54 protein-coding genes and 1 pseudogene (1 of these 55 running past the window's edge) are annotated in these 57671 nt (G+C 59.0%); 42 read left to right on the top strand and 13 right to left on the bottom strand.

Annotated features, from left to right (window positions below; all coding sequences use genetic code 11):
- The 13 genes from YH3_RS31580 to YH3_RS31520 all read left to right on the top strand — a co-directional run.
- Nucleotides 1–541 carry the 3' portion of an enoyl-CoA hydratase/isomerase family protein gene (locus YH3_RS31580; RefSeq protein WP_064444738.1) on the top strand. It extends 269 nt beyond the left edge of the window, so only the last 541 of its 810 coding nucleotides appear in the window; the start codon falls outside the window, past its left edge; the stop codon is at nt 539–541.
- Between the two features lies 1 nt (nt 542).
- The gene (locus YH3_RS31575; protein WP_064444737.1) at nt 543–1322 is read left to right on the top strand and encodes an enoyl-CoA hydratase/isomerase family protein; all 780 of its coding nucleotides are present in this window, start codon (nt 543–545) and stop codon (nt 1320–1322) included.
- Between the two features lie 60 nt (nt 1323–1382).
- Nucleotides 1383–3101, top strand: a complete 1719-nt coding sequence (locus tag YH3_RS31570) for a class I adenylate-forming enzyme family protein (RefSeq protein ID WP_064444736.1) — start codon at nt 1383–1385, stop codon at nt 3099–3101.
- Nucleotides 3102–3152: 51 nt separating this feature from the next.
- The gene (locus YH3_RS31565; RefSeq protein ID WP_064444838.1) at nt 3153–4475 is read left to right on the top strand and encodes a Rieske 2Fe-2S domain-containing protein; all 1323 of its coding nucleotides are present in this window, start codon (nt 3153–3155) and stop codon (nt 4473–4475) included.
- A complete protein-coding gene (locus YH3_RS31560) occupies nt 4472–4999 on the top strand; it encodes an aromatic-ring-hydroxylating dioxygenase subunit beta (RefSeq protein WP_064444735.1) in 528 nt (175 codons plus the stop codon). The genes YH3_RS31565 and YH3_RS31560 overlap by 4 nt, the downstream gene beginning before the upstream one ends.
- A 9-nt stretch (nt 5000–5008) precedes the next feature.
- Nucleotides 5009–5239, top strand: coding sequence for a hypothetical protein (locus tag YH3_RS31555; protein WP_082920740.1), 231 nt, complete (start codon nt 5009–5011; stop codon nt 5237–5239).
- A gap of 48 nt (nt 5240–5287) precedes the next feature.
- Complete coding sequence (locus tag YH3_RS31550) at nt 5288–6670, top strand: OB-fold domain-containing protein (RefSeq protein WP_064444733.1); 1383 nt, start codon at nt 5288–5290, stop codon at nt 6668–6670.
- The gene (locus YH3_RS31545; RefSeq protein ID WP_064444732.1) at nt 6667–7860 is read left to right on the top strand and encodes an acetyl-CoA acetyltransferase; all 1194 of its coding nucleotides are present in this window, start codon (nt 6667–6669) and stop codon (nt 7858–7860) included. The genes YH3_RS31550 and YH3_RS31545 overlap by 4 nt, the downstream gene beginning before the upstream one ends.
- 133 nt (nt 7861–7993) lie before the next feature.
- Entirely contained in the window at nt 7994–9208 is a 1215-nt protein-coding gene (locus YH3_RS31540; RefSeq protein ID WP_064444731.1) for an enoyl-CoA hydratase-related protein, read from the top strand.
- 1 nt (nt 9209) lies between these two features.
- Nucleotides 9210–10370, top strand: coding sequence for an acyl-CoA dehydrogenase family protein (locus YH3_RS31535; RefSeq protein ID WP_064444730.1), 1161 nt, complete (start codon nt 9210–9212; stop codon nt 10368–10370).
- 32 nt (nt 10371–10402) lie between these two features.
- Nucleotides 10403–11725 (top strand): NAD(P)/FAD-dependent oxidoreductase, encoded by a 1323-nt coding sequence (locus tag YH3_RS31530; protein ID WP_064444729.1) that lies wholly within the window; start codon nt 10403–10405, stop codon nt 11723–11725.
- A 52-nt stretch (nt 11726–11777) separates the two neighbouring features.
- Nucleotides 11778–11969, top strand: coding sequence for a ferredoxin (locus YH3_RS31525; RefSeq protein WP_064444728.1), 192 nt, complete (start codon nt 11778–11780; stop codon nt 11967–11969).
- 33 nt (nt 11970–12002) lie between these two features.
- Nucleotides 12003–13256 carry an NAD(P)/FAD-dependent oxidoreductase gene (locus tag YH3_RS31520; RefSeq protein WP_064444727.1) on the top strand — a complete coding sequence of 418 codons (1254 nt, stop codon included), beginning with the start codon at nt 12003–12005 and terminating at the stop codon, nt 13254–13256.
- 28 nt (nt 13257–13284) lie between these two features.
- Here YH3_RS31520 and YH3_RS31515 read toward each other — a convergent pair whose 3' ends face one another.
- Complete coding sequence (locus YH3_RS31515) at nt 13285–14010, bottom strand: TetR/AcrR family transcriptional regulator (protein WP_064444726.1); 726 nt, start codon at nt 14008–14010, stop codon at nt 13285–13287.
- Between the two features lie 660 nt (nt 14011–14670).
- On the opposite strand from YH3_RS31515, the gene YH3_RS31510 reads away from it, so the two are divergent.
- From YH3_RS31510 to YH3_RS31460, 11 genes are all read left to right on the top strand, one after another.
- Nucleotides 14671–15438 carry an ABC transporter permease gene (locus YH3_RS31510; protein WP_064444837.1) on the top strand — a complete coding sequence of 256 codons (768 nt, stop codon included), beginning with the start codon at nt 14671–14673 and terminating at the stop codon, nt 15436–15438.
- A gap of 122 nt (nt 15439–15560) precedes the next feature.
- Nucleotides 15561–16328 carry an ABC transporter permease gene (locus YH3_RS31505; protein ID WP_082920739.1) on the top strand — a complete coding sequence of 256 codons (768 nt, stop codon included), beginning with the start codon at nt 15561–15563 and terminating at the stop codon, nt 16326–16328.
- Nucleotides 16329–16334: 6 nt separating this feature from the next.
- Nucleotides 16335–17519: an MCE family protein gene (locus YH3_RS31500; protein ID WP_064444725.1), complete on the top strand. Its 1185-nt coding sequence runs from the start codon at nt 16335–16337 to the stop codon at nt 17517–17519.
- The gene (locus YH3_RS31495) at nt 17516–18517 is read left to right on the top strand and encodes an MCE family protein (RefSeq protein ID WP_238592744.1); all 1002 of its coding nucleotides are present in this window, start codon (nt 17516–17518) and stop codon (nt 18515–18517) included. Before YH3_RS31500 ends, YH3_RS31495 begins: the two co-directional genes overlap by 4 nt.
- 3 nt (nt 18518–18520) lie before the next feature.
- Complete coding sequence (locus YH3_RS31490; RefSeq protein WP_064444724.1) at nt 18521–19516, top strand: MCE family protein; 996 nt, start codon at nt 18521–18523, stop codon at nt 19514–19516.
- Entirely contained in the window at nt 19513–20667 is a 1155-nt protein-coding gene (locus YH3_RS31485; protein WP_082920715.1) for an MCE family protein, read from the top strand. Before YH3_RS31490 ends, YH3_RS31485 begins: the two co-directional genes overlap by 4 nt.
- A complete protein-coding gene (locus YH3_RS31480) occupies nt 20664–21761 on the top strand; it encodes an MCE family protein (protein WP_193777219.1) in 1098 nt (365 codons plus the stop codon). Before YH3_RS31485 ends, YH3_RS31480 begins: the two co-directional genes overlap by 4 nt.
- On the top strand, nt 21758–23230 hold the full coding sequence (locus YH3_RS31475) for an MCE family protein (RefSeq protein ID WP_064444722.1): 1473 nt from the start codon (nt 21758–21760) through the stop codon (nt 23228–23230). Before YH3_RS31480 ends, YH3_RS31475 begins: the two co-directional genes overlap by 4 nt.
- The gene (locus tag YH3_RS31470; RefSeq protein ID WP_064444721.1) at nt 23194–23787 is read left to right on the top strand and encodes a hypothetical protein; all 594 of its coding nucleotides are present in this window, start codon (nt 23194–23196) and stop codon (nt 23785–23787) included. The genes YH3_RS31475 and YH3_RS31470 overlap by 37 nt, the downstream gene beginning before the upstream one ends.
- Nucleotides 23788–23855: 68 nt before the next feature.
- A complete protein-coding gene (locus tag YH3_RS31465) occupies nt 23856–24311 on the top strand; it encodes a h domain protein (RefSeq protein ID WP_154100386.1) in 456 nt (151 codons plus the stop codon).
- 103 nt (nt 24312–24414) lie between these two features.
- The gene (locus tag YH3_RS31460) at nt 24415–25428 is read left to right on the top strand and encodes an ABC transporter ATP-binding protein (protein ID WP_064444719.1); all 1014 of its coding nucleotides are present in this window, start codon (nt 24415–24417) and stop codon (nt 25426–25428) included.
- Between the two features lie 5 nt (nt 25429–25433).
- Here YH3_RS31460 and YH3_RS31455 read toward each other — a convergent pair whose 3' ends face one another.
- Together YH3_RS31455 and YH3_RS37205 are read right to left on the bottom strand one after the other, a co-directional pair.
- The gene (locus tag YH3_RS31455) at nt 25434–26033 is read right to left on the bottom strand and encodes a TetR/AcrR family transcriptional regulator (RefSeq protein WP_193777218.1); all 600 of its coding nucleotides are present in this window, start codon (nt 26031–26033) and stop codon (nt 25434–25436) included.
- A gap of 226 nt (nt 26034–26259) precedes the next feature.
- Nucleotides 26260–26394 (bottom strand): hypothetical protein, encoded by a 135-nt coding sequence (locus YH3_RS37205; protein ID WP_274522702.1) that lies wholly within the window; start codon nt 26392–26394, stop codon nt 26260–26262.
- A gap of 249 nt (nt 26395–26643) precedes the next feature.
- Between YH3_RS37205 and YH3_RS31450 the strand changes: the two genes are divergently transcribed.
- From YH3_RS31450 to YH3_RS31425, 6 genes are all read left to right on the top strand, one after another.
- Nucleotides 26644–27045, top strand: a complete 402-nt coding sequence (locus YH3_RS31450; RefSeq protein ID WP_064444718.1) for a hypothetical protein — start codon at nt 26644–26646, stop codon at nt 27043–27045.
- 15 nt (nt 27046–27060) lie between these two features.
- Complete coding sequence (locus tag YH3_RS31445) at nt 27061–28599, top strand: acyl-CoA synthetase (RefSeq protein ID WP_064444717.1); 1539 nt, start codon at nt 27061–27063, stop codon at nt 28597–28599.
- Between the two features lie 4 nt (nt 28600–28603).
- The gene (locus YH3_RS31440) at nt 28604–29863 is read left to right on the top strand and encodes a cytochrome P450 (protein ID WP_064444716.1); all 1260 of its coding nucleotides are present in this window, start codon (nt 28604–28606) and stop codon (nt 29861–29863) included.
- A 20-nt stretch (nt 29864–29883) separates the two neighbouring features.
- Nucleotides 29884–30675: a coniferyl-alcohol dehydrogenase gene (locus YH3_RS31435; protein ID WP_064444715.1), complete on the top strand. Its 792-nt coding sequence runs from the start codon at nt 29884–29886 to the stop codon at nt 30673–30675.
- Nucleotides 30676–30684: 9 nt separating this feature from the next.
- The gene (locus tag YH3_RS31430) at nt 30685–32073 is read left to right on the top strand and encodes an aldehyde dehydrogenase family protein (RefSeq protein WP_064444714.1); all 1389 of its coding nucleotides are present in this window, start codon (nt 30685–30687) and stop codon (nt 32071–32073) included.
- A gap of 226 nt (nt 32074–32299) precedes the next feature.
- Entirely contained in the window at nt 32300–33280 is a 981-nt protein-coding gene (locus YH3_RS31425; RefSeq protein WP_064444713.1) for a nitronate monooxygenase family protein, read from the top strand.
- Between the two features lie 443 nt (nt 33281–33723).
- Here YH3_RS31425 and YH3_RS37435 read toward each other — a convergent pair.
- Nucleotides 33724–33831 (bottom strand): annotated as a pseudogene (locus tag YH3_RS37435) (transposase); the annotation flags it as partial.
- A 278-nt stretch (nt 33832–34109) separates the two neighbouring features.
- Between YH3_RS37435 and YH3_RS31410 the strand changes: the two are divergent.
- The 3 genes from YH3_RS31410 (at nt 34110) to YH3_RS31405 (ending at nt 35044) form a co-directional block, all read left to right on the top strand.
- A complete protein-coding gene (locus YH3_RS31410; protein WP_064444710.1) occupies nt 34110–34439 on the top strand; it encodes a hypothetical protein in 330 nt (109 codons plus the stop codon).
- Nucleotides 34436–34603 (top strand): hypothetical protein, encoded by a 168-nt coding sequence (locus YH3_RS36300; protein ID WP_193777217.1) that lies wholly within the window; start codon nt 34436–34438, stop codon nt 34601–34603. Before YH3_RS31410 ends, YH3_RS36300 begins: the two co-directional genes overlap by 4 nt.
- Nucleotides 34604–34798: 195 nt before the next feature.
- Nucleotides 34799–35044 carry a hypothetical protein gene (locus tag YH3_RS31405; RefSeq protein WP_154100385.1) on the top strand — a complete coding sequence of 82 codons (246 nt, stop codon included), beginning with the start codon at nt 34799–34801 and terminating at the stop codon, nt 35042–35044.
- Nucleotides 35045–35058: 14 nt separating this feature from the next.
- On the opposite strand, the gene YH3_RS31400 is transcribed toward YH3_RS31405, so the two are convergent.
- The 4 genes from YH3_RS31400 to YH3_RS31380 all read right to left on the bottom strand — a co-directional run bounded on the left by YH3_RS31400 (nt 35059) and on the right by YH3_RS31380 (nt 37588).
- Nucleotides 35059–35547: a hypothetical protein gene (locus YH3_RS31400; RefSeq protein WP_154100384.1), complete on the bottom strand. Its 489-nt coding sequence runs from the start codon at nt 35545–35547 to the stop codon at nt 35059–35061.
- Complete coding sequence (locus YH3_RS31395; protein WP_064444708.1) at nt 35544–36344, bottom strand: hypothetical protein; 801 nt, start codon at nt 36342–36344, stop codon at nt 35544–35546. The genes YH3_RS31400 and YH3_RS31395 overlap by 4 nt, the downstream gene beginning before the upstream one ends.
- A gap of 429 nt (nt 36345–36773) precedes the next feature.
- Nucleotides 36774–37094, bottom strand: coding sequence for a hypothetical protein (locus YH3_RS31385; RefSeq protein WP_064444706.1), 321 nt, complete (start codon nt 37092–37094; stop codon nt 36774–36776).
- The gene (locus YH3_RS31380; protein WP_064444705.1) at nt 37091–37588 is read right to left on the bottom strand and encodes a hypothetical protein; all 498 of its coding nucleotides are present in this window, start codon (nt 37586–37588) and stop codon (nt 37091–37093) included. Before YH3_RS31380 ends, YH3_RS31385 begins: the two co-directional genes overlap by 4 nt.
- Nucleotides 37589–38691: 1103 nt before the next feature.
- Here YH3_RS31380 and YH3_RS31365 point away from each other — a divergent pair.
- Entirely contained in the window at nt 38692–39138 is a 447-nt protein-coding gene (locus YH3_RS31365) for a helix-turn-helix transcriptional regulator (protein WP_238592742.1), read from the top strand.
- A 218-nt stretch (nt 39139–39356) separates the two neighbouring features.
- Nucleotides 39357–39722, top strand: coding sequence for a helix-turn-helix domain-containing protein (locus tag YH3_RS31360; protein ID WP_064444702.1), 366 nt, complete (start codon nt 39357–39359; stop codon nt 39720–39722).
- On the opposite strand, the gene YH3_RS31355 is transcribed toward YH3_RS31360, so the two are convergent.
- The 3 genes from YH3_RS31355 to YH3_RS31345 all read right to left on the bottom strand — a co-directional run bounded on the left by YH3_RS31355 (nt 39719) and on the right by YH3_RS31345 (nt 41888).
- Nucleotides 39719–40321 carry a phosphatase PAP2 family protein gene (locus YH3_RS31355; RefSeq protein ID WP_064444701.1) on the bottom strand — a complete coding sequence of 201 codons (603 nt, stop codon included), beginning with the start codon at nt 40319–40321 and terminating at the stop codon, nt 39719–39721. The two genes, YH3_RS31360 and YH3_RS31355, sit on opposite strands and share 4 nt — an antisense overlap.
- A complete protein-coding gene (locus YH3_RS31350; protein ID WP_064444700.1) occupies nt 40318–41289 on the bottom strand; it encodes a hypothetical protein in 972 nt (323 codons plus the stop codon). Before YH3_RS31350 ends, YH3_RS31355 begins: the two co-directional genes overlap by 4 nt.
- A gap of 110 nt (nt 41290–41399) precedes the next feature.
- Nucleotides 41400–41888, bottom strand: coding sequence for a hypothetical protein (locus YH3_RS31345; protein ID WP_064444699.1), 489 nt, complete (start codon nt 41886–41888; stop codon nt 41400–41402).
- Between the two features lie 159 nt (nt 41889–42047).
- On the opposite strand from YH3_RS31345, the gene YH3_RS31340 reads away from it, so the two are divergent.
- The 4 genes from YH3_RS31340 to YH3_RS31315 all read left to right on the top strand — a co-directional run bounded on the left by YH3_RS31340 (nt 42048) and on the right by YH3_RS31315 (nt 48624).
- A complete protein-coding gene (locus YH3_RS31340) occupies nt 42048–42725 on the top strand; it encodes a DUF3068 domain-containing protein (protein WP_064444698.1) in 678 nt (225 codons plus the stop codon).
- A 50-nt stretch (nt 42726–42775) separates the two neighbouring features.
- A protein-coding gene (locus tag YH3_RS31330; RefSeq protein WP_154100271.1) for an IS3 family transposase occupies nt 42776–43938 on the top strand; the annotation gives its coding sequence in 2 pieces (ribosomal slippage) (nt 42776–43060 and nt 43063–43938; 1161 coding nt in all).
- Between the two features lie 892 nt (nt 43939–44830).
- The gene (locus tag YH3_RS31320; RefSeq protein ID WP_064444696.1) at nt 44831–46714 is read left to right on the top strand and encodes an ATP-dependent endonuclease; all 1884 of its coding nucleotides are present in this window, start codon (nt 44831–44833) and stop codon (nt 46712–46714) included.
- Nucleotides 46711–48624 carry a UvrD-helicase domain-containing protein gene (locus YH3_RS31315; RefSeq protein WP_064444695.1) on the top strand — a complete coding sequence of 638 codons (1914 nt, stop codon included), beginning with the start codon at nt 46711–46713 and terminating at the stop codon, nt 48622–48624. The genes YH3_RS31320 and YH3_RS31315 overlap by 4 nt, the downstream gene beginning before the upstream one ends.
- A 359-nt stretch (nt 48625–48983) precedes the next feature.
- Here YH3_RS31315 and YH3_RS35735 read toward each other — a convergent pair whose 3' ends face one another.
- Together YH3_RS35735 and YH3_RS31300 are read right to left on the bottom strand one after the other, a co-directional pair.
- On the bottom strand, nt 48984–51230 hold the full coding sequence (locus YH3_RS35735) for a hypothetical protein (RefSeq protein ID WP_154100383.1): 2247 nt from the start codon (nt 51228–51230) through the stop codon (nt 48984–48986).
- 630 nt (nt 51231–51860) lie between these two features.
- Nucleotides 51861–53960 carry a ribbon-helix-helix domain-containing protein gene (locus YH3_RS31300; RefSeq protein WP_064444692.1) on the bottom strand — a complete coding sequence of 700 codons (2100 nt, stop codon included), beginning with the start codon at nt 53958–53960 and terminating at the stop codon, nt 51861–51863.
- A gap of 380 nt (nt 53961–54340) precedes the next feature.
- Between YH3_RS31300 and YH3_RS31295 the strand changes: the two genes are divergently transcribed.
- The 3 genes from YH3_RS31295 to YH3_RS31285 all read left to right on the top strand — a co-directional run bounded on the left by YH3_RS31295 (nt 54341) and on the right by YH3_RS31285 (nt 56913).
- Entirely contained in the window at nt 54341–55183 is an 843-nt protein-coding gene (locus YH3_RS31295) for a helix-turn-helix domain-containing protein (protein ID WP_082920711.1), read from the top strand.
- 17 nt (nt 55184–55200) lie between these two features.
- A complete protein-coding gene (locus tag YH3_RS31290; protein WP_238592741.1) occupies nt 55201–55893 on the top strand; it encodes an RES family NAD+ phosphorylase in 693 nt (230 codons plus the stop codon).
- A gap of 138 nt (nt 55894–56031) precedes the next feature.
- On the top strand, nt 56032–56913 hold the full coding sequence (locus YH3_RS31285) for an AbiV family abortive infection protein (protein ID WP_193777216.1): 882 nt from the start codon (nt 56032–56034) through the stop codon (nt 56911–56913).
- Nucleotides 56914–57671: the final 758 nt, after the last annotated feature.

The raw sequence follows: 57671 nt of genomic DNA, 5'->3' as shown, positions 1-57671 counted from the left end.
CACAGCGTGGCTGCAAATTGCGACCTCGGCTTTGATGCAACTTCAGGTTCCGGTCATCGCCTCGGTGCATGGTTTCGCTGCCGGTGGCGGTGGCCTGGGCTTGGCGTGTGCTGCAGATTTTGTGATCGCCGAGGAGACTGCCAAGTTCATGTCCGGCGCCGTCCGCGTGGGGATGGCGCCCGATGGGGGAGTGTCGGTCACCCTCACTCAGCTCGTGGGTCTGCGCAAGGCTGCTGAAATCCTGCTGACCAACCCGACTCTCGACGCGCAGACCGCGCTGGAGATCGGTCTCATCACATCCGTCGTTCCCGCTGGAGAGCTCGCGAAGCGCACCGACGAGTACGCCGCACAATTCACCGAGCTCGCCCCGCTCGCGGTCGGCGCGACCAAGCGGCTGCTCTGGGGCGGCGTGGGCGCCACTGTAGCCGACCGGCTTGCGGAAGAGGCGCGTACGGTTTCCGAACTGTCGGGGACAGCAGACTCCCGCGAGGGACTCGCTGCGGTTCTCGAGCGCCGCGCGCCGAAATTCGTGGGCCGCTGAGATGGAGTCGGAATCGACGGTCCTCGTCGAAGATCGCGGCACCACTCGTCTGATCACCCTCAATCGCCCGGACAAGCGAAACGCCATCGACCTGATATTGCGGGTGGAGTTGGCCGAGGCTTTGGAAGGGGCGATGTCCGCAGAGTCCGTACGGGTAGTCGTGCTGACCGGCGCCGGCAAAGCCTTCTGTTCCGGTGGGGACATCTCCACCATGGACCGCCAGAGCGCGGAGAAGACCGTCATTCGCGCTCAGGCGGCCCAGCGTGGGATCCGGGCGATCTGGGGCGGTACCAAGCCTGTCATCGCGGCCGTCGAAGGCTTCGCGTTCGGTGCGGGCGTCTCGCTCGCGATGGCCTGTGACCGAGTCGTTGCCAGTGAGGATGCGGTCCTGAGCACGGCATTCACCGGCGTCGGACTGGCGGGGGACATGGGAATCTTCTACTCGTTGCCGTCTCGGGTGGGGCCCGCGATGGCGCGGCAGTTGATGATGCTGCCGAAGCGACTCTCTGCCGTGGAAGGCCTGGGCCTGGGCATGGTCGACGAGACGGTGCCGACGGGCACTGCGCTCGAGCGCGCATTGTCCGATGCCGAACTGATTGCGGCCGCGCCTCCGCTGGCGCTGCGGGAAATGAAATGGATCTGGAGCCGCGGAGCCGTGGCGCCGATGGATCTACTCGACCTCGAGGTCGAAGCTCAGGCCAGGCTCTTCGACACCGACGACTTCGCCGAAGGGATTGAGGCATTCACGGCGAAGCGCAAGGCAGTGTTCCAGGGCAGATAGAGACGAGTACGTGAACTTGCCAATCCCCTACGCTGCATTTATCTAATTACGATTTGAAAAATGGAGGACATAGTCGTGGTGAACTCGATCGTGGAACGGCGCGACGCGCTGGAGCGTCAATTCCCCAAGTGGACACAGCGTTCGCTGGGGGAATGGCTCGATCACAGGGCAGAACTCTTCGGTGACCGGCCCCTGGTCATTACCGATGACAAGATCACCACCTACGGCGAGGTGGCAGGCTGGTCTCGTCGTCTGGCGGACGGACTCGTGGCACTCGGCGTCAAGCCTGGCGATCACGTGGGCATCGTGATGGCCAACTACACCGAGTTCGTTCCGGTGAAGTTCGCGGTCGCACACGCTGGTGCCGTAGCGATTCCGCTCAACTTTCTCTACAAGGCAGAAGAGTTGGCCTACGTCCTGGAACAGTCCCACTGCACTGTGCTGATCACCATGACCGGCCATGCCGGCCTGGACTATCCGGAGATGATCGATTCCGTTGCGCCAGGCTGGGACACCCCGGAGGGCCAGACCGCTCTGCCGCTGTTGCGTCATGTCGTGCAGGTCGGTGTCGACGGACGGACCAGGGACGGCGTCCGGACACTTCAGGATTTGGAAGAGCTTGGTCGGGCCAACGTGGGCTCCAGCGCAGGCATTGTCGTCGACCCGAATTCGGTGGGCGACATCCTCTACACCTCGGGAACCACAGGCTCGCCCAAAGGCGTTCTGATTACCCATGACGCGGTGCAGCGCACCGGGTATGCGTCGGCGCTGACCCGGGCCTTCGACGACGGTTGGCGCGTGCTTTTCTCGTTGCCGTGCTACCACATGTTCGGTTACATCGAGGGCCTGCTGGCCGCGATGACTGTGGGCGGCGCCGTGATTCTGCAACCCAGTTTTGACCCCGCCGCCTACCTGGCCGGTATCGAGCGACACCAGGCAAACGACATTCTGTGCGTGCCGACTATGACGGTGGGCATCCTCGAACGACCCGACATCGCCGACTACGACCTTTCGAGTCTGCAGGCGTTACTTTCGGGTGCGGCTCCCGGTCCGGTGTGGTTGTGGGAGAAGGCCGCTTCTCTGCTCGGGATCACCGAGATCGTCACCGGGTACGGGATGACCGAGTGCGGCGGCGCCATGACTCTGAGTGATCCGGAAGACAGTTTCGAACTGACTTCTTCGACGGTGGGCACACCGAAGTTGGCTGGCGTCGCGGGAATCGTCGAGCGGTCAGGCGCCTTGTGCGAGTACCGCACCGCAGATCCCGTGACGGGTGAGTTTCTCCCGAATGGCGAAGAAGGCGAATTGATTTCGCGGGGACCCACAGCGATGCTCGGGTTCTGGAACAAGCCCGAGGAGACCGCCAAAGGCTTACGTGACGGGTGGGTGTACTCCGGCGACCTGGGAATCGTCCGCGACGACGGCTACGTGCAGGTCACCGGCCGGTCCAAAGAGCTCTACAAGAGCGGCGGAGAACTGGTGATGCCCAAGGAAATCGAAGAACTCCTCACGGCTCACCCCGGCATCAGTCAGGTGTATGCGATCGGTGTGCCTGACGACAAGTGGGGTGAAGTCGGCTGTGCGTGCGTAGTGCGTGCGCCGGAATCGACGATCACGGAGGACGAGGTTCTGGCGCTGTGCCGCGAGCACCTGGCTCGGTTCAAGGTCCCCAAGCACGTCTGGTTCCTCGAGGCTGCGGAGCTGCCCACAACTCCCACCGGGAAGATTCAGAAATTTCGCCTCGTTACCGAGGCCGCCAAACTTATTCGACAGCAGTAATATTCAAGGATCGGAGCAGAAACAGTGACTCTCGCAACGGATCGCGACCCCGTGGTCGACAGAGCTCCTCGAGTCGACTACTCGGCACTCATCGAGCCCGAGCGTATCCATGGATCGCTCTACACCAACGACGATGTCTTCGCTGACGAGCTCGAGCGAATCTGGTACAAGACTTGGGTGTTTGTCGGCCACACCTCCGAGGTGCCCGAGCCCAACGATTACGTCCGCAAGAAGCTCGGCTTGCAAGACGTCATCATGACGCGTGACAAGTCCGGTGACGTACATCTGCTGCTCAACCGGTGCGCCCACCGCGCCAACCTCGTTTGCGATGACGCAGCCGGGAATTCGAGTTCGTTCCGGTGCCCGTACCATGGCTGGACCTACCGCAATACCGGTGAGCTGCTTGGTTACCCGTACAACAAGGGCTACGGCGGAAAGAACAAACTCGAACTCGGTATGGGCAAAGTGCCGCGAGTCGCCGAGTACCAGGGCTTCGTATTCGGAAGCTTCGCAGAGGAGGGGCCCACTCTGCTCGAGCACCTCGGCGACGCTGCGGGCGAACTGGACCGACTGGCACGGCTTTCGCCTGAGGGCGAGGTGGAGTTGACCGCAGGTTGGCTCAAGCACAAGACTCGCGCGAATTGGAAGTTGTTGGCCGAGAACGAGACTGACGGCTACCATCCCCAGTTTGTCCATGGTTCCATTTTCTCGGTGACGGGCAGCCCTATCGGTGCGCTCTACAGTGACAACTCCACGGCAGTTACCAGGGCATTCGGGAACGGGCACAGCGAGAACGATCTCCGGCCGGAGTTTCGCACCTTTGCCGAGCCGATGCGCTGGTTCGGCACCACCGAGGATCGGGTTCCGGATTATGTGGCAGCGATGCGCGTCAAGCATGGCGTCGGCGCCGAAGAGATCATGATCGAGGGTGCTCCCCACGTCATGATTTTCCCCAACCTGTTCATTGCCGAGATTCAGGTGTTCAACATTCAGCCGCTCTCCGCGCATGAGTGCGTGCAGTACTCGACCGCGGTCCAGCTCAGGGGTGCTCCGGAACTCAATTCCCGGATGGTGTCGCAGTCGATCGGCTCGGTGGGCCCGGCCGGCATGTTGCTTGCCGACGACACCGAGATGTATGAGCGAAACCAAGTGGGTGTGACTATGCGCGAACCGCATTGGGTGGACATCCGCCGCGGCGTCGATCGCGAACAGACCGATGAGCGTGGTTACCGGATCGGAACCGCTACCGACGAGACCGCGATGCGCGCCTTCTGGCGTCACTACAAGCAGATCATGCAGGCACCCGCCGATGTAGTCGCCGATGCCGATGCCGATGCCGATGTTGTTGGCGCTGTCGGGAAGGAAACAAAGTGAGCGTCGCATTCGAAAATCGCAGCCAAAAGACGCCGGATCTCACCGATATCCGTCAGGTGGAAGCTTTTCTCTACCGGGAAGCGCGCTATGCCGACGAGCATGACTTCGATTCCTGGGAAGCGCTGTGGACGGACGACGCCCTGTACTGGGTGCCCATCGACGGCACCGACAAGGATCCGAAGACCCACATGTCCGTGATCTACGACAATCGAAATCGCATTTCCACCAGATTGAAGCAATTGCGCACGAGTAAGCGCTATGCACAATCCCCGCCGTCCAACATGCGCCGGGTGATCTCCAACGTCGAGTTGCTCGGTACGGAAGCGGCCGTATCGGGTGCGGAGAACACCGTCGTGGGCGCCAACTTCATGTTGTTTTCCGCCAAGGAGCGGGGGACCGACATCTTCGCGGGCCGAGTGACTTACAGGATTCGTGTCGTTGACGACGCGATCCGACTGGCGGGCAAGACCGTGGTTTTGGTGGACAACGAGTATGCACTGCCCAATATGGGCTTCTTGATCTAGGAGATGGTCATGTCCGGCAAAGCGGTCGTGTACAGCGAGTTCGCCCAGGTTTCGGTGGAGATCGACGAGAATGCCAAGTGTCCTCGGTTGCGTCTCGAGGATCTCCGCACGGGACAGACGCGCTATCTCGACGCCCTTGTTCTCGAGGCGCTCGTGTGGCTGAGCGACGACGCGATGGAACGTCTGCTCGACCCCTCTGCCGACCGTTGGCGGGAGGACCGTGATCTCGGTGAGCTGTGATCTCAGGCGGCCCCGTTCCGTCACGATTCTTGAAAGGTTCTGTAGTTCATGACAACTCAACGCCTTGGTATCACGTCATACGGCACGTACCTTCCGCGACACCGGGTGTCCCTGGCTGAGATCGCGAGCGCAGGTGGCGCGGGTGGGGGACGGGGCGAACGTGTTGCCGCGTCGTTCGACGAGGACAGCACCACGATGGCTGTCGAGGCTGCACGTGCGGCCCTTGTGGGCCGGACGGACTCCGATCCACGTTCGCTGTATCTGGCGACTACCTCACCGGCGTACGCAGATAAGACCAATGCCGTTGCGGTGCATGCGGCATTGAATTTGGATCGCGATGTTTTCGCTGCAGATATTGTAGGCAGTGCGCGTGGTGCGGTGGCAGCCTTGCTCACGGCTGGAGAGTCGGGCGGCTTGGCAGTGTTGTCCGATGTGATCACAGGGCGACCGGGTTCGGCTGATGAACGGGGCGGTGGTGACGGGGCGGCGGCCTTTGCCTTCGGTCCCGCTGAGACGGCTCTTGCCACGGTGCTAGCTCGGGCCAGCCTCAGTGAAGAGTTCCTGGACCGTTGGCGTGTTCCCGGCGCTGTCGCCGGCAGTCAATGGGAGGAGCGGTTCGGGCTGGAGCAGTACCTCCCGCTGATCGCTGAAGTGGCGAAAGAGGCACTGGCAAAAGCAGATATCGGCCGCGTCGATCACGTCGTGGTGGTCTCGCCCAACAATGGTGTTGCCAAACGAGCGGCGAAGCTGCTGCCGGCGGTGATCGGAACTACCGGATCGCCGATCGGGTACGCAGGTGCCGCAGGCCTGGGTCTTGCTCTTGCCGATGTACTGGACCGCGCCGAGCCCGGGCAGTCGATCCTACTGATCTCGGCGGCGGACGGCGCCGATGCGCTAGTGCTGCACACTACCCACTGGATCCTCGAGGCTCGCCAGAGCGTCAGCGTGGCAAGTCAACTGGCCTCTGGCCGCACACTCCCGTATTTCACCTACCTCAACTGGCGTGGACTCCTTGATCGTGAGCCGCCGCGTCGTCCGGAACCTGACTGGGCGGCCGCTCCGCCGTCTGCGCGTGCCCTGAGTTGGAAGTTTAACTTCGCCGGAACGCGTTGTTCTGCTTGCAGTTTCCTGCACCTGCCACCCGCGCGGGTTTGCAAGGGTTGCGGAGTAGTGGACAAGATGGCCGCAGAGTCGCTGGCGCCGCGTGAGGGCAGTGTGGCCACGTACACCGTGGACCGACTGGCGTTCTCTCCGTCTCCGCCGGTCGTGGATGCCGTGGTGGACTTCGACGGCGGTGGCCGTTACACCCTCGAGGTTGCCGACGCGGATCCGGAAGCGCTTGGGGTCGGCACACGGGTAGGACTCACCTTCCGCCGTTTAGGAACCGCGAACGGGGTACATAACTACTTTTGGAAGGCCAAGATGCTATGAGCAGCAACGGAATTTCGGACAGAGTAGCCATTGTTGCCATGGGCTGCACCTCTTTCGGTGAGCACTGGGGTCGAAGCGCGGACGATTTGTTGGTTGATGCCATAACGGATTGCTTCGACGGCAATGATCGTGTTTCGCTCGCCGACGTCGACGCATTCTGGCTCGGCACTCTCGGCAGCGGACAGAGCGGGCTGACCCTCAGCAAACCACTGGCCTTGGACTACAAGCCCGTCACCCGCGTGGAGAACTACTGCGCCAGCGGATCAGAGTCCTTCCGTAATGCCTGCTACGCAGTGGCTTCCGGCGCCTACGACAAGGTGATGGCCGTAGGCGTGGAGAAGCTCAAAGACTCCGGATTTTCCGGTCTGCTGCGCGGAGACCCGCCTGGAGACGGCACTGCCGCCGAACTCTCGATGACGGCACCCGCCGCCTTTTCCCTCCTGGACCCCGCCTATTGCGCACGTTACGGCGTGGACCCCGAGAAGATGCGCTCAGCTATGACGCACATCGCCTGGAAAAACCATGCCAATGGCGCACTGAATCCTAAGGCGCAGTACCGGTCTGAAGTATCTCGCGAGAAGATCGAGAACGCCCCGCTGGTAGCCGGCAGGCTCGGTGTATTCGATTGCTCCGGCGTCTCCGACGGAGCCGCCTGCGCGCTGATCGTCCGCGCCGAAGACGCACACCTCTACACCGACACCCCGATGTATGTGAAGGCACTGGCACTCGCTGCCGGCCCGGCGCGAGGCGCTACCGACCCCGACTACGACTACACAACTTTTCCCGAGGTCGTTCGCAGTGCGCAGGATGCTTACGCGCAGGCCGGGATCACCGACCCGCGCACTCAGATATCTATGGCTGAAGTACATGATTGTTTCACCCCGACCGAGCTGGTTCTGATGGAAGATCTCGGTTTCGCAAGCCGCGGACAGGGCTGGAAAGACGTGCTTGCCGGGGATTTTGATCGCTCTGGACGGTTGCCGGTGAATCCCGATGGAGGACTGAAATCCTTCGGGCATCCGGTAGGGGCCAGCGGACTGCGGATGCTGTACGAATGCTGGCTGCAATTCCGCGGGCTGGCGGGAGCGCGGCAACTCGACGATCCGCACACCGCACTGACTCACAATCTCGGTGGTCGTCCAGGTAGCTGCGTGTCCTTCGTTTCTGTGGTTGGCCGCGAACTGGGTTGATGTGCGTCGAAGTGTCTGTCCTATTTGTTTGGGCGCTGATAGGTCGTGATTGAGTTCCGCCTTTCTGGGTCAGCCTTGACGGGCACACACTTTTTTATTTATATTAGATTTAAATGATGATGAGGAGGGATCGATGAGCATTGACCAGGAAACCGAAGCAGGCATTGCGGCACGGCTGTATGTTGCTTTGGGAAGTGGTGATCGCGATACGTTGTCGGACTTGATCGCTCCCGATTTTGTCGGACAGACCACTGACGGGCTCCCGCTCGATCTCGGTGGCACGCATGAAACCGCCGACGCCATGCGAATCAATTTTTGGGGACGCATCGCGAAGAACTACCGAGCACAGGCAGAGCCCAAGGAATTTCACCTTCTCGATGACGGCAGGCTTTTTGTCTCGGGACGGTACAAGGGGGAAGGGCGGGTGTCCGGCGCCCAACTGGATGCGGAGTTCAATCACGTTCTCACCTTCGCGGGTGGACGAATCACCGGGCTACATCAACTGACAGACAGTCAGCGTTGGCACGAGGCTCTCGTCGTCGAACCTTCTGCAGCGTGCGTGTTTGAGACCATCGAATTCGAAATTGACAAGGGTGTCGCAGTAATTCGACTGAACCGGCCGGATCAGCGCAATGCTATTGATCTGACTATGGGTGAGGAACTCCTGGTCGTGGCACGACGTTGTGCTTCGGACTCGGCCGTACGCGCGGTTCTTATCGAAGGCGCCGGCCCAGACCTGACAGTCGGCGGCGATATCGCGTACTTCACCACCGCCGAACCTTCGTCATACGGTGAGTTGTTTCGTCGGATGACGGGTCCGTTCCATGAGGCGTTTCGCGTTCTGAGCCGGATCAACGCTCCGATCGTGACGGCGGCACATGGTTCGGTTGCGGGCGGTGGTTTGGGCTTCCTGTACACCGCGGATATCACCCTGGCAGCGGAGGGCACGAAATTCGTGACGGCGTTCGCCGGCATAGGCCTTTCAGGCGACGGCGGCGGAACCTGGCATCTACCGCGGCTCGTCGGCGCTCGTCGAGCTGCTCAGATGTACCTCGAGAATTACGTCCTCGGAGCCGATGAGGCACTCGAATGGGGCCTGATCAACGCCGTTGTCCCGCTTGACACGTTGCATGAACAAGCCTTGGCGCGCGCAAAGAAACTGGCGCAAGGTCCCACCATGGCGTTCGGCGGCATGCGCGCCTTGTTGCGGGACTCCTGGACGAACACTTTGTCCGAGCAGCTCTTGAACGAGACCGAAGGTGTTGCACGTACCGGCAATTCATGTGATGCGCGAAACGCAATCGGCGCGTTCATGGACAAGCGCCGACCGACATTCGAAGGACAGTGATATGACAGGTTTGATCAGAGACACTGACGAACACCGCTTGATTCGGGAAAGCGTCGCGAAGATAGCAGATCGCTACGGTCCCGGCTATTTCCTCGAACGTGCGCGCAACAACGGCAACATCGACGAGTTGTGGAAAGAACTCGGGGAAGCCGGATTGCTCGGTGTCCATCTCCCCGAAGAATTCGGTGGCGGTGGAGGCGGCATGGCCGAAGCCGTCGTGGTCGTCGAAGAACTTGCAGCGCACGGCTTCCCGATGCTCATCTGGGTGATCTCGCCGGCAATCTGTGGGTCGATCCTCAGCTTTCACGGCTCTGACGCGATGAAGAAGGCTTGGCTTCCAGGCATGGCCGACGGGTCGAAAAAGATGGCCTTCGGATTGACCGAACCCGACGCAGGTTCTAACAGCCACAACCTCAAGACCACGGCCCGCCGTGACGGAGACGGTTGGGTCATTTCAGGTGGAAAGTACTACATTTCCGCCGTCGACGAGGCAGACGCACTTCTGCTCGTCGCACGCGACGCCGAACATTCGACGGATGAGCGTAAAGCACTGTCGCTATTCGTGGTCCCCACCGACACACCGGGCCTGACGTTGCAAAAAATCGACACGTCCATTGTCTCACCGGATAAGCAATTCACCGTGTTCCTCGACGACGTTCGGGTAGGACCGGAGGCACTCATCGGCGAGGCTGGAAATGGACTACGCCAAGTATTCTCGGGACTCAACCCCGAGCGAATCCTGGTAGGTGCAATCTGCAGCGGCGTCGGCCGCTACGCACTGGACAAGGCAGCCGCTTACGCGAAAACCCGCCAAGTCTGGTCCGAACCGATCGGTGCCCATCAAGGCGTCGCACATCCCTTGGCCGCCGCCCACATCGATGTTGAACTCGGACGATTGGCAACTGCCCGAAGTGCCGAACTCTTCGACGCCGGGGAGAACGCAGCCGAGGCCGCGAACATCGCGAAATACGCTGCGTCTGAGGCATCCCTCAAGGCTCTTGATCAGGCGATACAGACACACGGCGGGAACGGTTTGACCCACGAATATGGCTTGTCCGAACTGTGGTTCGTCACCCGGTTGATGCGAACAGCGCCGGTCAGCAAGGAAATGGTGCTCAACTTCGTGGCACAGACCTCGCTCGGCTTGCCCCGCTCGTACTGACACCCAGCCCGATCAAGGAGTTGCAAACAAGTATGAATTCGACAGAAATGCTGAAGTTCGACGCGGTAGTCATCGGAGCCGGCGCGGGAGGCCTGTTCTCTGCGGCACGTTTGGCACACGCGGGATACAAGACATTGGTCGTCGAGAGTCTCGACAAAGTAGGCGGCCGCGCTTCGACGGATGACATCGACGGTTTCAAGGTCAACAACGGCGCGATCGTGATCGAACTCGGAGGCATCACCGAAGAGACCTTCACTGAAGTCGGAGCGAACTTCGGTGTGCGCGAGCCTAGCCCACCAATTCTGTACCGCATCGCAGGTAAAGATGTCGACGTAACCGGTGGTGGATGGGGATTCCTCCTCGGAAAACTGACCAGGCAGGGCGCCAAACTCGTCAAAGGAATTGGAGCAGCGCGCAATGACAGTGGGTTGCCTGAGGATGAGTTGTCGACAGCCGACTGGGTCGCGAAGTACACAAAAAATGAAGGTGTCCATGGCATTTTCCGCAACATGTGCGCGTCGGTGTTCGCCGTCAGTTCTGAGGAACTTCCTGCGAAGGTGTTCCTGACATATTTCACCCGCAAGAGTGCGTTCAAACGATTCGGGTTCCACCCGGAGGGATCGATCGGCGTGTGGCGCTCGTTGGCAAATTCGTTGGAGTCGAACGGAGGCGAGGTTTGGCTGTCGAGCACTGTCGAATCGATCACCACGGTCCAGGGAAGTGTCACCGGAGTAGTGGTCGACAGAGCCGGCACACAAGTGACAGTCGAAGCCCCGGTTGTGATCAGTGACGCCGGGCCCGCTGCCACGCTCGGACTGGTGGGGGCAGACAAGCTCCCGACTGAGTACGTGGATACGGTGAAGCGAGGAGACCGCCCGTGCTCGATGATAGCTGTCAACTTTGCCAGCGAGGAACGTCTCGTCGAGGTGCCTGGCATGCTCAGTTTCGCAAAGTCACGTCGACTCGCCTACATCGCCAACTTCACCGATGTCTGCCCTGAAATGGCACCGGATGGATGGCACCTGTACGTCGGCGGAGCGATCCCGAACCCTTCGGTCGGAGATTTCGACGAGGCCTCCGAGATCGAACTTGTCATGGAGGACCTCCGTGACGCCATCCCAGGATTCGATCACAAGGCACGCATTCTCTCCACGAATGTCACTCGTGACGGTTGGCCACCTCAGCGTGCAGTTTCGGGATTCGACCTACCGAACACAACACCGATCGAAGGACTGTGGAACGTCGGAGACGGCGTGAAAGAATACGCCAACGGCGGAACCACTGCATGCGCAGAGACGGCCAAGATCGTCGTCGAGCATGTCAAGGCACAGTTTCCGATCTTCACCTCAGCGTGACAGTACAACTGAAGCAGCCGAAAAGTGCTGCCTTACAGAAAGAGTCAAGATAATGAAGGTCGTCGTCGACCGTTCCAAGTGCACCGGACTCGGGATCTGCGAATCGTTGGCACCCGCTTTCTTCGAAGTCGATGAATCCGGTGATCTGCTGGTGCTCAAGGAAGATATCGAGCCTGGAGAACTCGCGGAAATAGAAGAGGCTGTCGCGGGTTGCCCCACGGAAGCCTTGAAGATCGAACACTAAGTGAAGCTCCATATTTGAACGAAGGATAGTGCGATGGACAACGCTCACCACGACTCCCGACGCTTCGTCGTTGTCGGAGCTTCTCTGGCAGGCCTGCGAGCAGTCGAAGCAGCGAGGAAAGCTGGCTTCGAGGGTTCGATCACCTTGATAGGTAGGGAATCACATCTGCCCTATGACAGGCCGCCGTTGTCCAAAGCATTTCTCGAGCCGCGCACGGACGCAACCGAACCAGAAGTCCCGTGGTTCAGGTCGGAAGAGACTTTTGCAGACGACCTGGATGTCACGTTGCTTCTCGGAAGGCCGGCCACCGGACTCGATACCGCACGAAAGGTCGTCCATATCGACGACGATCAAGTTTCGTACGACATCCTGATCATTGCGACCGGCGCAGAGGCTCGTGCACTTCCCGGAACCTCGAACTTGGCCGGGGTGTACGGGCTGCGAACAATCGACGACGCAATTGCAGTTCGCGCTGCGCTCGAACACGGGGCGCGAACTGTAGTCATCGGGGCCGGTTTCATAGGCTCGGAAGTCGCGTCCAACGCGAACAAGCGCGGCCTCGACGTAACCGTCGTCGAAGCGCTACCGACTCCGCTGGTTCGCGCCGTGGGTCCTGCCATGGGCAGCGCAATCGCTTCGCTGCACGAACGGAACGGCACAGAACTGCGTTGTGGGGTCGGTGTCTCCGCTGTAGAGGGGGATGGACATGTCGAGCGGGTGGTCTTGGCGGACGGAACAGTTCTTCCAGCGGATCTCGTTGTCGTCGGAATAGGCACGGCGCCGGCAGTCGATTGGCTGGCGGATTCTGGTCTAACACTCGACAACGGTGTGGTGTGCGACGAAACTCTGTGGACCGGAATTGACGGCGTGTACGCCGCCGGTGACGTTGCCCGATGGCACAACCCGCTCTTCGACCGGTTGCAGAGGCTCGAGCATTGGACCAGTGCCGCAGAGCAAGGAGCGGCCGCCGCGAGAAATGCTCTGTCGCCTGAGGTGCCGAGGCCTTACTCGACGGTGCCTTACTTCTGGTCTGATTGGTATCAGAGTCGCATTCAGTTCGTCGGTATCACCGACGCCGACGAGGTCCTCCTCGTTGACGGCGACATCAACGAGGATGGGAAGTGGGTGGCACTGTATCGAAGCGGTGACACGTTGGTCGGCGCACTCACGGTCAACGGACAAACTGACATCATGAAGTATCGCGGCCTGATCACGAAGAAGACTTCATGGAAAGATGCTCTTGCCTTTGCGGAGACGCGTAAAGCTATTGCGGCAGTGCGAACTTAGATCTCGATCTGCCCGCGGGGAAGGACGATCAACTGTCCTGCGCGGCCGCGCGGCTTCGGCGCGCGGGCGCGCGGCGTTTAGGCATGACGACCGGTGGTGCAGCCAGGGCATCTTCTGCGATTGGACCAATGCCAGCCCGTACAATTGACTGGGCTGTTTGAACGACGACGTCGAGTGATCCACGCCGGGGATTCCACCACTCAGCAGCCCAGTTGAGAGCACCCATCACGAGCATTCTCGCGACCCGAATATCGATATCGGGGCGAATTTCACCCTCGTCGAGTGCGTCCTTGAAGAGTTTCCGCCAGATTTCGCCGTACTTGGCTTCCTCCGCTTTCTGCCGCTCCCGCATGTTCTCAGGGAGCTGTCCTGCATTGCGAATAGACGCAGTAGTGTAATCAGAGATTTCCAGCTCGTGACGCAAGTGCGCCTCTACCGCGATCATGATGCGGTCCATCGGAGTCTTGTCCGAATCAACCTTGTCCAGTGTCGAGCGCAAGTGCTCTCGCATGTCTGCGATACCCACCCACATCACTTCTTCAATGAGATCCTCGCGTGAGGGAAAGTAGTAGTAGATAGCTGGGGCTTGGAGTTCCGCGTGATCAGCCACGTCTGTCAGCCGAGTGCCCGAATATCCCTTGATGCTGAGGATGTGTGCGGCAGCGTCGAGGATCCGTGTCCTCGTGCGTGCGGACTTGGAGTCACTCGGGCCCTCATCGCGCGGCACAGTTTTCGAAGTTGGGTTTCTAGCCATAGTTAGACTATAGAAGGATTCGCTTCCTCGACGGCATCGGCAGGCCGTTTCACCCATGGAGCGCGGCGAAACGAATCGATGTGCCTTGGTGGCGACTTTGGCGGGCCACACGATACCCGCACGCGTTCGGTCGAGTGATCCTGCTGGACGAGCGTGCCTACTTGATCATTGATCGCAATATCCGTTTCCGTCGGCGCGGAAGAAGAATCGGTGCGGTCTCGCCGACCTTGACTTCGTATACGGGTGACGATCGCCCATCCGCGTCGCGGCAAACGGCCCTGCAGAGGTGTCAGTGATAGCGGGAATAGCAATGAAGGCACCCAGGGTCGTCAATCCAAAGCGGGGATCAGGAACACCCGGTGGTGGACATGGCTCCCAGAGCGGCATAGACGGCTGATGGTGTGTCGAACGGTCGGTTTTCGGAAGGCTAATTCGAATATAACTTCAAATATGTGTGCTGTCGGGGTTGCGTTCGGCCTTCGAAATGTGACAGGCTTCATAGGACTTTCGCCCCCTTGGTTCGCCATCAAGGGCATTCACCTGCAGTCTATTTCGCGCAGTCGCGATGCAATCAGCACTGGTTCGTCGCTGGCATTTCGCGGCGTTCAAGAACTGGGGCATCATCCATTGCGATTTGAATCAAAATTCAAGCGTGTTGATCTGTCTGCTACAGGAACTGCCGCATCGGGTGCGACCAGGCAGGTGGGCAGCTTCTATGCGACTGCGCTCGACGCATTGCGAGGGCTATTTCGGCGCCCCTTCCAGTTTCGCGAGTTCGTCGAGCAGGCGTGGTTCGTTGCCAGCGTATCGATAGTCCCTACCCTGCTGATGGCGATACCGTTCTGCGTTATCGTGGTCTTCCAGATTAATCTGCTCCTCACCGAGATCGGGGCGGTCGACTTCAGCGGCGCCGGCGCGGGGTTGGCGGTAGTGCGTGAAATCGGGCCGGTTGTCACCGTGCTCGTTGTCGCTGGTGCGGGTGCTACTGCGATTTGTGCCGACCTCGGCTCTCGGAAGATCCGAGAAGAACTCGACGCCATGGAGGTTCTCGGGATCGACCCGATCCAGAGACTTGTAGTGCCGAGGGTCATTGCCTCGACAGTGGTAGCACTCTTCCTTAACGGATTGGTCACTACGGTCGGCCTTGTTGGTGGCTACGCCTTCGCAGTGTTCCTTCAGGGAGCGACTCCCGGTCAGTTCGTCACCAGCATTCCCATCCTCACCAGTTTCAGCGATCTTATCGTCAGCGAGTTGAAGGCCGCAGTCTTCGGGCTCCTTGCAGGACTTGTGGCATGCCACTTGGGTTTGCGGGCAAAAGGAGGGCCGAAAGGTGTTGGGGATGCAGTCAATCAAACCGTTGTCTTCAGCTTCGTGCTGCTGTTCCTTGCGAACTCAATTATCACCACGATCTCATTGCAGTTGAAGTAGAGGAAGGCTTGCAGTTGTTCAGATCCGTAACCAAGTCAGGTGCGGGAGGTAGTCGTTCGTCGACTGCTCTTCTCCGTGCAGGGAATGTCCCCGTGGACAAGCTTGCCGGATTCGGTGCCCAGATGATCTTCTACGCGAAAGCCTTTCTGTGGATCCGCCGAACGGTGGTGCGCTACCGCAAAGAAGTCTTGAGACTGATCGCGGAGGTGTCGTTGGGCAGTGGAGCACTCGCCGTGATCGGTGGGAGCGTCGTTGTCATCGGATTTCTTACTGCTGCAGCCGGATACGAAGTCGGGCAGCAAGGTACGAAAACTTTGGGCAACGTCGGGATAGCCGCATTGTCCGGTTTCGTGTCAGCGTTCATCAATACGCGCGAGGCGATACCCGTCATCGCTGGAGTGGCCTTGACCGCCACCGTCGGCGCCGGCTTCACTGCGCAGCTCGGAGCAATGCGGGTCAGCGAGGAGATCGATGCTCTCGATGCAATGTCGATACCCTCTCTCCCGTACCTCGTCACTACTCGGATAATCGCCGGCTTCGTAGCCGTAATACCGCTCTACGCAATAGCGTTGATCATGGGCTATGCGTCGACGCGCATCGTCACCGTATGGCTCGCCGGCGAATCCCGCGGCACTTACGCGCATTACTTCAGTGTTTTCCTTGTACCAACCGATGTCCTCTGGTCTCTTCTCAAGGTTCTGGTGATGTCTTTGGTCGTCATGTCGGTTCATTGCTATCACGGATACAACGCATCGGGCGGCCCTGCCGGAGTGGGAGTCGCTGTCGGTCGGGCAGTGAGAACGTCGCTGATCGCGATCATGATTGTGGACTTGCTTATCGGCATCGCTGTTTTCGGTGGGCCTTCGGCCAACGTGAGAATCTCGGGGTAGAGGAGGATGGCTGCATTGGAAGTTTCCCGCCTGTGGCGAGCATTGATAGCACTTGCCACTATCGTTGTGCTGCTACTCGCCGCCGCAGTATCCGCGGCGCTCTATGCAGGAGCGTTCACACGGTCGGTGCAGGTTCACATTCTCGCCGACCGGTCCGGACTCTTGATGGATCCGGGCTCAGACGTCAAACTCAGGGGGGTAGTCATCGGCACTGTTGCAGACGTCGAATTTGCCAACAACAGAGCAGAGCTCACGCTGGATATAGATCCAGGGCAACTGGCGAACATTCCTCAGAATGTGTCCGCGTACTTGGAGCCGACGACAGTATTCGGGCGAAAATTCGTGACTCTGCAAATACCGAATGACCCATCAGATTGGGGTCTCGAAGAAGGATCCGTGATTGACAATTCGGACGTTACCGTAGAAGTGAATGATGTCTTCACGAACCTTGTATCCGTCCTCGACGCAGTGGATCCGCAAAAACTCAACGCCACTCTCGGAGCCGCAGCAACTGCGTTGGATGGCCGCGGGGACCGACTGGGGCAACTTCTCGTCGACCTCGACGACTACCTGAGCAAGTTCAACGGCAGTATACCCACGCTCCAACGAGATCTTCCGAAGCTCGCAGAGAACGCTGACACCTTTGCCGACGCTTCGCCCGAATTTCTCTCTCTAGTAGGAAATCTCAGCGTCACGAGTGACAGCATCGTAGCGAAGGAACCGGAACTCACCTCGTTCATCCTGAGCTTTACCGAACTCGGCAACTCCGGCGAAGCGTTCTTCCGCGAGGTCGCCGAACCACTGACACAAGCGCTGTCGTCGCTGCGGCCGACGACAAACCTCTTCGCACAGTATTCGCCGCAGACGGTGTGTTTCTTTGCAGGAATGAGCCAAAATAGACACTTCCTCGAAAACACTGTCGGAGGAACGAAACCTGGACTCAATGTTCAGTCGACGGTTCTACTCGGTGACCCGGCCTACGCCTATCCGGATAACCTCCCGATCAATGCCGCTGACAACGCGCCGGACTGCTACGGGGCCGGACCCATCGATCCGAATTCCACTGTCCCGCCGCATACTCAGTTCCATGATGGAAGCGAAGCCTACGAACGCGAGTTCACGCTCGGGGAATTGGCCCAGTCGCCGCTCCTGACACTCCTGTACGGTCCGACCAGCGTGTTTGCGCAGTGAAGGCGCGCGCGCCGGGCACTAAACTGGTGCTGTTCATGATCGTCACTGCCTTGACGACGGCGTTGTTGGCCACGGTCGTCGGCAACATGCGCTTCGGTGCTTCTACGACGTATCGCGCCCTTTTCGCTGATGTTTCAGGACTGGTGCCGGGCGAGGACGTCAAAGTTGCCGGTGTACCGATTGGCAAAGTGGAGACTGTGCAGTTGCAGGACTCCACGACCGGCATTGTTAGCTTCTCGCTCGACGACAAAGTGAAGTTGACCGAATCGAACAGGCTTGCAGTGAAATACAAGAATCTCATCGGCGATCGATACCTGGAGATTTCACAAGAATCGACCGGAGGTCTTGCGATACCTGCTGGCACGACAATCCCGCTCGAACGAACGCAATCCGCTTTGGACCTCGATGATCTGGTCAACGGTTTTCGTCCGTTGCTACAAGGCTTGGACCCCGAACAGACGAATCAATTCTCAGCTTCGCTCATCCAAGTGCTCAATGGGCAGTCAGACGTGATCGGCACCCTGGTAGCTCAAATCGGCTCGCTGACGAACACACTTGCCGATCGGGATCAGACTATTGGTCGGGTGATCGACAATCTCGACACGGTACTGGCAACAGTCGACAATCGAAGCCAACAATTCTCCTCGATGCTGGACCAACTCCAACGACTGGTCGGCGGACTGGCTACTGACAAGGAGACAATCGCCACCGCGCTGGAGAATGTCGACGCTGTAACCGGCACTCTGACGGAGATACTCAAAGAATCAAGACCCTCTCTGCAGCAAGATATTTCACAGCTAGGAGCATTGTCGAGCAACCTGAACGCGAGTTCGGACACACTGAACTTGGTGCTCGCGAAGCTGCCCGAAGCCTACAAATTGCTCGGACGAGGGCAGTACGGAAGTTTTTTCAACTTCTACCTGTGCGGAGTCGCGGTCAAGTTGAGCGACCAGTTGACCTCGCCGATGTTCACTTCCCCGACTCAAAGGTGCCAGTAACCGATGAAGCCATTCAGAGAGCGAAACCCCATTCCGATTGGGATCCTCGGAACAGCAGGGGTACTGGTAGCGCTGGTGGTTGCCTTCAACTTCGATTCACTCCCAGTGATCAATGACACCACTTCGTACACAGCGGAATTCGTGGACGCCTCCGGACTCAAAGAAGGCGACGATGTCCAAGTCGCGGGCGTCAAGGTTGGCAAGGTCAAAGAGATCGAACTCAACGGTGCGATCGTGGAAATAGCGTTCACCGCCGGATCCGACACACTGACATTGGGGGACCAAACCGGCGCCGCCATCAAAGTGCAGACCGCCCTCGGACGGCGGTTTCTGGAACTGGAGTCGAGTGGACGAGGCGAATTGCGTTCTGGGGATGTAATCCCCATTTCCCGAACCCGCGCGAGCTTCGACGTCAGTCAGTCGCTATCCGACCTCACCTCTACGGTGGCGGACACGGATGTGCCCTCACTGTCGGCGGCGCTCGACTCCGCTGGGGATGTTCTCGCTGATCTTCCACCCAATTTGCGTGATTCTCTCACCGGACTCGGGCGGCTATCGGACACAATTTCTTCTCGCGATGAGACGTTGGCGTCCCTACTTACCTACGCAAATGGGGTGTCAGGTGTACTTGCAGAACGGGATCAGCAACTCGCAGCACTGTTCGGTGACGGCACGGCATTATTCGATGCGATCAACCGCCGGGCGGACACTGTCCATTCTCTGCTGATAAATGTCGAGGCGGTATCGAAGCAGCTCGACGCTGCCGTGGCCGAAAACCGAGATACCCTTGGCCCGACGCTCGATCAGCTGAACGATGTGCTGACCTTACTTCAGAACAACTACGGGAATCTCAACGAGAGCCTCGTACGCGCGGCACCATTCGTCCGGCAAATCGGCGAAGCCGTTGCCACCGGTCCGTATTTCGGCGTAATTATCCAGAACCTGATTCCGGCAGATCTGCGCGGTCAGATCGCGAGTAGTTTCGGAGGTCCGCGATGAAATCGCTACGACAACGATTGCCGCGCACATCGACAGTGGTGATCGTCTTAACAGCGAGCGCGTTGGCGGTGTCGGCAACCTTCCTGATGGTGGACAAGGTATCTACCAATCACGCGGTGGCATATTTCGTCAATTCAACGGGGCTGTACGAAGGAGACCCGGTTGCGATTGCAGGCGTCCCAGTAGGAAGTATCGACAAGATCGCCCCGGACGGCGACCGCGTTCGGATCGAGTTCAGTATCGATAGCGACTACTCTGTGCCCTCGGACGTTCAAGCTGCAATCATCTCACCCACCCTGGTCACCGGCCGCTACATACAACTCTCACCCGCGTACACAGGTGGAGACACAATGGACGACGGGGCTGTGATACCACTCGAGAAGACAGCAGTCCCCATCGAGTTCGACGAACTCAAGAACCAGCTGGCGAGCCTAGCAGCAGAACTGGGGCCGGAGGGACTCAACCGTGACGGTTCCGTCAACGACTTCTTCTCCAAGACATCGGATACGTTGTCGGGCAACGGCGCGACCTTGGGCGAAACAGTCAACGAATTATCAAGAGCTGCAAAAACCTTGAATACCAGCGGCACGGATATCTTCGCGACCATCAGAAATCTTCAGACCTTCGTCTCAGCCTTGGCGGCAAACGATGACCAGGTCGGCAGCTTTGTTCGGGAATTGGCATCACTGTCCGCACTGCTCAACGACAACCGGACAGAATTCGATGCCGCCATCAATGCGCTTGTTCCAGCGCTCGAACAAGTTCAAACCTTCGTTGCTGACAACCGGAATCGACTCAGCACGGATGTATCTCAACTCGTGGACATCACCCAACTCTTAGTAAACCGGCAGGACGATATTGCCAAACTGCTGCACGTCGCACCGACGGCGCTCTCGGATCTCTACAATATCTGGGACCCGGATGCGAACTCGCTCACCGGCGCACTCATGGTGCCGGACCGTGTGGATCCGTTGAATCTGATCTGCGGATTATTGACAACAGTGGGCGCCCCTCAGGATCAATGCGCTCAGGCAGCGCAGGCACTCGGATCGACCGCGCTGTACCCGACGGTTCCCCCACCCGCCGGACATGCGGGAGCCGGAACTGTCACCGATCTGACCCTGCCGACTATCGAAAGCGAAGGACCATGATCCGCGCACGCCTGATGCAGACGACAATTGGCGCCTGTGGCGCTGCACTTGCACTCGCTGGATGCAGCTTCGACGGGCTCAATTCAATTCCGCTACCTGGAAACTCGACAAAGGGCGACACATACCAGGTGACAGTGCAGATGGCGGATGTACAGAACCTAGTGGCAAACTCGGAGGTGAAGTCGGCCAACGTCACGATCGGAACCATTCGGAAAGTAGAAGTGAACGGATGGTCCGCGTTACTCACCGTCGAATTGCAACAGGGAAATGGTCTTCCCGAAAACACCACCGCCAAGCTCGCGCAAAAGAGTCTGCTCGGCGCACAGTACCTCGAACTGAACGCTCCCGATGATCAGTCGCCCATCGGAACACTCAGTGACGGTGACGTCGTTCCGTTGGACAGAACCAGTCGCTATCCGGAGACGGAGGAAGTGCTTTCAACGCTGTCACTGCTGTTGAATGGCGGTGGATTGGAGCAGATTCGAGCAATCACCACTCAGATGAACGCAGCGATGGGCGGAAGAGAGGAACAGATACATGATCTCTTCGGCCGACTCGGGACCTTTGTCGACGGCCTTGACGTCCAACGTGACCAGATCGTCCGAGCAATCGACAGTATCGATCGTCTAGGCGTGACTCTGTCCGAACAGACAACCACGATCGACACCGGGATCGCCTCTATCCAACCCGCGGTGAATGTCCTCGAAACCCAACAGACACAACTGGTGACGATGCTCGACAAAGTCGGATCTGCCGCCGATATCGCCAACAACGTCCTCGCCGCCGGCCGGGACGACCTCAAGGCAAACCTAGCAAGCTTGGCGCCAACCCTCACAGAACTTGCCGCATCGGGTTCGACCCTGGCTGATTCGCTGGTCATCGCAGGCACCGGGCCATTTCCTGTCACCACAGCTGCTGACACGATCAGAGGTGACTACATCAACTTGTACATGACTTTGGATCTGTCACTCCCGACCCTTCAGAACGATGTTCTCGGAAGCATCCCCGACCCAGGAGCACTGACGGGGATGGGGACTGCGACAGGTGCGGTCGACCCGCTCCGAGCGCCGACCGAAGATCGGGGAAACCGATGACCACGTTCGTTCGACGACAGTTGCTCGTATTTCTCGTACTGACGATCCTCAGCCTGGCGTACGTCTCCGTCAACTATCTGGGTGTGCAACGCGCTGCGGGACTTGGAATCTACACGGTGCAAGCGCATTTCGAGGATGCCTCAGGGCTGTATGCGAACGCGATCGTGACGTACCGGGGGATAGACATCGGCCGCGTGACTGCCATCGAAGTAACGAAGGCCGACGTCGTTGCCACCCTCAAGATGGACTCCGATCACGACGTCCCGGAATCATCGAAGGTCGCCATCCGGAGTGTGTCTGCTATCGGCGAGCAGTACGTCGACTTTCGCCCCGCCTCGACAGAAGGTCCGTACTTGAGGGAGGGAAGTTCAGTCTCAGTTGACCGAACCTCGCTCCCCACATCGACCGGAACGCTGCTGTCAAATGCTGACGCTCTACTTGCCTCGATTCCACGCGACGATCTGAAGACGACAATCGACGAGTCTTTCGCAGCGTTCAACGGCATCGGTCCGGCACTTGGCACGCTGATCGACTCCTCTCAGGACCTCGTTACCCTTGCCCTCGCAGATATCGGTCCCACGACAAAACTGGTGGAGGATTCAGAGCCTCTCCTGGACACCGGAATCGATGTCCAGGATGAAATACGCTTGTCTGTACGCGATCTCAATTCGTTCAGCGAGCAGCTCGTCATGAATGATGCGCAAATCAGAGCCACCCTCGACAGGGGCATAGGATTTGGAGCCACGGTGGCTGGAACCTTCGATGACCTTCGACCGGCCCTGCCCGTTATGCTCGCCAACTTGCAGACCTCTGGTGAAGTGATACGGGTCAACCTGCCTAATCTGCAACAGATATTGGTTGTGTACCCGGCACTGTCCTCGGCATTCTCCAATGTTCACCGCGGATTCCAATTAGACGGTGATCGAGAAAAGGGACAGGGGCCCTTGGACGTCAAATTGGGAAGCAGTCAAAATCCGGCTCCGTGCACCGAAGGTTTCGAGGATATTCAACGACGAGATCCGTCGGACACGTCACCGATGGAACCGAGCACCACTTCGTATTGCACGTTGCCGTCAAGTGATCCGCGTGCTGTGCGAGGTGCACGAAACCTGCCCTGCGCAACAGATCCCACCGTACGCACAGCTGAAGTCAGCGAATGCCCACGCGGGCTTCCGTCGACCTGGCAAGAGATGTTGGCATCACCAAATGGCGCCACAGGTCCGGGCCAGTCGACTTATGGAACAGGAATTGGGCCCGTGGCCGGCACCATCCCCGAGACGAGTGCGGGTGAACCGATCACAACGACAGCAGGGGCCAATGATGTGGCAGTTCCCTACGATCCGTCGAGTGGAAGGTTCGTATCGCCGAAGGGCCAGTCGTACATCCTTGCAAACGTCTTGCGAGACCCCAATGCCAGTAAGGAGAAGTTCACATGGCAGGACCTGTGGCTGACGCCACTATCGATATGAACGGTGAAGTAACCGATGCACCGGCCGAGGACCACAGTGCACTCGAAGTCGAGATGCCCGCGCCCGCGTTGCCCTCGTCACGAGGCGCAGTAGTACTGGTTGCGCTGGCACTTATTGTGGCAGTCCTGGCAACGGTATCGGTCGTACTCTTGCGTTCGGATCAGGGACGCCGAGATGAGCAGGCTCGCGGACAGGATGTTCTCGTGACCGCACATCAAGTTGCCGTCGACCTCGTCACCTTGCGGTACGGCAGTGCGCGTGATGATTTGGACCAGATTCTGGCTTCGACGACTGGCGATTTCAGACAACAGTTCGCCGATGTTTCGGGAAGCTTCGAGAAGGTCCTCGGCGACGGACAAGTGCAATCGACAGGGCAAGTTGAACTCGCCGGCATCTCGAAGATCGACGACGGTCAGGCAACGGTCCTGGCTGCGGTGACATCCACAGTCAAGAACACAGAAGCGCCGGATGGTGAGAGAAGGACGTACCGAATGAGACTGACCTTGGACAACATCGACGGTGATTGGCTCGTGTCGAATGTCGAGTTCGTAGCATGAGGGCACACCGAAGTCCTATTGCAGTCGTTGGCGGCTGGGGACCTGGGCTCAGACGTGGAGTGACGTGCATGCTTGCCGCTGCGATGCTTGCGCTATCTGGATGCATTGTGTGGCTCTATCTCGATATCGGGAGGCATGACGAAATCAAGATCGCAAGGTCCGAAGCTACTGCCGCAGCGAGCGAACAAGTCCCCGCTCTCCTGACCTACAACCCTGCCGACATCGAATCGACGCTGTCGTCGGCAACGCAGCAGCTCACCGGACCCTTCCGAGTACAATTCGAAACGCTCGCTGATCAGGTCATCATCCCGACCGCGAAAGACAAGGGCGTGTCGACCAAAGCTGAAATAGTCGAAAGCTCGGTGGTTACCGCAGATTCGGAAAGTGTCACGCTGCTGCTGTTCGTCAACCAAACCACGACGACGACCGTCACTCCGGATCCAGTTCTCGATGGAAGCCGTGTGTCAGTCGCACTCACCAAGGTTGGGCCGGACTGGTACATCTCTGACCTGAAACCCGTCTGACTGAATGCCTAGGAATCACCCCCACTCGTTCGATCGGGTAGAACTGCGCGCGATGCAATGAGAAACCGTATAGGTAGCTGAAGCGAAGAACAGGTGTGTCCCCATGGGAGTAGAAGTAGCTGTATCCAATCTGACCAAGTCGTTTGGCTCACAGAAGATTTGGCAGGATGTGTCGCTGACCCTTCCTGCCGGCGAAGTAAGCGCCCTACTCGGGCCATCGGGGACCGGAAAATCTGTCTTCTTGAAATCGTTGATAGGGCTCCTCCGCCCCGAAGAAGGCCAGATCATCATCGACGGAACAGATATCCTCCAATGCTCGTCGAAAGATCTGTACGAAATTCGAAAGCTGTTCGGTGTTCTGTTCCAGGACGGCGCGCTCTTCGGTTCGATGAATCTCTACGACAACATCGCCTTCCCGTTGCGAGAGCACACCAAAAAATCGGAGACAGAAGTCCGACAGGTTGTGATGGAGAAACTCGAACTCACCGGCCTGATCGGCGCCGAGGGGAAGCTTCCCGGTGAGATATCCGGAGGTATGCGGAAACGAGCCGGCCTCGCCCGGGCACTCGTTCTCGATCCGCAGATCATTCTCGTGGACGAACCGGATTCCGGCCTGGACCCCGTGCGCACTACTTACATCAGTCAGACGCTCATTGACATCAATGCCGAGACCGACGCGACGATCCTTATCGTCTCGCACAACATCAACCTCGCTCGCACTGTTCCGGACAACATCGGCATGCTGTTTCGACGCAGACTCGTGATGTTCGGGCCTCGTGAAGTGCTTCTCACCTCGGAGGAGCCCGTTGTCAAGCAGTTCCTCAACGGGACAATGATCGGTCCGATCGGAATGTCCGAAGAAAAAGACGAGGCTACCCGAGCCGCAGAGCAAGCTATGGTCGACTCCGGTCACCACGCTGGAGGTGTCGAGGACATCGAGGGCATCGTTCCACAAATGAAGGCAACACCCGGCAAGCCCCTCCGCCAAGCCGTGGCACGGCGCCAGGACCGCGTAGCGCAGAACCTGCACACGTTGCCGCCAAAAGCTCGTGAAGTGGTCATGCAGTCACTCGAAGAAGGTCAATACTCAGTGGCCGGCGCCTCAGCATGTAGATAGCGGGGTTATCGGCCTGCGTGATTTCGTGCGGAATCGAGTAGGAGCCGAAGTGACCAAGCGAGATCCCCTGAATTCAACCCGTCCTCGTCGTATTCGAAACCGATCAGAAGCGCTACACCGGCGCGAGCATAGCGGCGAGCCAAAGATGCGTCGGCAAGAATATGCCTGAACGCTTGTTCTGCGACCTCGAATCTGTCGTGATCGACTGCTCGCTGGACATGCGCGGCCTCTGGGTCAGCTGAAGACCAGGCTCGAATTGCGGCTTCGGCTCTATGGGGCAACTCTTGAACAGCTGCGAGCAACAATTCGAGGCGCTCGACGGGGTCTGATTGAGTCGAGGCAGCCTCGACAAGTCGAGTCGTGCGCTCTGCGTGCCAGTACGCGAGCAATTGTCTCGTGAAATCCTTCCAGCTGCCGAAGCTGTAGTAGAAAGCGCCCGTTGTCACCCCTGCTCGTTTGCACAACGGCGCTAACTTGAGACCCCCGTAGCCCTCAGTTGCAAGGAGCCACAACGCATGCTCGAAGAAGGGTCGCCTGAGGTCGTTGCCCGACCTGACGGCTTCTGGCAGTGGTTTCGGGGATCGTGACGGCTGCGGGCGCACCATCCGATGGTACGTCCTTTCGTCGGTGACCAGCTGCGCGGTAAAAAGTTGCGCGGGCATATTGATGCGAGGCAACCGGGCTGGACAAGAATAGGCTGCCCTCTGCCCTGCAGAACTGCGGCGACCATCCGATCCAGTCCGTCAACGATGCGTACGGGCGCGTACGGATGCCGCGGATTGATTTTCCTACAAGCAGACCTGACGACACACCGTGACCATCGTCCAGAGATCAATCGATGGACGTGATCGATCGATTACTTCCGACCCGTACCTCTCTGCGGTCGAGGACCAGGCCCGTGTCGGCCTTGTTCGCCCGCTTGTAGAGGGTCGTGATCGCCTTGGTCACGGCCTTGCGCTGACTCATCGACAGGTCCATCGTCGGAGCCCATCGCGCAGGGGACAGCACTCACGGGAGGCGGCTGGTTGCGCGCGCACTTTGGTTGAGTCAACGCGACCCTTGCATTCCATTATAAGTAGAGTTATGTTTGCATGTGACATGCGGCGCATGAGCTACAGCAAGCCCGTAACCGCTGTCCTACTTGCTAAGTCTCAAATTTTATTCGATTTGAGAATAAAAAAGTCTCACAGATCGCTGATCTATAGGAGGAAGTGCATGGCGTTCAAAGACGCAGCAGAAGTCCGCAAGTACCTCGGAGGGGTTTTCGAGGTGGCTTTCGCCGATCCGGAGATCGGTCCCAAACTCGGCGCCACTGGCATCGTCCTGAAGACGATCTACACGGCCCCTGATGCGATCATCCTCATCGACACGACGACAGGTGAGGTAACCGAGGGGGAATTGGGCTCCGCATGCACCGCCTCGATGACAATGACTGCAGAAACCGGCAATGCGTACTGGCAAGGCAAGGTCAATCTCCCGTTGGCGATGGCAAAAAGCAAGATCAAGGTGGAAGGGAACGTGGCAGCGCTACTCAAGCTGGCGCCCCTCGGTAAAAAGCTCTACCCCCGCTACATCGCAACTCTCCAGGCCGATTCCCGCGCCGATCTCATCGCCTGATCAGGAAGCAGACCCATGTATCCCGGCGCTCATTCACAGACGACACCCGACAAGCCAGCCGTCATCATTGCGGACAGTGGTCAGACGCTCACATACGGACAGCTCGATGCGAGGTCGAGTTCATTGGCTTCCGCATTGCATGAACTCGGCCTCCGAAAAGGCGATGGCGTTGCTGTCCTTGCGGACAACGCAGCCGAGGTCTTCGAAATCTACTGGGCAACAATGCAATCAGGCCTCTACATTACGCCAGTCAACCGAAACCTCTCGGCCGACGAAGTGGCCTACATAGTCGACGATTCCAATGCCAAGGTCCTTTTCGCTTCCGCCGAAATTTCGGATCTGGCGTCGAAAGTACGAGAACTGCTCCCAACAGTTGCCTACGCTTACAGTTTCGGCGGAAGAATCGCCGGCTACGAGTCGTACGAGGAGCTAGTGGAATCAGCGCATGCGCCTTTGACGCAGAGACCCCGCGGCGCAGACATGATGTACTCTTCGGGCACGACGGGGCGGCCGAAAGGTGTTCGCGCAGCGCTGCTGCCGATCGATGTTTCCGAGCCCGGCGACCCGGTGACGGGATTGTTGGCGCACGTCTTCAAAGTGGGTCCCGACGACGTCTACCTTCAACCTGCGCCGATTTACCATGCTGCACCGTTGAAATGGTCAGGCGCGATCCACGCTCTCGGTGGCACAGTGGTGATGATGAAGAAATTCGATGCCGAGGGCGCACTCTCGGCCATCGAGAAGTACAAGGTGACCATCGCGCAATTTGTACCGACAATGTTTGTACGCATGCTGCAGCTGCCGGCCGAGACGCGTAACGCTTACGACCCAAAATCTTTGCGACTTGCCGTGCATGCTGCGGCGCCGTGCCCACCCGAGGTGAAGCAGGCGATGATCGACTGGTGGGGCCCTGTTGTGTTCGAGTACTACGGGTCCACCGAGCAACACGGGATGTGCTTTGTATCCACGCCGGAGTGGCTGATTAAGCGCGGCTCGGTGGGCAAGCCGGTCATCGGCCAACTGCACATTTGTGATGACGACGGAGCGGAACTTCCTGCAGGCCAAGTCGGATCAGTGTACTTCGAGCGAGAATCCATGCCGTTCACCTATCACAACGACCCCGAGAAGACCGAGGCTGCAAGGCACCCCCATCATCCCAACTGGACTTCTGTGGGCGACCTCGGATACGTCGACGAGGATGGGTACCTCTTCCTCACGGACCGGAAGTCATTCGTCATCATCTCCGGCGGTGTCAATATCTATCCGCAAGAGATCGAAAACGTATTGACACTGCACGAAAAGATCTACGACGTCGCAGTCATCGGCGTACCAGACGCCGAGATGGGCCAGTCCGTGAAGGCTGTCGTCCAGCTGAAGAACGGCGTGATCCCCTCAGATCAGCTCGCAGACGAGATCATCTGCTACGTCCGTGAGCGGATCGCGCATTTCAAAGCGCCCCGCACCGTGGACTTCGTCGACGATCTACCCCGAACGCCTACGGGAAAGCTTGTCAAGCGTGAGCTCGAAAAAACCTATCTCGCTCAAGGAGTTTGAGACAATGACATCGACACTTCAACCACCCATTCGGGAATACGATCCCCTGTCGATTTCCCCTGTGGCGTTCTGGGGAGCAACAGCAGAAGAACGCGAAGAGACCTTTCGTCAGCTCCGCGAGCAGCGGCCGATCAGCTGGCATCCCCCGCTCGAGGGAGCCCTGATGCCGCCGGAGAATGACGGAGTCTGGGTGTGCACAACACACGACTTGATTGCTGAAGTAAGCAAACACCCCGAATTGTTCTGTTCGGGCCAAGGATTTCAGTTCGAGGAAGTGCCGGACGATATTCTCGAGGCCGCCGGCTCGTTCCTCGGGATGGATGCGCCTCGCCATGGAGCACTACGTAAGTTGGTCAGTGCCGCGTTCACTCCGAAGCAGGTCGCAAAAATCCACGATCAGATCAAACGTCAGGCTTCGACAATTGTCGATGATCTGTTGACAACCACAGAAGGCGATTTCGTCACCCAGGTGTCGAAGCGACTCCCGATGTGGACGATCTACGAGATGATGGGTCTCGACGACGAAGACAAACGAAACGAAGCGGCCCATCACGCAGACGGAATGGTCTCCTGGGCCGACGAGGACGTTGCCGCCGGTCGTGAACCCGGCGAAGTTCTCAACGACGCTTTGGTGAATCTGCTGATGCTCGGAATGGAACTTGCTGCCGAACGCCGAGAAAACCCACGGAACGACCTGATGACCAATCTCGTCAACGCCGAGGTCGACGGCACCAAGCTCACCGACGAGGAAATCGGCTCATTCTTCGTACTCTTGTCAGTTGCCGGAAATGACACAACTCGCAACACGATCAGTCTGACGCAGAGAGCATTTCAGCAGTTCCCGGAACAGCGAAGCTACCTTCTCGGAGACTTCGATGGACGAATTGGTACAGCGATCGAAGAATTTGTTCGTTTCGTATCACCAGTCATGTCGTTCCGGCGCACGGCCACCCAGGAAACCGTACTCGGCGGACAAACGATCGCTGCGGGGGAATGGGTGGCGATGATCTACTCCTCGGGAAACCGTGACGCAAAGGTCTTCGACCGACCCGACGTATTCGACCTGAGTCGAAATCCGAATCCACACCAAGGTTTTGGTGGCGGTGGCCCACACTTCTGCATGGGGAACTTCGTCGCCAAGATGCAGCTGCGGGAGATCTTCGACCAGCTACTGCACCGGGCGCCGACGCTGCATCTCGGCGAACCCACTTATCTGACAGGCAATTTCGTTCGCGCTGTCAAATCAATGCCTTACTCGCTCTGAGTGCTCGAAAGGTCATCACAATGTCAGAATATGCAGGAAAACGCTATGTCGTAACTGGAGCTGCATCAGGAATAGGGCATTCGGTTGCCGAGAAACTCCTCGCGGCAGGCGCAGAGGTATACAGCCTCGACCGAAACACCCCTACCGCCGCAGTAACCGAGCATATTCAGGTCGATCTTGCTTCGCCCAACAATATCGACGTAGCTCTCGAGAGCCTTGAGGGTAAGTTCGATGCGCTACTCAATGTCGCCGGGATTCCCGGCACTGCACCAGCTGATCTGGTGTTCGCCGTAAACTCCCTTGCTGTACGGCATCTCGCTGAGGCATTCCTTGAACGGCTGACCGAGGGAGGAAATATTGTCGTTGTCTCCTCCACAGCAGGGTTCGGATGGCCTCAACGACTCGACACCATTCGGGAGGTCCTGGCCACGGACACCTTCGACGAGGGCGCACAGTGGTTCAAGGAACATCCGCAGGAAGGCAACGCGTACAACTTCTCCAAGGAAGTCACTACCGTCTATGTCATGTCGATGGGCCTGGCGGTCCATGAGATGGGATTTCGGATCAACGCGGTGCTGCCTGGGCCAGTCCAGACACCAATCTTGGCGGACTTTCGCGAGTCCATGGGCCAGGACACCATCGACGGCCTCGAAACATTGCTCGGACGGCACGCACTCCCAGAGGACATCGCCGATGTAGTGCTGTTCTTGGCCTCGGATGCTGCCCGCTGGGTGAACGGGGAAACAATCACGGTGGACGGCGGCACAGGCGGCGCTGTCTTGTCCGGCAGCGTACCGACTCCCGAGTTCTGAGCGCGTGCGATGACTGCACATGTAACGGAGACTTCACCGGATCTCTCTGAGCGCTTTTCCGAAGTACGTCGCGTCTTCGCATCTGGGCGAACGAAAAGAATCGAATGGCGTCTCGAGCAACTCGACGGAATTGCTCGGCTGGTCACCGAGCGCGAGAACGAGATCGCGGCCGCACTCGCCCAAGACCTGGGACGTTCTGCAGTGGAGGCATGGCTTGGTGACCTCACCTCGACGAAAGGGGAGGTCGACTTCGCGATAAAGCGGTTACGTCGTTGGATGAGACCGAAGCGGCAGCGGATACCGCTCAACCAAATGCCAGGTTCAGCATGGGTGCAGTACGAGCCGCTTGGGTTGATCCTCGTGATCGGGCCGTGGAACTACCCCGTGTACCTCACGCTTTCGCCCCTGGTCGCGGCGATCGCCGCAGGAAACTGTGCTGTAGTGAAGCCATCGGAGTTAGCTCCGGCGACCTCTTCGTTGTTGGCGCGGCTGATTCCCGAGTACCTGGACCCTGAAGCGATTCTGGTAGTAGAGGGCGACGGTCAGACGACACAGGACTTGTTGGCACTTGGCTTCGATCACGCCTTGTTTACTGGTGGAACAGAGATCGGCAGGAAGATCATGGCGGCCGCTGCTCCGACCTTGACGCCTGTAACTCTCGAACTGGGTGGCAAGAGTCCGGTCATAGTTGCCGCCGATGCCGACCTGGATATCGTGGCGCGGCGGATTGCTTGGGTGAAGATGCTGAATTCAGGGCAGACGTGCATCGCACCTGACTATGTTCTTGTAGATGCTTCGGTCCGGGATACGTTGGTCGGCAAGATCGTTGACACCCTTGCGGCCTTCCAGGGCGATGAACCTGACGGACTGCGGATCGTCAATGAACGTCAATTCGACCGTCTAGCTGGATATATCGCGGCTACCGAGGGTGTGATTGCAACCGGTGGGGGGACTGATCGTCAAGCGTTGACTATCGAGCGAACGGTAATTGTCGACCCGAATCCTGATGAACCGGCAATGCGCGACGAAATCTTCGGGCCGATTCTGCCCGTGATGTCGTTCGACGAAATCGAAGAGGCCGTGACATTTGTCAACAACAGGCCAAAGCCCCTCGGACTCTATGTATTCACAGCATCAAGGTCACTCGGGCGGCAGCTGATCGACAGTATCCCTGCGGGTGGCGCTGTAATCAATCATGTTGCGCTGCACTGCCTTGTGCCTTCCCTGCCTTTCGGCGGTGTCGGTGCGAGTGGAATGGGGGCGTATCACGGCGAGTGGGGGTTTCAAGCTTTGAGCCACCGAAAGGCAGTGCTGGCAAAGACCCTCAAACCTGACTTCCAGGTGATCTACCCGCCCTATACCGATGGAGCGAAGCGAATACTGCGCAGATTGTTTTGACGCACTTTGGCGAGGTCAGGGCATCCGATCACTTGAGCGACCTCGCAGGCATCTCGCCCCTCTGGCGCCGCGCCTAGACCCCCCGATGTGCTTATGTCGCGGAGCACGCGGCGCCGGTCCAACAGACTGACCTAAGGCAGTGTGTGCTTGCTGTTGGGCAAGCACGAACACTGCTGCAGGTCATTGTGCGGACCCGATCAAATACCACCGAAAAAAGGATTCACTCATGACGCTTCCTCCTGTCCTGCAGGACCGGCTTCGGCTGCCCGTAGTCGCATCGCCGATGTTCATCGTCTCTGGGCCGGACCTGGTGATCAACCAATGCGCCGCTGGCATCGTTGGATCGTTCCCCTCGCTGAATGCGCGTCCCCAAGTGGTCTTGCGTGAATGGCTGATCCGGATCATCGATGAGCTCGCCAAACACGATGCCACTAATCCTGAGACTCCCTCCGCGCCATACGCGGTCAACCTCATCGTCCACAAAAGCAACGACCGACTCGAAGAAGATCTAGCAACCGTTGTCGAGTTCAAAGTCCCGATCGTGATTACTTCTCTGGGCGCGCGCGTCGACGTCAACGAGGCGGTCCATTCCTATGGTGGCATCGTTTTGCATGACGTCATCAACAACACTTTCGCCAGGAAAGCGGTCGAGAAGGGAGCTGATGGACTCATCGCTGTGGCAGCAGGTGCTGGCGGGCATGCCGGCATGCAATCCCCATTCGCGCTGATTCAGGAGATCCGCGCTTGGTTTGGTGGACCTCTGCTGCTTTCAGGCTCGATAGCCCACGGTCGATCGGTTCTTGCTGCTCAGGCAGCAGGAGCTGATCTCGCTTACGTCGGGTCCGCGTTCATAGCTTCAACGGAAGCCACGGCCGACCCGAGGTACAAGCAAATGATTGTCGACTCGACCGCCGAAGATATCATTCACTCCAATCTCTTCACAGGAATACATGGGAACTATCTTCGCGGCAGTATCGAGGCAGTCGGCCTCGACCCGAATGACCTCGCAACTTCGAAGCCCGCCTCTATGAACTTTGCCGCCGACGAGTCGCTGACGAGCGCCACATCCGGGGCGAAGGCATGGCGAGATATCTGGGGGGCGGGACAGGGCATCGGTGCAGTCGAAAAAGTCACGTCGGCTTCCGAGATCGTTGAACGACTCAGCGGCGAATACGCTGAGGCGAGAACAGCACTACTTCAGGGTTAGGTTCAGAGGGTTCGCCCCCGGAAGTAGGCCACTTCCAGTTGGGTGCGACACGCCACGGTAGAGCGAGAGTTCGAAGCCGCAGGTGCACGCCGATGATCGTGCCTGTAGGTTTGGCGTTCACGGCGGCTTGGACGTCCTCGACGCGGATTGTCGGTGGCGTGCATGTGGCGACAGCGTGCAGGCGTAGCCTGTCTTCCCTATTGCCGGTTGACTTCAACGACAACATCTTTCAGCGCGTGATGTTGCTTCGTCACCTTTGTGAACGTCAGAGGCCAGTGGGTGGATATTTGGACTAACCAACGCGACCTTCAGCGCTGCTGACTTCATGCCCTGCGTGGACCACCGTGCTTCGGCGCGTGCCAGAGGCACCCGGTCATCGAGGACGCCGACCATGCTCACGTGGACTTCGAGGCCGAAAGACACCAGATGTACATCCGACAATCCCGGGCTTTCAACCCCGTCAGGAACTCCCGCCAGAAATCGGGCGATTCGGAATCGCCACCCTCAGTACCCAACACTTCTCTGGTGCCGTCGATCGACACGCCGGTTGACGCGAAGGCAGGAATCGATACGCGCTGATGACCTTCACGAGAGCGAGCAGACTCGGGGAAGAACGACCCGGACCGCAGTTTCGGGAACTGCACCTTCACGTCACCGCTGGTCGTCGCACCAGTCTACTATCGAGCGCCGCTGCGGTAGGTGGTCGCGCTCGGTCCCGCCGTTCATCGCAGGCTTGAACGGCTGGCGTCCGAGGAGTGTTGGTGACTGATGCCGGATATGGGTGGCGGTAAGAATCGACGAGCGGGTCAGTTGTGGAAGACTCGGTGCCGTGCCGGTCGCCCAGATCATCTTGAGTTCGCTTACCTTGATCGTTGCTCTGATCACGGGATTCTTGGTGTGGAAAGCGAACACCGGTGCAACCGATCAGCGTGAGCTGCAGGCTAAACGTGAAGAGTGGTGGCGGCGGTTTCAGTACGCCGCTGAGCTTGCTTTGGACGAGAGTAACGAGCGCCGCGCCAACATCGGTGTTCTCATGGTGCGGAAGATGGTGACCAGCACTCTTGCTGGTCCGGATGAGTTGGCCGCCGCTGACGTCATTCTTGATGAAGTGCTCGCATTGGGCGATACTGACAGTGAAGACTCGGAGGATCAGTCATGACGGACTCGACACCACAAGGCGCGGCGCATGTCACTGACGCGCAGATCAATGCGGCGCGGACCAAGTTGATCATCGACAAGAAGTTGAAGAGGGCGTCGAAGCCTCAGATCAAGAGATTGGCTCAGCTCAAAACCAGTGGTGAGCGGCGCCTCATCGCCAGCTGACCTCTCAATTCAATGCTCGGCCGGTACTGTTCGGTCGCATCCTGAAAAGAACCAACGCCGCCCCGGTTCCGGGACGGCGTTGGTGTTGTCTGTAGGGCCTTTGCTCTGACTCCGTCACCGCCTACCACGGTACTTCCGTCGCGAGTGTGTGACGGATGGTGCGCGCGAGTAGGTGTGGTCGGGGAGAATCCGAGAATGAACGAAGAGAACGGTGAAACCAATGCCGCGACGGGTGTTGGCTCTCGGGTCAAGGTCACTGTGCCCGGTCCCGGCAGCGGCGGCGTGGCATATACCGGTGTGGTGATCGAGGACTACGCGGACATGGTCATCGATTCGGAGTCCGTGGGACGCGATTGGGCCCCGGTACATCGGTGGGCAATCGCACTCGATGACGGAAGACTGATTTTTGCCGACGACGAAGATCTTGCAGCCGCCGACTGATGGATAGCTCGAACTCACGCGGGTGTCTTCGTCGAGAGCTGCTCCCGCAACTGCCGCATGATCTCGACACGAGTGTGAGCGTGAGCAACGTGTGAATCCCGCTCACGGGCCTCGCACCGACGCGCTGCTTGTTCTGCCAGTCGGGCTCGATCGTTCTCACGGGCACGTTCGGCCGGGGAAAGCTTCGACCAGTCGATCTGTGCCAGTCGCCAGCGCAGGAACGCAGTCGGGCGTGTGAGTTGTGTCGGCCAGACCCAGCCCCGGGATTGGGTGTCTGCGGTGAGTTCGCGGGCGATGTCGCGACCGGTCCATCGAGTGATGTCGATGTCGGTGTTGACCAGGACGTCGCAGATCCGCCCGACGTGCCTGACAGTTTTCAGCGCCGGGATGTGAGCAATCAGCTGGGCGGCGGTGCGTTGCAACTCGATTGGACGCGGTGTGGATCTTTGTGTGTTCTCCGGTTTGCCCGCTCGCGTGTGCGCGTGCGTTGGTGAGAACTTCAAAACAAGAGATTGAAGAACAAATCCCCCAGAGGGGATAGGGGGCCACGGCCGCCGGTGTGTGGAGAAGTCCGCGGCGCTGTGCGGGCGCGGTGCGCGGCGGTGCGAAGTGTTGCGCGAGAGGGTTTTCTGGACTTCGTGAAGGGTGCGGTGATGGTTGTGACGGCGGTGCGGGGTGAGATCAGTGCCCAGACAGAGGCTGCTCGGAACTGTCTGTGCCCGTGGTGCGCTTCTGCGGCCATCGATTCGAAGGTGGTGAGGTAACGGCCTCGCTCTTGTTCGACGGCCATGCCGAGAGCGCCCAGGACGCGCCTGGCTCGTTTGACGACAGTGACGCTGACTCCGGCGCGGTTGGCGATCCTCTCGCGTGACGCGGTGACGCCGCGCCCGGTCTTTCCCTCTGCCAGGGAAGCGTGGGTGACGGCGACAGCGAATGCTGCTTCGGTGCTGACGGTGTGAGTTTTGCAGAGTTCGGTGCCGGTGGGGGAGTTGAGCAGGGTTCGGACTTGGTGCTGCCATTGGGCTCGGCTCGTCCAGATGGGGGTTCGGGCGTACTTGCCGGTGGCTACCGGTAGAGCCCAGGAGTTTCCGCGCTGCCCGCTTTCGGCGTTCAGGGCTTCGATGCGGGCGACGTTTTCGGTGGCCTCACGTACTGCTACGGCCCATGCGTCGGTGTCTTCTGTCGTGGGTCCGGCAGCACTCTTAGCGGCTGCGTCGGTATCCGACGCGCCGAAAGTACTGTTTTTGTGAACTGTTGTGCCTGGTTCAGGGTGTGAGCTACCCTGAGACAAGACCTGCACGGTTTTGTCCCTTCGGGGATATGCAGTACCGAAGTTGAAGCGGCAAACTTCTTCTTCACCAGTTACGACCGGAGCCCTGCCAGGGGCTCTCGTTTAGCTCGACGAACTTTGTTTCACAAACCCCCGCAAGGGGGTTTCGTCGTATCTGGGGTGGTACTGCGGCTATGGAGTTAGATATCGAGGTCGTTCACATGCGCGTACTCGGTGGTGCGTAAAAAGCCTTTCGGTAGATGGACATAGCCACCCCACATCACAGCACGCGCAAGCACCTTTTTCGGGGAGCCACGCGGAGCCGGATTCAGCCATCGGGGCAGCTCAAGTGCCGTTCCGGGGATGGTGTAGTGCATCGTCATGAGTGAGCCTCAGACAGCGAAAACAGTGCTCCGACAACGCCTGCCAGCCCAAGGGCCACAGTGAGAATCAGAAATGTCATCGATCGCTCGCAGACGCGCTCGTGTGGCGATCGAGGATTCCGCGCAGCACGGAAGCGACAATACGAATCTGCTCCACTGAGGCGGTCTCCGGATCGGATGCGACCAGGTCGACGATGTCGATGATCGACGCGAACTCGTCGGCAACCACAGCGTGGGTGGGGGAGAGGATCAGCGGTCCGTACATGTCGACCAGCTCGGCGAGATCCATCACAGCTACGGGTGCGGTACCGCTCAGACGATGGACTTTCAGGGTGTTGCCGATGCTGAGGATTACCCACGTGCGTCCTTCGCGGTCCGCTGCAATCTGATGGTTCATGCTGCCTTCCGATCTCGTGATTCGATTTGGCGGTCCCACGCTGCGCACGCGTCGCTGATGAAGGTCGCTGTGATCGTCTCGGGCTGCCGATGGAGAAGAGCTTCGAGGGCACCGAGCACGGTTTCAAGTCCACCGAAGTCATTTCCCGCGAGGTGATCGCGCGCATCAACGCAGGTGTCACTGAGCGCGTTCCACGCCATCCTCAAGCTGTGGGTATCGGCTGTGGCAAGGCCTGCAGCGGAGAGGGTTTCGAGTGCAGACCACTGTTCAAGCGTGGCTGCCTGCATCGCTGTAGCACGGCATGCCATTGCCGCCTGGTCAGCTGCGATCCGAGGGAACTCGGGAATGACAGCCACCAGTCCCCACGTCCGATCGGCGTAGAGGTCGGCGAACCAAGCCCACCGATCGGCCGCTAGATGGGAGTCGCTGGCCGGGGCTTCGACGATGCCCTGCGCGAGTGCGTCGAGTAGTGCGAAAGGCCAGCGGCCCGTCATGCTGCCGCTACTTCGAATAGTGAGAGCTGCGATTTCTTGGCGGGTAGCGCTGGAACAGCAGTGGGGGCTGTTATCGGGGGCGCGGGTTTTTGCTTCCGGGTTTGTCTCTTCGCATTCTTCGTCCGGCCCCGAGCAACGGCGAACTCTTCGATCTTTGCGGTCGGAATCTCCCGGCCGGAGAGGGTGAAGAGTCGGCCAGCCTGAATCTGCTCGCGAACTGTTTTCCCAACAGCGAGTCTGTTCTCGAGTTCTACTGCACACTGAGCAAGTAGCGGGCATACCGAGCATGCTGCAATCGCCCGCTTCCACGGTGCTGATTGGTGCCCGCTGACGGTCCAACCCATGCCCTTTCCTGCGCACAAACCTTGATCTGCCCGGGGCTGGGTCGCAGGCGAGCTGCCGCGGCTTTCGAGTTCTGCGGTGATGCGGCGCGATGATGGGCACTTCCGCATCTGAGCGGAGTAGATGAATCCGCAGCGCTGGCACCGGCCCTCGCCGGTGTGCTTGCTCGCCATCGCACGCAGTTTTACGGTCGTGTACCCGGCGAGAGTCGACTTCGGGGTATGGGACCGGGCGTCGCCGAGGGACAGCTCGCGCAGAGCAGTAGCGACGGACGGGCAAAGCGGGAGGGTCGGGGTGTATGTGAAGTCACAGACCACGCAAGTCTTGCCGTCGGCGTTTGGAAGATGTTTGGCGAGAATTTCACGGAAAGGTCCGCTGGCCACGCGATCGTGACCGTCGATTTTGCCTTTCGGGCCATGGGAATGAGCATCGGCTAGGCGAACGGCCCTAGCGCCATCTAACGTGTTCATTGCAGGTCCTCACATATCTGCATGGGATTGTTGGGCGGCTAACCCACCAGTCCCGCGGCTATCCGACTGTGGCTAAACGGTCGGCGGCTGGATGGTCCCCTGACTGTGGCTAAACAGTCAGGGGACCAGTTACATCAGTTCATCCCTTTCCCCTTTTTTGTTCGTTCCGCGTATGCGAACGTCACTATCACGTTTAAACCTAACTTACATTCTTAAGTTATGTGCGAATGTTAATAGCGGGAGGGCATGGTGTCTAGTGAATCTGAAGGCAGTGCGATGAAAAGGGTGAGCGTGAGTCGACGTGTGCTGCGTGGCTTCGAGCCCGCGCGCCTGGTCGAGCTTCGCACTGCCCACGGTCTTTCTCGTCCCGACCTCGGCCGGATCGCCGATGTGTCCTTGCAAACCATCCACAAGTGGGAATCCGGCGGCCAGTCCCCTCAAATCGACGTCCTTATGCGTGTCGTCCAGGCTCTCGGTGCTACGGTTTCCGACCTCGTCGACATCAAGCCGGAAGATCGTTACCCAGGAGACTGGCGTGTACTTCAGGGGCTGACGCAACCGGAGTTGGGCGCAAAGGCCGGCATCAGTACGTCGATGGTTGGAGCGATCGAACGAGGCGACTCCAGGCTGACCGATAACTTCGCGCAGAAGCTTGCCGCCGCACTGGATATTCCGGAAAGTGAGCTCCGTGCGAGCTACGAACGTGTTCGGAGTCGACCGCCAGGAACTCCGGCGTAAAGCCGCCAAGTCCTCCGGCGTCTCCGCGCAGTTCGTTTGCTGTCCCACTGCGAGCCTCTCTCGTTCGAACTCCATCCTGATGGAGGTCAGCGTATGGCGGCAAGCTTTCAATCGCAAGTTGCTAACGTTTTGCGCGATTGCGAGGATAGACCTCAGTGAGATGAGTTAATGGGTTCGACAGATCAACGCGACACAAGACTGAAAGGTTGGGCAGATTGATGAGCACCACTTTTGCTGAACGGCTCCGGTACCTCTTCGACAATGTTCACCCACGAAGTCGTGGGCCGTACACACAGACAGAAATCGTCGACATACTCCGCTTCAGCGGTAGCAAGATGACCACCGGGTACATGTCTCAACTGCTCAGCGGGAAGCGCACATCACCGGGCGTGGAGGTAGTTCGAGACATCTGTCGGGTTTTCAAGGTCCCGATGGACTACTTCGGAGACGAAGAAACCTACGAAGAGGTCAAGCAAACGATTGAGTGGATTCAAGGGTTGCGTGACTCAGCAGATGGAAACATCGCAGCTCGGACCTACGATCCATTTCGCAAGTTGGCCAACCGAGACGACGACGACTCCTAAGCGATCACGACGTAAGTAAGACCAGCTGCGATTGCCCCAGCGATTGCCCCAGCAATGACCTGCCCCTTTGTATGGTCCCCAAGGTGAACCCGAGACCATCCGATCATCGGCGTAAGCGCCAACGCCAATAGCCACCACGGCGAGACCGACAAGGCCAGGACCACTGCAATCGCAGCTGAAGCACCAGTATGTCCACTGACTTTCCAATGCAAAGCACTTGTGATGACCGCAGCTACAGCCAGCGCGGCCAGACCCGAAGACAAGAACGCAATCATCTCGATCGGCGCATCAGCAACGATCTGAACTATCAGTGCACCCAGGGTGACAACCAGCAATGATGCGATCAACATGTGGCGTTCGTTGATCCGGGTGACGTGATGATCACTGATCTTTGCCCGCCGCATACCCACCAGAATAAAGATCATCGGAACGACACCGCCGAATACGGCGACGAAGACTCCCCAGCCCGGTGCGCCCACAGCTACACCGATGATCATCGACGCAACGATATTGAGAATCCACGGCGCCCCGACCTCGGTAATAACGCGTGCGGCTTTGTCGGCCGTGGTGCGAGGGACTCGGGTGTCGATGTCTGTCATTGTCCTGCGACCATCTTTCGTTCGTTCTCAATCGTGATTTGATATGCGCTGCCCAGCGCCGCTGCCCATTCAGTATCAGTCGTGTCGGTGTCGGGGAAGAAACTGTTGTACCCCAAGCCGTCAGCCACTCGGCCGGTTACGAGCCAGTCTGCGATTGCCGATGCTGCGACTGCTGGAGGAAGCTGGGTACCAGTCGGCAAATTGCTTTGCTCCACCTCGAGGCTGAGGGCATCGAGCACTTCGGCCGCCTTGTCGTTGACTTGCTCTGACGCACTACTGCCCGGCTTGGAGCCTCGTTCGGCGCCTGGCCACCGGTTTAGCAACTCCTCGCGTAAAGGAGTGAACTGCTGGAGGGCGTTCTTCGCACGAAACCAGTTCAATGCCAGGGCGAGCGACATTCCGGCCCCAAGAAACAAAACACCAGATAGTGCCAGCAATCGAGAAATCGCGAAGGGCGTGGGCGTCGGCTCCATGAACCCGTAGCGCGCGGCGAAGAGGTACCCGATCCGCAGCGCAGCGTAGGCGGTGAGGATTGCTGCGCCAGGGGTGACCAGGAGTAGTGCCCGCCCTGTGACGGTCTGACGGTCTGCCTGGGTAATAGCGACGACCGTCACCATCAGCGCCACCAAGAATGGATAGGTCATCCCCAACATCAGACCTTCGGCGAAGCCGGGAAGGAATGCGTACTCGTTGTCGAAAGTGAGATTGTCGACGTTCGCCGGCCACGGGCGACTGAAGAAGAAGATGAAAGCGAGTGAGCCGGTGAGGAGTGACAGCGTTATGTGGGTGCGAATGAGTTTTTTGCGCAGATCAACCTTGCTCGTCGTCACGTCGGTGAATCCGATCGCGGTGCCGGCGCAGAGTCCGCAAACCATCACCATCTTGAGTGCTGCGGGAAAGCTCTCTCCGAATGTGTTGCTGACGAATGCTTCCACGGGTCGGATGTTGACCAGCATGTGGATCGACATGCAGGAAAGCCCGAGAAAGGCTCCTGCGAGAGTTAACGAACGCCGAAACCACCACCGGTGCAACCGGGTTGCCGCCACCACAGCCAGTAATGCCGCAGCCAATGCAGTGATCAACCGAAAGCCTCGTCAAGTCGTGACCTGAGTCCAGGGCTCCGGTTGATGCGGCTGCCCCCGTTCAGTCGGTGTAGAAGCAGGTTGCCAAACGCCTCCGCGTCGGCTTCCTCCGGCGATTTCGTGTCGTCGCAATCGCGTTGCAGCATCAGAGCGGCGAGGTCGTGGCGCTCCGGAGGCAGGACCTCACGCGCGAGTTCGATTGCCGGCTTCCCGACGTGCCCCAAAACGATATGGCCAAGTTCATGGGCGATGGTCCGTTCACGAGCGTGGACCCATCTTCCGTACTTCACCTCGTCGTAGTCCGGATGTCGGACCCATTGGCCGAAAATCCGATCCGGCAGATCGGGGCCCTCGTGGATCACCAGAGGGCGACCTCGGTAGCGTGCGAGTGCTTCGGCAAGACCTGTCAGCGACCTCAATTCGTCACCTTCGGCTATGCGGAACAGTCGGTCGACTGCGCGAGCCACCGTCGACGTATCTGCCACTTCACGATCCTCCTATCGTCAGCCCCTCTGTCGCCGACCGTGTAACGGTAGTGTCCTGTTTGCGAATTTTCGTAGTCGGGGTGCACCCCTGCGTTTCTGAGGTTCAACCCCGGTTGACGTCGTACCGCCATATTCATACGACCCATTAGGGTCTTCACAATGTCGATCAGCTTGCGTCCATCCCGCCGCGGTACAGCTTGTGTCCTGATAGCGGCAGGAGCCTTCTTGCTGGCAGCCAGTGCGCTTACACCCACCTACGTCGCGGACAACCTCGTGAAGATCCCGCTGAGCATCGAGGCAGGCACTGTCTCTACCGGAACGGCTGAGTTACTTGACGCCGCAGCTCTCGCCAAAGGAACGCTGACTGTCGATGCGAATGTGCCGATCACGGTCAATCAGCTTGTCACCGTTCAGGAACCGTCCGACGCGGACCTCGTGACCTTGCAGTCTGCAATGCAGATGACACGCGACGACCGGTCCGGACAAGCGGCGATCGTCAATGCGAGCGTCGACTTTGTCACCGTCGATCGGCGCACAGGGAGCGCTGTCGCCGAGCCTGTCGGCTCCATCCAGTCGTCGTCCGACAAGCCAGCGGACCCCGTGGCGCATGAGGGTCACCAGTTCAAGCTCCCCTTCGATACTCAGAAGCAGTCCTACCCCTACTTCGACACCACGTTGCGCGAGAGCCGTGACCTGGATTTCGTCGATGAGGCGGAGCTTGAAGGCTTGCCGGTCTACCAGTTTCACCAGGAAATCGAACCGACCCTGATCAGCGGCACGGTTTCTGTGTCCGCATCGGACTTGGGTCGAGACGGGACGGGTCTGCTGCACGGATAGGTGACATCTGATCTGTGGTGCCGAGAGGTGCCGCTGGAAGGATGTGCACCATGCCGAAGCCCTATCCCCGAGAGTTCCGTGAGGACGTTGTTCGGGTTGCCCGCAGTCGCGAGCCCGGAATGCTGTTGAAGCAGATCGCCGCCGACTTCGGGATCAGTGAATCCTGCCTGACGGGTTGGCTGAAAGTGGCCGATATCGAGGACGGAATCAAATCAGGAACTACCGGTGAGGACGTGGTCGAGAACCGGGAACTGCGCAAGCGAATCCGGTTGCTCGAGCAGGAGAACGAAGTCTTGCGCCGTGCTGCCGCCTATCTTTCCCAGGCGAACCTGCCGGGAAAATGATGTACCCGCTCGTTCGTGAGCTGGCCGAGGACGGCATTCCCGTCACGGTGACGTGCCGGGTACTCGAGATCGCTCGCCAGCCCTACTACCGGTGGCTGGCTGACCCGGTGACCGATGCCGACCTCGCGGAGGCCTACCGGGCGAACGCTCTGTTCAGGGCCCATAAGGACGACCCGGAGTTCGGCTACCGGTTCCTGTTCTACGAGGCTCGCGACGTCGGCCAGGTGATGGCCGAGCGCACAGCGTGGCGGATCTGCTCGAACAACGGCTGGGGGAGGGGGTTCGGCAAGAAACGCGGAAAAGCCAAGCGCCCGGGGCCTGCGGTCCACGACGACCACGTCCAACGCAACTTCACCGCCGATGCTGCGAATCAGCTGTGGTTGGGCGACATCACAGAGCATTGGACGAGCGAAGGCAAGCTCTACATGTGCGCGTTCAAAGACGTATTCTCCAACCGGATCGTTGGCTACTCCATCAGCGATCGGATGAAGTCCCGGCTCGCGGTCGATGCGCTCGACAACGCCGTCGCCCGCCGAGATTTCGTCGCAGGCTGCGTGGTCCACACCGACAGAGGATCGCAATTTCAATCAAAAAAATTCGTCCGCGCTCTGAGCCGCCATCACATGGTCGGCTCGATGGGCCGCGTCGCTGCGGCCGGCGACAATGCCGCCATGGAGAGCTTCTTCTCTCTACTGCAAAAGAACGTCCTGGACCGCCGCCCCTGGCGCACCCGTGACGATCTCAGGATCGCGATCGTCACCTGGATCGAAAAGACCTACCACCGCCGACGCCGCCAAGTCGGACTCGGCCGATTGACCCCCATAGAATACGAGACCATCATGACCACACCAGCCACTCAGGCTGCGTGACTCAACCTGTCACCTGATCGTGCAGCAGACCCCTTCCATCGGCCGACTGAGTTTGGTTTCCCGTTGCGCGTCGGAAGCATGAGCTGCGCGGTTTCGATCGTGTATGGGCGATTTCGTATGTGGGCAAGACAGTCGGGTGGGGCGTTCTTGTGGGGGCCGGGGATGACTGTGCCGACATCGGATGCAGGGACGCATGCTGTCAGGAAGGCGTGGACATCGTCTCTTTCCTGCTGGTGTTTGGTGCGTGGTGATTGCTGTGAGGTGGGAGTTTCGGTCGTCAGTATGAATGCGGGTTCGTCTGTGCCCGTAGTGATGCCTGCTACGGCGTTGAGGTCGAGGAGGCCCGGAATTATTTGACTGACGATGACAGATTGAATTGTCATGGGGGTTTCGATCTTCATCGGAAATAGGGCCATGGAATCGCCGGTCATGCAACGAACTTAGAGCAGAAGCATCGATGGATGGGAACAATCGTCGAAAATGTTGTCGAGGGCTTGTGTGGACAATGTCGCTGTCTGTGCCGAGAACGGATCCCGACTGCTCTCCGCGATTTGATGAGACCTAGCCCAACCGAGAGGGGCGCGACTGGCTCCAGTTTCGGCTTCGATGAAATGAAAGAGTCTGTAGCGTAAAAGAATTAATAGAATAGGTCGCGTGGATAGCGAGCCATTAATTGTGACCTTCCTAGAGTCTATCCTCGACATCGAGTTCGAACCGATCGGTGGGGTCGACTGGCTCAGTCGACGATGACTCTGGGACTCACCGGAAGCGGCCCTCGGTGGTCGGGCCAGGCTATCGCGCACAGTAAGATTCGTCGAACTGTGCGGCCATGGGGCCGTGGGGGGATTCCTGTCGAGATCGAGCGCTGGTTTTAGTGGTGTAGGAGCAGTAAATGTATTTGGCTAGCGTGCGGGCCGAGAACTTCCGAATCTTCGGATCGAGCCCGAAGAGTGACGGCGATGATGATCGCAGTCTTCATCTCGAATTCGGGCCGGCAACTAATGTTCTGGTGGGTGAGAACGATAGCGGTAAATCCGCGATCGTCGACGCAATTCGCCTGTGCCTGTTGACTACGGCTACGGATTTCTATCGCATCACGCAGGATGACTTTCACATCGACGTGAATGCGAGGGCTGATGAATTCACCATCACGTGCAGCTTTGCGGATCTCACTAGGGGGGAGCAGGCGACGTTCCTGGAATTGTTGACCACTGATCCAGCTGGTACCGCGACTTTGCACATCACCGTAAGAGCGCAGATTATGGACCCTCTTCGTCCTCAACGTGTTTCGGTGACAACGCGCACCGGTCCTGACGGCGGCGGTCCTTCATTGGACGGCGCTGCGCGCGAATTGCTCAAGGCTACGTACTTGCGTCCTCTCCGTGATGCCGAGGCAGAACTCCGCTCAGGGCGGGGGTCGCGCCTATCGCAGATCATGGTCGGGTACCCGGCAATCGCGGAGCAGGGCGAGAACGACTTCGACGAAAAGTCCGATACTGCCGAGACGTTGGTCGGGATTTTGCGTCGCGCTGAGCATCGCCTTGCCCAGAACCCGGCCGTGGCCGCGGCGCGTGACGATATCAACGATAATTATTTGAATAAGTTCGCAATTGGTTCGGACAGTCTGTGCGGTGAGATCTCGGTGTCGGGGGATGCGACGCTGATACGTGCGCTGGAGCGTTTGGAATTGACGCTCACCTCAGGGGATGGAGGGCGGACTCGGCGAGGGCTCGGGTACAACAATGCGCTGTTTATGGCGGCTGAACTCCTTCTGCTCGGTGACAGTGATGTTGCGCCTTTGCTTCTCATCGAGGAGCCTGAGGCGCATCTGCATCCTCAACTCCAGACTCGTGTGATGGATCTACTTCAGGAGCGGGCAAGCCGCAACGGAGATAGTACGAAACCGCCGGTGCAGGTTATCGTGACCACGCACAGCCCGAACGTGGCGTCCTCGATGCCTGTGGAGCATCTGACCCTGGTTGTGAGGGGCCGCACCTTTCGCCTCACACCTGAGCTGACGCGCTTGGACGCGAGCGATTACGCGTTCCTGACGCGTTTCCTGGACGTCACCAAGGCGAACTTGTTCTTTGCCCGCGCGGTGGCGATCGTCGAGGGTGACGCCGAGGTCATCCTGGTGCCCGCGCTTGCTGCCGCGGTAGGAAAGTCATTCAATGAATCAGGGGTTAGTGTCGTCAATGTCGGTAGCGTTGGGCTTTTCCGGTACAGCAGGATCTTCCAACGGGACGGCGAGCAGATACCAGTAGCAGTCGCCTGCATCCGCGATCGCGATCTGGTTCCGGAAGATACCTCGGACGATATGCGCGGATCGCTCGAGTGCTCCGCGGAGATGACTCAACCGGAGATCGCCGCACATGTGGACAAGTTGACGGCCGCGGACAGTGGACACGTCAAGACCTTCGTCTCCGACGAGTGGACGTTGGAATACGACCTGGCGGCGGCCTCCTGGAAGATGGCCGCTCTGATGCACAAGGCCGCACGGTCGGCGGTAGCCTCCAAGGAGAACTGGCCCGATACAGCCAAGCTCACAAGAATAGAGTCTGCGGCCCAACTTGAAGTTGACGACTGGAAGAAAGCGGAGAGGACTTTGTCGGCGGCGGCCCTGGACATTTACAGACCACTCCGCATGAATAACGCCAGCAAAACGATTGCAGCACAACATGCAGCACGCCTACTCGAAACCACCTCTATCACCGAGGCAGACCTTCCCGCCTACCTCAAAGATGCGTTCGCCCATCTACGTGACACGAGTGCATGATGAACGCACCGTATAGTCCAGAAACCTTCAGCAAAGATCGAGTCGACGCCGCAGCCGCAATTCTCGGCATCGAGCTGTCGCAGCAAGAACAATGGGACTTCGTCCAGAGCGCCACCTCTCTGGACTTACAGGCAGCGCCAGGATCGGGCAAGACCAGCCTGATCGGCCTCAAACTCGCTCTCCTCGCTCAAGGCTGGACCAGCACAACCCGTGGCGTATGCGTGCTCTCTCACACCAACACCGCCAAGGATGAGATCACCGCGCGTCTTATGGCATCGCCGACGGGTGCGAAACTGTTGCGCTACCCCCATTTCATCGGCACGATCCAGTCCTTCACGAACACATTTTTCGCCTTGCCGGCGCTCCGTTCCCGAGGGGTAGCGGTGCAGGTGATCGACGATGCAGTGTACGCAGAGGCGGCGGTGCGTCTGTTCACCCGAAGCCCACACTTCGGAACGTTGCGGTCTGCGCTCTCCCGCAGGTTCGGCAACGGGGAGAACGTGGTAGCGGGCGCGCATTTCGTCTGGGAGGGAGGCGAACTGGCGGTTAAAACGTCTGAAAAGCTCCCTTTCGGTCTGGACACGGCGAGCGGCAAAGAGTTTGTTGATCTCAAACAACGTCTCGCCTGGCAAGGGGTATTTCGTTACGCGGACATGTTCGCAATTGCCGAACGTAACCTCGCCCAAAATGTGGGTTTGGCGTCGGCGGCAGCGCATCGTTTTCCGTTCGTTCTGCTCGATGAAATGCAGGACACGGACGACGCGCAACAGCAGCTGCTCGATCAGGTCTTCGCCGGTACTGAGTCGGTGGTGCAACGAGTGGGTGACGTCAACCAGGGCATCTTTACCGTGAAAACAGGAAAGTCGGTCGCTCGGCCGTCTGCCTTCCCTCGGAGCGACGCGTTAGAACTTCGTGTCAGTCGCAGGTTCGGTCCAGACATCGCGGAGTTGGTCAGTGGATTGACAGTTCACCGTGCGCAAGTGATCGAAGGCGTGGGGCCGCCGGGAAGGATCGCCGTGTTCCTCTACGACGACGACTGTATTACTGAAGTGGTTCGTGCGTTTGAACTGATGGCCTCAGAAATCGTGCCGCGTGCGCTGCTCCTGAACAGCCCTCCACGAGTACTCGGTTCACGCAAAGATCCTGGAACCTCGAAGAAATATCCAAAATCCATCAGCTGCTATGTTCCGGAATATGCTGCAGTGAAAACGATTAGGGGGGAGGGATCCCTAGTCAGAGTTGCTCGTTCGGTTCGTGCCCAGTGGTTCTCCGGGGAAGCCAACTTTGCGGTAGAGCAGTTGTGGAAAACGATTCGTGGTGGAGTCCGGTCGGCAACACCATTGCCGAGCCTGCGGCTGTTAGCGCGCGATCATGTCCTGCCCGGTGGCCATGTCCGGACACTGCTGTTGGACATCTTGACTGACCCACTCGATGACGAGAGTCGTTGGGAAGCAATAACCAATCAGCTCTTCCTGCTACTGGTTGAGCTCACAGATGATCAGGACATCGGAGTGGACAAGGGGGTGTTCGCATACGTACCTCCAGTAATCGGTTCACTGCAGCAGGCTGCTCCTTTGGCTGTGCCGGACGGCGCTGTTGTCCCCGCGGTTGTGGAGACCATCCAGGGCGCCAAAGGCGAGACGCACCCAGCGACACTTATCGTCGAGTGCCTCGATCGATCGGGTAATCGACACGATGTCTACGAGGTGTTGAGCACCATCCTCGATGGTGGAAGCTTTCCTGCCACTGACAAGACACGTCAACGCATTGCTGAACTGATTTTTGTGGGTGCATCTCGCCCGACCCACTTGCTTGCGTTTGCGATTCACCGTACGAGAGCTGAACCTTACATCGCGGCTGCGTCCGTGCGCGGATGGATCGTCCGTGACTTGACATTAATCCCTAGGTAGCAACCCCGAGTGCATGATGGCCATGCGCCCCGATGAACGGATACATCACAGCTGGGCAGAGTAGGGGTTGCTCACCGGCTTGGGTGTGAGTGTCAGTCGGGTGCGCTGTGCGTGACTAGACCGGCAAGGTATAACCGCAGAATAGGTAGCCTTCGATCTCTGTGATCAGGGAAGTTGGCGTGTCGGACGATGCTTTGGGTAACGCGTGGTGACGATATTTCACACCGGACCGTCTCGAAGGTCTTTGGTTCTCAGGTCCGGTGCTCACACTTCGATTTCTGTGCCGTCTCGCTTCGAGGCGACGTCAGATGGCCTTCGGCCCGGTCCACATACAGTGGTCGATGCCAAAGTGTCAGTGGTTACGTCCCGCTGCCGAAGAGCTCGCGAAACGCTGTCAGTTCGTCCTCCTCAAGTTCGAGATCACCGTGAATGGCATACATCGTGGTGTCCCATGGGCGCAGTCCGTCGTGTCGGGGGGTGAGAAGAACGGAGACCGTTTTGCAGTTTTGCTGCGCGTCGGCTTGGAGCCCGTTGCTCCAGTCATAGTGACGAAGCATGGTCCACCGTTTGAAGGCTTCCCTGTGGTGGCTGCTCAGGTGGTTGCATACGCTGAATGCGAGATGTAAATCGTTGTCGCCGAGTAGGTAACGGCGATGTTCGAATCTCGTCTCACCGCCCAGTAGGGTAGTGGCGGTCTTGAGTTTGTCCAGCAGTCGTCGACCGATTTGCGCTCTCTCCGTCACTGGATGCTGATCCAGGAGATGGAGAACACCCAACCGGTCCATTTCCGGTCGATCCCAGGGGGACGTTGCGAGGTCTTCGAGTATCTGCCGGAACATTGCTGCGCCGTCTTCGTCGAGGCTCGAAGCTGGCTCGCGCGGCAGCAAGGGGTACGAGAACCGTTGTCCTGTCAGGTCGATGTGCCCGCTGGGGGTATCCTGGACGTTCGTAGACCGGTGGTCGGCATCAGAGAGTTCGTAGTAGTGCGGTACATGTTCGCCGGGCGCTACGTTGTCGGTCTCGATGCGGTGGAGGTAAGCACCGACGGCGGTGATCGATCTCAACTGGTCGAACAGAAATTCCCATTCACGTCGTAGAAGGGCAACGATGGGGACAGTAGGCGTTGATCCGATGGGAGCAATGTTCTCAGGTGGGTCATCGTGGTCGATGATGACCACACCGACCCACGTGTAGACGGCTCCATCGATGTGGAGGGGTCGCCCCCGGGCGTTGTCGATGGTTGTTGGTGTGGCAGTGAGGGTTCGGATAGTACCTGCTGCTTGGCGTGCCCCTTTTGCGCCGTTCTTTGCGATCCATCGTTGTTCACGGTCAGGAGTGGCGTCGGAGGAGGCGTCTCGTGACTTTACTTGTATTGCGAGTGCGCGGTCTCCGAAAATGACGGTTCCGTCGCCCAGTTCGCGCGAGGCGGTGCCTTTGTTGATCTTTTTCGGTACGAGGACGAAGTCTGCAAGTCCCCATCGTGCAGCAGCGCCGAGTGCCGCGTTTTCGGCGGCGATACCTCGCCGTACTGTGGGTTCCAGGATGCGGGCTTGGGGGATTGAACGTCCGAACACCCCATCGTCGGTGTGGACGAGCATAACCATGTTATGTTCATTATCCCGGTACATTGCGAGGCCTAGATCAGACTGTGCGAGTTGATCTTCGAGGTCTGGTATCGCAGAAGAGTCGATTGGCGCCCATCGTCCGTTGGTCTGGTCGTGATAGTCGCCCGGCGGGTTTGGGCGGAAGGTTGTAGGTCGGTCGTTTCGGACCCCTACGGATCGTTCGAATCCGCGAATAATTTCTTCGGCTACTGCCAGTATTGCGGTACATCGGCGGTCCAGAGTGTCGGCATCTGGATCGTGTGGCCAAGGAGGAATTGCGAGGCCAACGTCGAACGCAATGCCTGGGAGCCCCTGTAATCCTCGAGCTCCATATGGCGGTTCGACATGGAATTGGGCGATCACACTGGAGTGCTCGATTAACGATGGCGGCTCAATTGTCAGGTCCGCAATGCGATGTGGCGGGTCGACGATAACGGTTGGATCCGCTGAATGGGCCCATACGCCAATTATATTGGTGTGTTCGGGCAATTCGATCAACGACTTCAGCAAATTCATTGTGGACCGCACCATGGCTATTCGGTCCGGTGTATCAGCGTCGACTGCGTATGGCTGAAAGACTTCGACAAGTTGAAGATGATCGGGACGGAGACCCGCCAGGACTCCTGATCGGTAGTGTGCGACGAACTCGCGAGAGTTTCGGCAAAATGGGAATTCTATTGAGTGATCAGGGGTGACGAGCGGACCCGAGGTCAACTGCTCGGTTACTCTGATCGCTTCGTCAAGACTGTTCTTGATGGACGTGACGAAGTTTCGGCCGACTTGCTGAAGCGTATTCGCTTGTGGTGGCCAGTCAATGGTGACACCAATGCTTCCGGCACCAGTCTCATCGGCCTCGATCCAGCAGTCGAACATCTCCTCCTGGTTCAGTGCATTCCAGTTGGCTGCGATGTCACGACGGAGATGATGGGCCAAATCGAGCGACTGCCAAGCTAATGCGAACTCATTCGATCGAAGCGCGGCGTCGGGAAGGCTTGCATTCATGGGTGTTTTCTACACTCGGCCACTGACATCTGGTCCGATGAAGGTGCGCGCGGTACACGGGAAGCTGTGGAAACACGGCCGGGGCTGCCCGCCGCACAAGTCAGGGGCGAGTGGCCAGAGGCCGTCGAGTACGTGAGTGGGGTGCCGAGCACGGTGATGGTGCCGTCTGGACCGAGCGCTGCCATTGAGGGCAGGGTTTGCATAGCGGTCAGTGGGTCGTGACTGGCCGACAATCTTCGGAGCCGGCTGCCGCCCCGCTCCGATCCGTTGGGTATCGGATCGGAGCGGGAGCGGGCGACCCAGAGCGGTTCAATAGCCGAAGAGTTTTTCGCCTAACCACTTGAGGCACTCCCACAGGACCCGACCACCGAGGTTGGCGAAGATTCTGGATTCCAGTGCACGTGCAGGCCGTGCCCTCGGCGCGGGACCTGCATTGGCTCGGCGCCCACTGGCTGTTTCATATGGCGAGGTGTCATCGCTATTCTGGTGTGTGCTCACTGTGCGGGGTTCCTGTCCTTCCGCCACTCCGGGTGTTCCGTCACAGGTCTGACGGGCGAAATGGGCTCTGAACTCAGAAAACAGCAAAGAAATCCTTGAGTAATATCGCCGATGGCACAAAATGCAGGTGGATCAGGGTCGAGTTCGCTTGGTCGATGGGGGCAGGTGAAGGTACGCGAACTGACGTGCGGCTGTCCGGACGGCGTTGTGCATATCGCGTTCGAGTTCTCGGGTGTAGATCTCGGCGAGGTGGGTGGCGAGCCACTGGAGGCGCTCGGGGTTGGTCTCGGCTTCGTCGGAGATGGAGGTGACGTGCCAACACCACGCCGCCGACACCTCGTTGAACTCGACGCTGAGTGTGCGCGCCAGCTCAGTGAACTGCGCGAGATTGTTCGTCGCCTTCTCAAGAGCATCGTGATCGGCTTGTCCGTGCTCGAGTAAGGCACGGTTGAGAGTTTTGTGCATCGCTGACCTGGTCCGTTCCTCGGCCTGGTCGATGAGCCGCAGGGCATGTGCTTCGTCGATGAACCCGAGGCGCTGTGCAGTCTCGACTGGGACGTACACGGGCAGATGACGGTCGGAGGCTCCTCCATCTGATAGTCGCCAGTCGGTGTACCAGCGGTCTTTCTCAGTGTGGTCGTCGGGTGTGTCCTCTTGCACGGCCTTCGGCGGGGTCTTGCATGAGAAGTCGGGGAGCGGAGGCACATCGCCGGGGTGCCGAGTCGCTGGTGGCGTCTCCGCCTCTACAGTTGCGGTCGCTGAGCCCACGGTGGGAAGTTCGTCCGATGGCTCGGTCGAGATGAAAAAGGGACCGAAATCGTCGGAAACGATCACGTTGCTCGAGAGTGCGTCGTCAGCGAGATCTGGGTTGTCGTGCCGGTCGTACCATGCCCGACCGGCATCGACATTTCCTGGCATTAGTTCCAGAAGCAGGATCTCGGCGACTTTGCGCGGATCTTCGATGTCGTCCATGAGGGCGGTGAGCATCGTCTGAAGTCCCGTAACAGGCATTGCATCGCCGGTGTCGTCGTCGGTGGTGGGCCACACCATATGACTACGAGATCGAGTGCCCTGAGCCCCATGCGGTACAGCTTGGTTGAGGTCGAAGCAGAGGACGCGGCGCTTGGCGACGTGCTCGGCCCACTCGTCCGGGAGGTGGCCGGGGAAGAAGCTCGGTTTCCAGCCATCGGGGAGAACGAGCTGCCAGCCTGGAGGATTTACGTGCAATACGCGGGCAGTGTTCTGGGACACAGACTGGCTGAGCCAGTTGACGATGTTGAACGGCACGAGGACTCGTTGTGCCCGCCATACGGCTCCGCCGCCTCGGCCCTCGAAGTTCTGATCGGCGGTCGTGGGGCTGGTTGTCCTTATACGGCTTTTCATACCTCGCGGACTTGAGCCCAAGGTGACGGCGGTGGCGAGCAGGGTGTTCCAGTGGTCGCCGTGTTGGTCGTACAAGGCTTGTTCTGTGTGTTTGGGGTTGTGTCTCGATGCTGTCGAAAGAAGGCGGGAGGCGAGGTATTGCACGAACTGGTAGCGATGCGCGTGATGCCACACAGCCTCGCCGTCGTTGAGGTCGTTCATCTGGAGCAGTGCAGCGACGCCCTCCACGTACCTGGGTTTGGTTGATTCCCCGGTTTTCGCCTTCCGTTGTTCTCTCTCCTCCTTGGACAATTCGGCTTCGCGGAGGATGGTTCGCTCCGCGCCGGTCCTGGTCGCATTGACAGCCAGTAGCCACAGGCCGCGCGCTGCCCGCTGCCTTATCAGCGGGTAGATATTTGCGAGGACCGGATCGGTGATCGGGTCCAAACCGAGTTCGCAGCACTCGTAGGCGATCGACGTCATCACCGCGTCGGTCAGCAATCGCGACTGATAGTCCGAAGGCCCCCTGAACTGTGCCTGACCGGGAAGGCGGAAGGCCAGAGAGCGGGCCTGTCCGGAGACACCTTCGGGAAGCCTCAGTTTGAGGCCGCGAGTGGGGACTATAGGGTCAAGGATCGCAATATCTTTGTTGGGCAAGCGAATTGGTGGCAGCGGGTGGCGCATAACAGTCGAAATGTGTGTGAGCCGGTCATCTGCCGGGATAATTTCGTTGCGTTCGATGTATTTCAGGATGAGGTAGCGACCAGTCTGGTCGCGTGACTTGTAGCCGGGCATCCTCACGATCTCGGAGAGACGGTCCAGGGCAGACTTCGGGATGGTCACATTGGTGTCGAACCGCTTCTCTGCCACGCAAAAGATAGTAAACGCCGTTGTGACCTGCGGTGATGGCGCATCCCGAGGGGGCGTGTGATGTTCGGGTGTGTTGGTTACGGTGATTTCCGTCAGTTGCCCGGTCCCGTTGAAACCCCGCAAAGCTCAAGTCGGGCCCTTCTGGCCAGGGCTTGCGTAGTGAGTGCTTCCGGTTCGTGATTTTGTTGGATCACAGGTCCAGACTCTTTCCTCTATCCCCTTTCCTGCGCCGCCCACTGCGTGCCTTCTTGTGCGCTGACCTGGTCGAATGGTCTGCTCTTCACTTCTGGGGTTCAGCGCAGTCCGGCAACGAAAGCCGTCGTCTCCGCGCAAGCCGCACAACCCGCATATCGCGCGTATACTTGGCCTAGGAGGTCTCGATGTCACAGAAAAACGAATCAGAGTTGATTGGGCCGGGCGTGCCTCACTGGCCGTCGACTTTTGATTTCCGGGAGTCGCCGTCTGCGACGGAACTACTTGGCGCGGAATTGTCCTCATTGGTGGACCGGGTCGCAGCGAGTCTTGTGGGCAGCGCGGAGCGTGTCTCCCTGAGCATGCAGGACGAGCACAACGTATCCAGTGCGGTTCATAAGCTGCTTGTTGTTTCCGCCGATACTGGGGGTCGACTTCCCCTCACAGCCCAGGATTACGTAGCTACGACGCAAATGGCGGTGCTGTCGAGAGAGGCGCTGTCGAAGGCGCTCCACGGGCTGTCGCGTGACGGTTACATTGTGCCCGGTCCAGCTGTCGAAGCAGCTAAGGGAGCTGATGAAGATTCGGCCCCTTCTGACACCGGTGTGAGCTCAAGCTGGGGGCCGCCGATCTCGGAAACCGAGGCCGCATCACTGGAGCGAAAGAACCTGCACCTCCAGGTGGCGCAGCGCCGCGAGCAATTGACGACGTCGTACACGCGCGCGGAGGCGGCCGACATGCTCGGTGTTTCTCCACAGACGGTGTCGGAAATGGTTGCCAAGCATCGACTGATCGGTATCAAGGATGGCCGGGAATGGCGTTTCCCTGCGTGGCAGTTCACGCCGGACAGCGCGGAACCGGTTCTTCCGGAACTGGACCGCCTCGTTCGTGAATTCCCAGGTGGTGTGGTCAGTTTGTCTCGATGGATGAACCGGCCGAACGGAAACTTCGAGGGGCGGACACCTCAACAGGAGATGCTTCACGACAGTGATCATGTGTTCGCGGTGGTCAACTCCCTGACGGCCGCCTGATGGCCAAACCGCTTCAGATGCCCGACCGACCCCTGCCCGAGGCGGACTACCGGTGGACGTGGGAGCCAGCGGTCGGCGGCGCTGACGAGCCGTGGTTTCGCATCTACCATCGGGCTATCCACACCCCGGACGGTGTCACATTCCGTCAGTACGGACCGTTGTACCGATTCGACCACCACACGCCACCTTTCGATGATCCTCAAGAGGACCCGGAGGGCCGTTCGGTGCTGTATGTGGCACCGAATCTCGCGACATCCGCTTGTGAGGTGTTCGGTGAGACCGGTGTAGCGGCGCTGTGCTCGAACCGGCGCGTTGCGCAGGTTCGACCGACTCGGGAGATCGTCACCTATGACTTGGCGCAGCCGGGTTCCGCGATGGACATCGGCGCACTGCCGACGTTGGCCACCGGTGACCTCCCCCGAGAGTTGACGCAGGCGTGGGCGCAGGCGATCTACGAGGATCATCCGACGTCGGGAAAGGTAGAGGGGATCAGGTACCACACGGCGTACTTCGGTGATATTTCGTTGGTCCTGTGGGACTGTCCCGATGCGGTCGAGACGCTCGTCGACTCCGCAGGTATGCCATTGGATCTGCCTCTGTCCCACCCTGATGTGAGGCTTCAACTGATCAAGGCGCTTGAGCCGCGCGGAATCTCGGTGACCTCGATGTCGGATGCAGATTGCCCAGAATGTGCGAGGTCGGGCCTCTGATCTGCCTGAGGTGACGCGTCCTGGAACATCGGCGGGGCAATTAGAAAGACCCAGTCTAAGGCTTTTGGCGACCTATGGACCGCCTCGTTTCGCAATGGTGAGGTTGGCGAACGCCTGGTACCGGGCATGATGTGGCAGATGTTCGTAAGACGATTGAAATCAATCCTTCAGATTTCTGAGGACAAAAGATTCGCTGAGCTGGCAACGGGGTTGGAGCAGCTCGGGCGGAGTGTCATCGCGCTTACCGCGGATGCCGATCAGCTTGCACAGGCCCGGCGATTCCAGAGCGCCGCAGTCCTCCGCGGATTCGCGGAGGAAGAAGCTGCGAAGGTGCTGATCTTGCTGGACATTGCACGATGTGGCTGGGGCGATGACAAATCGGTTTCTTCGTGTATGCGGGTGTTCTACCAGCACCTGGGGCGCGGGCTTTATGTGAAGGCATACGACGGAAAACCGGCTGACCTCGCCGAGGTGGCCGGCTATATCGACGGGTTCAGGGATGACCTCTACTTGGATGGTCCGACGGAGGTCGACTGGGTCTTCCGGAATCCTGTCCTCGAAGAAAGAGAGACGGCACTATACGTCGACTATGTCGAGACGGAGAGCGGAGAGCGCTACTGGACTGGACCGGAAGCGCGGGCCGCAGTTTTCGACGAGCCGTACATGCACACGGCACCAACCTGCAACGCGGTCACTCTGGTCTGCGCGATGGCTCGGTCGGGCCTGCTCACCGAGCTGGGATTGCAAGCAACTCGAGACGTCTGGGGCGGAGCTGCGATCGCCGTCGATTCGATGCGATGGCAGCGTGACCTCGTTCCATTGAACAAAGCCGTCGTTGACGCAGTCATCGACCAAGGCGGCGTCCCGGCCGATGTCGGGCAGAAGGACCGCCGAAATGTGGTCCAACTGTGGATCTTCCCGCTTTCAAGCCTCGATCTCACGGCGGTCAAGGTGGACGTGAAGGACCTACAACAGGAGCGAGCCAAATACCTCGAAAAGGAATACGGCATCGGCGGATAGTTGGTTGTGGACCGGCCCGCGGCAACCGGGCCGGTCCTTGCTGTTGGGTGCGGCGTTTGGGCCTCTCACCGTGTGGTGGGGAGCTTTTTCGTGTGTTGGGGGTGTGGAGGAGCTGTGAGAGCTGTTCGGTGGTGGCGATGTAGGCGGTGGTTGCCGGGGTTCTGCTCGTTGTGTTCGGGCATCTCTGCTCCCTGTGGGTAGGTTCGAGTCCGCGATTTACGGTTCTCACTTATTCCTGTTGGGAACAGGGCGAGATCACAGGTTTGTGTAGGGGAGTTGTGGTGTTTCAGTCTTGTGACCTGGGGTGATGACACGTCCTTGGGGTGTTGTTTGGGGTGTGGGAGGCGCCGGCGATGGGGCCGGCGGGGTGTGTTCGGGTTCGGTGGTGGGGGAGTGTCGCGGTGTTGGCTCGGTTGTTGCGGGGTGGTTTGTGGACCGTTTTTTGGGGGTTTTTGAATGTTGTTGTCTGGCATAAACTTTGGGTGTTCGTTTGGTGCAGCGTTGGTTTCAGTTCTTGTGCACATGGATGTTTTTGTGATGCGCGAATATGGTTGTGTGACTTAGCTTTCTAGTGTTTCTTGTTTTCTGGTTGTATTGCGGTTTTTGGGGTGCGCCCTGTATGATTGAGAGCATGACGACGATGAGCTGGCAGACGCGAGAGAGTAGGGTTTCGTGCCGCCCCCGCACCTCCCCAGCCTCGTTCGAGTCCCGGGCACCGAGTTCACAGGTACGATCAAATCCTTTGGCGAGAACGCGAA

Source organism: Rhodococcus sp. YH3-3 (genome assembly GCF_001653035.1).
GTDB classification, from domain to species: domain Bacteria; phylum Actinomycetota; class Actinomycetes; order Mycobacteriales; family Mycobacteriaceae; genus Rhodococcus_F; species Rhodococcus_F qingshengii.
The sequence above is the reverse complement of the archived record's forward strand: the minus strand, read 5'-3'. Positions and strand labels throughout refer to the sequence as shown.

What these genes read in the sequence shown, in the direction of transcription:
- YH3_RS31450 (WP_064444718.1), top strand. Translation starts at nt 26,644, where the DNA reads ATGGCGTTCAAAGACGCAGCAGAAGTCCGCAAGTACCTCGGAGGGGTT.
- YH3_RS31505 (WP_082920739.1), top strand. Translation starts at nt 15,561, where the DNA reads ATGATCTTCTACGCGAAAGCCTTTCTGTGGATCCGCCGAACGGTGGTG.
- YH3_RS31425 (WP_064444713.1), top strand. Translation starts at nt 32,300, where the DNA reads ATGACGCTTCCTCCTGTCCTGCAGGACCGGCTTCGGCTGCCCGTAGTC.
- YH3_RS31435 (WP_064444715.1), top strand. Translation starts at nt 29,884, where the DNA reads ATGTCAGAATATGCAGGAAAACGCTATGTCGTAACTGGAGCTGCATCA.
- YH3_RS31350 (WP_064444700.1), bottom strand. Translation starts at nt 41,289, where the DNA reads ATGTCGATCCACATGCTGGTCAACATCCGACCCGTGGAAGCATTCGTC.
- YH3_RS31340 (WP_064444698.1), top strand. Translation starts at nt 42,048, where the DNA reads ATGTCGATCAGCTTGCGTCCATCCCGCCGCGGTACAGCTTGTGTCCTG.
- YH3_RS31385 (WP_064444706.1), bottom strand. Translation starts at nt 37,094, where the DNA reads ATGAACCATCAGATTGCAGCGGACCGCGAAGGACGCACGTGGGTAATC.
- YH3_RS31545 (WP_064444732.1), top strand. Translation starts at nt 6,667, where the DNA reads ATGAGCAGCAACGGAATTTCGGACAGAGTAGCCATTGTTGCCATGGGC.
- YH3_RS31475 (WP_064444722.1), top strand. Translation starts at nt 21,758, where the DNA reads ATGACCACGTTCGTTCGACGACAGTTGCTCGTATTTCTCGTACTGACG.
- YH3_RS31320 (WP_064444696.1), top strand. Translation starts at nt 44,831, where the DNA reads ATGTATTTGGCTAGCGTGCGGGCCGAGAACTTCCGAATCTTCGGATCG.
- YH3_RS31550 (WP_064444733.1), top strand. Translation starts at nt 5,288, where the DNA reads ATGACAACTCAACGCCTTGGTATCACGTCATACGGCACGTACCTTCCG.
- YH3_RS31290 (WP_238592741.1), top strand. Translation starts at nt 55,201, where the DNA reads ATGCCCGACCGACCCCTGCCCGAGGCGGACTACCGGTGGACGTGGGAG.
- YH3_RS31480 (WP_193777219.1), top strand. Translation starts at nt 20,664, where the DNA reads ATGATCCGCGCACGCCTGATGCAGACGACAATTGGCGCCTGTGGCGCT.
- YH3_RS31445 (WP_064444717.1), top strand. Translation starts at nt 27,061, where the DNA reads ATGTATCCCGGCGCTCATTCACAGACGACACCCGACAAGCCAGCCGTC.
- YH3_RS31355 (WP_064444701.1), bottom strand. Translation starts at nt 40,321, where the DNA reads ATGACAGACATCGACACCCGAGTCCCTCGCACCACGGCCGACAAAGCC.
- YH3_RS31525 (WP_064444728.1), top strand. Translation starts at nt 11,778, where the DNA reads ATGAAGGTCGTCGTCGACCGTTCCAAGTGCACCGGACTCGGGATCTGC.
- YH3_RS35735 (WP_154100383.1), bottom strand. Translation starts at nt 51,230, where the DNA reads ATGAATGCAAGCCTTCCCGACGCCGCGCTTCGATCGAATGAGTTCGCA.
- YH3_RS31575 (WP_064444737.1), top strand. Translation starts at nt 543, where the DNA reads ATGGAGTCGGAATCGACGGTCCTCGTCGAAGATCGCGGCACCACTCGT.
- YH3_RS31540 (WP_064444731.1), top strand. Translation starts at nt 7,994, where the DNA reads ATGAGCATTGACCAGGAAACCGAAGCAGGCATTGCGGCACGGCTGTAT.
- YH3_RS31315 (WP_064444695.1), top strand. Translation starts at nt 46,711, where the DNA reads ATGATGAACGCACCGTATAGTCCAGAAACCTTCAGCAAAGATCGAGTC.
- YH3_RS31440 (WP_064444716.1), top strand. Translation starts at nt 28,604, where the DNA reads ATGACATCGACACTTCAACCACCCATTCGGGAATACGATCCCCTGTCG.
- YH3_RS36300 (WP_193777217.1), top strand. Translation starts at nt 34,436, where the DNA reads ATGACGGACTCGACACCACAAGGCGCGGCGCATGTCACTGACGCGCAG.
- YH3_RS31500 (WP_064444725.1), top strand. Translation starts at nt 16,335, where the DNA reads ATGGCTGCATTGGAAGTTTCCCGCCTGTGGCGAGCATTGATAGCACTT.
- YH3_RS31535 (WP_064444730.1), top strand. Translation starts at nt 9,210, where the DNA reads ATGACAGGTTTGATCAGAGACACTGACGAACACCGCTTGATTCGGGAA.
- YH3_RS31360 (WP_064444702.1), top strand. Translation starts at nt 39,357, where the DNA reads ATGAGCACCACTTTTGCTGAACGGCTCCGGTACCTCTTCGACAATGTT.
- YH3_RS31405 (WP_154100385.1), top strand. Translation starts at nt 34,799, where the DNA reads ATGAACGAAGAGAACGGTGAAACCAATGCCGCGACGGGTGTTGGCTCT.
- YH3_RS31285 (WP_193777216.1), top strand. Translation starts at nt 56,032, where the DNA reads ATGTTCGTAAGACGATTGAAATCAATCCTTCAGATTTCTGAGGACAAA.
- YH3_RS31520 (WP_064444727.1), top strand. Translation starts at nt 12,003, where the DNA reads ATGGACAACGCTCACCACGACTCCCGACGCTTCGTCGTTGTCGGAGCT.
- YH3_RS31515 (WP_064444726.1), bottom strand. Translation starts at nt 14,010, where the DNA reads ATGGCTAGAAACCCAACTTCGAAAACTGTGCCGCGCGATGAGGGCCCG.
- YH3_RS31465 (WP_154100386.1), top strand. Translation starts at nt 23,856, where the DNA reads ATGCTTGCCGCTGCGATGCTTGCGCTATCTGGATGCATTGTGTGGCTC.
- YH3_RS31555 (WP_082920740.1), top strand. Translation starts at nt 5,009, where the DNA reads ATGTCCGGCAAAGCGGTCGTGTACAGCGAGTTCGCCCAGGTTTCGGTG.
- YH3_RS31460 (WP_064444719.1), top strand. Translation starts at nt 24,415, where the DNA reads ATGGGAGTAGAAGTAGCTGTATCCAATCTGACCAAGTCGTTTGGCTCA.
- YH3_RS31530 (WP_064444729.1), top strand. Translation starts at nt 10,403, where the DNA reads ATGAATTCGACAGAAATGCTGAAGTTCGACGCGGTAGTCATCGGAGCC.
- YH3_RS31295 (WP_082920711.1), top strand. Translation starts at nt 54,341, where the DNA reads ATGTCACAGAAAAACGAATCAGAGTTGATTGGGCCGGGCGTGCCTCAC.
- YH3_RS31430 (WP_064444714.1), top strand. Translation starts at nt 30,685, where the DNA reads ATGACTGCACATGTAACGGAGACTTCACCGGATCTCTCTGAGCGCTTT.
- YH3_RS31570 (WP_064444736.1), top strand. Translation starts at nt 1,383, where the DNA reads ATGGAGGACATAGTCGTGGTGAACTCGATCGTGGAACGGCGCGACGCG.
- YH3_RS31470 (WP_064444721.1), top strand. Translation starts at nt 23,194, where the DNA reads ATGGCAGGACCTGTGGCTGACGCCACTATCGATATGAACGGTGAAGTA.
- YH3_RS31380 (WP_064444705.1), bottom strand. Translation starts at nt 37,588, where the DNA reads ATGACGGGCCGCTGGCCTTTCGCACTACTCGACGCACTCGCGCAGGGC.
- YH3_RS31485 (WP_082920715.1), top strand. Translation starts at nt 19,513, where the DNA reads ATGAAATCGCTACGACAACGATTGCCGCGCACATCGACAGTGGTGATC.
- YH3_RS31490 (WP_064444724.1), top strand. Translation starts at nt 18,521, where the DNA reads ATGAAGCCATTCAGAGAGCGAAACCCCATTCCGATTGGGATCCTCGGA.
- YH3_RS37205 (WP_274522702.1), bottom strand. Translation starts at nt 26,394, where the DNA reads ATGAGTCAGCGCAAGGCCGTGACCAAGGCGATCACGACCCTCTACAAG.
- YH3_RS31455 (WP_193777218.1), bottom strand. Translation starts at nt 26,033, where the DNA reads ATGGTGCGCCCGCAGCCGTCACGATCCCCGAAACCACTGCCAGAAGCC.